This is a genomic window from Rhodococcus aetherivorans (genome assembly GCF_011058165.1).
Taxonomy (GTDB): Bacteria; Actinomycetota; Actinomycetes; order Mycobacteriales; family Mycobacteriaceae; genus Rhodococcus; species Rhodococcus aetherivorans.
Genome location: NZ_JAALEG010000038.1, coordinates 1 through 51,959, shown reverse-complemented (window position 1 = coordinate 51,959; position 51,959 = coordinate 1). Strand labels below are relative to the sequence as shown.

At 71.4% G+C, this 51,959-nt stretch carries 46 protein-coding genes and 3 tRNA genes; 14 read left to right on the top strand and 35 right to left on the bottom strand.

The genetic code is table 11. From position 1 onward, the window contains the following. The 7 genes from nadD to G6039_RS16270 all read right to left on the bottom strand — a co-directional run. On the bottom strand, positions 1 to 656 hold a 656-nt coding region (nadD, locus tag G6039_RS16300; protein WP_206531101.1), incomplete at its 3' end, for a nicotinate-nucleotide adenylyltransferase. A gap of 112 nt (positions 657 to 768) precedes the next feature. After that, positions 769 to 2,220: a vWA domain-containing protein gene (locus tag G6039_RS16295; RefSeq protein ID WP_043796479.1), complete on the bottom strand. Its 1,452-nt coding sequence runs from the start codon at positions 2,218 to 2,220 to the stop codon at positions 769 to 771. Between the two features lies 1 nt (position 2,221). Further along, positions 2,222 to 3,103 carry an AAA family ATPase gene (locus G6039_RS16290; RefSeq protein ID WP_006933754.1) on the bottom strand — a complete coding sequence of 294 codons (882 nt, stop codon included), beginning with the start codon at positions 3,101 to 3,103 and terminating at the stop codon, positions 2,222 to 2,224. Positions 3,104 to 3,183: 80 nt separating this feature from the next. Beyond that, positions 3,184 to 4,488, bottom strand: coding sequence for a glutamate-5-semialdehyde dehydrogenase (locus G6039_RS16285; protein WP_029544392.1), 1,305 nt, complete (start codon positions 4,486 to 4,488; stop codon positions 3,184 to 3,186). Positions 4,489 to 4,552: 64 nt separating this feature from the next. After that, entirely contained in the window at positions 4,553 to 5,659 is a 1,107-nt protein-coding gene (locus G6039_RS16280) for a D-alanine--D-alanine ligase family protein (RefSeq protein WP_006933750.1), read from the bottom strand. Between the two features lie 49 nt (positions 5,660 to 5,708). After that, the gene (locus G6039_RS16275) at positions 5,709 to 6,830 is read right to left on the bottom strand and encodes a cystathionine gamma-lyase (protein ID WP_043796488.1); all 1,122 of its coding nucleotides are present in this window, start codon (positions 6,828 to 6,830) and stop codon (positions 5,709 to 5,711) included. 4 nt (positions 6,831 to 6,834) lie between these two features. Then, complete coding sequence (locus G6039_RS16270; protein WP_006933747.1) at positions 6,835 to 7,833, bottom strand: NAD(P)H-dependent glycerol-3-phosphate dehydrogenase; 999 nt, start codon at positions 7,831 to 7,833, stop codon at positions 6,835 to 6,837. A 115-nt stretch (positions 7,834 to 7,948) separates the two neighbouring features. Here G6039_RS16270 and cofC point away from each other — a divergent pair, with 115 nt between their 5' ends. The 3 genes from cofC to G6039_RS16255 are packed head-to-tail and all read left to right on the top strand — an operon-like array spanning position 7,949 to position 11,843. Then, the gene (cofC, locus tag G6039_RS16265; protein ID WP_043796499.1) at positions 7,949 to 8,629 is read left to right on the top strand and encodes a 2-phospho-L-lactate guanylyltransferase; all 681 of its coding nucleotides are present in this window, start codon (positions 7,949 to 7,951) and stop codon (positions 8,627 to 8,629) included. 50 nt (positions 8,630 to 8,679) lie between these two features. Next, positions 8,680 to 10,896: an RNA degradosome polyphosphate kinase gene (locus tag G6039_RS16260; RefSeq protein WP_029544397.1), complete on the top strand. Its 2,217-nt coding sequence runs from the start codon at positions 8,680 to 8,682 to the stop codon at positions 10,894 to 10,896. Positions 10,897 to 10,904: 8 nt separating this feature from the next. Further along, the gene (locus G6039_RS16255) at positions 10,905 to 11,843 is read left to right on the top strand and encodes an NUDIX hydrolase (RefSeq protein ID WP_029544399.1); all 939 of its coding nucleotides are present in this window, start codon (positions 10,905 to 10,907) and stop codon (positions 11,841 to 11,843) included. A gap of 98 nt (positions 11,844 to 11,941) precedes the next feature. On the opposite strand, the gene G6039_RS16250 is transcribed toward G6039_RS16255, so the two are convergent. The 3 genes from G6039_RS16250 to leuC form a co-directional block, all read right to left on the bottom strand. After that, the gene (locus tag G6039_RS16250; protein ID WP_043796505.1) at positions 11,942 to 12,676 is read right to left on the bottom strand and encodes an HU family DNA-binding protein; all 735 of its coding nucleotides are present in this window, start codon (positions 12,674 to 12,676) and stop codon (positions 11,942 to 11,944) included. 168 nt (positions 12,677 to 12,844) lie between these two features. Then, positions 12,845 to 13,441 carry a 3-isopropylmalate dehydratase small subunit gene (gene leuD, locus G6039_RS16245; RefSeq protein WP_006934268.1) on the bottom strand — a complete coding sequence of 199 codons (597 nt, stop codon included), beginning with the start codon at positions 13,439 to 13,441 and terminating at the stop codon, positions 12,845 to 12,847. Between the two features lie 25 nt (positions 13,442 to 13,466). Continuing rightward, a complete protein-coding gene (gene leuC, locus G6039_RS16240) occupies positions 13,467 to 14,885 on the bottom strand; it encodes a 3-isopropylmalate dehydratase large subunit (RefSeq protein ID WP_029544403.1) in 1,419 nt (472 codons plus the stop codon). A gap of 130 nt (positions 14,886 to 15,015) precedes the next feature. Between leuC and G6039_RS16235 the strand changes: the two genes are divergently transcribed. From G6039_RS16235 to G6039_RS16225, 3 genes are read left to right on the top strand one after another with little or no spacing between them, the layout of a single operon-like run. Further along, the gene (locus tag G6039_RS16235) at positions 15,016 to 15,720 is read left to right on the top strand and encodes an IclR family transcriptional regulator (protein WP_029544405.1); all 705 of its coding nucleotides are present in this window, start codon (positions 15,016 to 15,018) and stop codon (positions 15,718 to 15,720) included. A gap of 37 nt (positions 15,721 to 15,757) precedes the next feature. Next, complete coding sequence (locus G6039_RS16230) at positions 15,758 to 16,300, top strand: pyridoxamine 5'-phosphate oxidase family protein (protein WP_006934263.1); 543 nt, start codon at positions 15,758 to 15,760, stop codon at positions 16,298 to 16,300. A 49-nt stretch (positions 16,301 to 16,349) separates the two neighbouring features. Further along, entirely contained in the window at positions 16,350 to 16,517 is a 168-nt protein-coding gene (locus G6039_RS16225) for a DUF5302 domain-containing protein (RefSeq protein ID WP_006934262.1), read from the top strand. Between the two features lie 53 nt (positions 16,518 to 16,570). Here the strand turns inward: G6039_RS16225 and G6039_RS16220 are convergent. The 5 genes from G6039_RS16220 to G6039_RS16200 form a co-directional block, all read right to left on the bottom strand. Next, positions 16,571 to 16,646 (bottom strand) — tRNA-Glu (locus tag G6039_RS16220). A 59-nt stretch (positions 16,647 to 16,705) separates the two neighbouring features. Next, positions 16,706 to 16,781 (bottom strand) — tRNA-Glu (locus tag G6039_RS16215). Positions 16,782 to 16,876: 95 nt separating this feature from the next. Then, positions 16,877 to 16,948, bottom strand: a tRNA-Gln gene (locus tag G6039_RS16210). A 172-nt stretch (positions 16,949 to 17,120) separates the two neighbouring features. Beyond that, positions 17,121 to 18,593 (bottom strand): glutamate--tRNA ligase, encoded by a 1,473-nt coding sequence (gltX, locus tag G6039_RS16205; RefSeq protein ID WP_006934261.1) that lies wholly within the window; start codon positions 18,591 to 18,593, stop codon positions 17,121 to 17,123. 80 nt (positions 18,594 to 18,673) lie between these two features. Next, entirely contained in the window at positions 18,674 to 19,450 is a 777-nt protein-coding gene (locus G6039_RS16200; RefSeq protein WP_006934260.1) for a fumarylacetoacetate hydrolase family protein, read from the bottom strand. Positions 19,451 to 19,564: 114 nt separating this feature from the next. Here G6039_RS16200 and G6039_RS16195 point away from each other — a divergent pair, with 114 nt between their 5' ends. Continuing rightward, complete coding sequence (locus G6039_RS16195; RefSeq protein ID WP_006934259.1) at positions 19,565 to 20,737, top strand: MFS transporter; 1,173 nt, start codon at positions 19,565 to 19,567, stop codon at positions 20,735 to 20,737. 45 nt (positions 20,738 to 20,782) lie between these two features. Here G6039_RS16195 and G6039_RS16190 read toward each other — a convergent pair whose 3' ends face one another. From G6039_RS16190 to G6039_RS16165, 6 genes are all read right to left on the bottom strand, one after another. After that, the gene (locus tag G6039_RS16190) at positions 20,783 to 21,793 is read right to left on the bottom strand and encodes a 3-isopropylmalate dehydrogenase (protein ID WP_043796512.1); all 1,011 of its coding nucleotides are present in this window, start codon (positions 21,791 to 21,793) and stop codon (positions 20,783 to 20,785) included. 82 nt (positions 21,794 to 21,875) lie between these two features. After that, positions 21,876 to 23,468 (bottom strand): phosphoglycerate dehydrogenase, encoded by a 1,593-nt coding sequence (gene serA, locus G6039_RS16185; protein ID WP_006934257.1) that lies wholly within the window; start codon positions 23,466 to 23,468, stop codon positions 21,876 to 21,878. Positions 23,469 to 23,920: 452 nt separating this feature from the next. Continuing rightward, positions 23,921 to 25,627 (bottom strand): SulP family inorganic anion transporter, encoded by a 1,707-nt coding sequence (locus tag G6039_RS16180; RefSeq protein ID WP_043796513.1) that lies wholly within the window; start codon positions 25,625 to 25,627, stop codon positions 23,921 to 23,923. A gap of 76 nt (positions 25,628 to 25,703) precedes the next feature. After that, a complete protein-coding gene (ilvC, locus tag G6039_RS16175) occupies positions 25,704 to 26,705 on the bottom strand; it encodes a ketol-acid reductoisomerase (protein ID WP_174824794.1) in 1,002 nt (333 codons plus the stop codon). Between the two features lie 50 nt (positions 26,706 to 26,755). Then, entirely contained in the window at positions 26,756 to 27,259 is a 504-nt protein-coding gene (gene ilvN / locus G6039_RS16170; protein WP_006934252.1) for an acetolactate synthase small subunit, read from the bottom strand. After that, entirely contained in the window at positions 27,256 to 29,202 is a 1,947-nt protein-coding gene (locus G6039_RS16165) for an acetolactate synthase large subunit (protein ID WP_080688407.1), read from the bottom strand. Before G6039_RS16165 ends, ilvN begins: the two co-directional genes overlap by 4 nt. A gap of 266 nt (positions 29,203 to 29,468) precedes the next feature. On the opposite strand from G6039_RS16165, the gene G6039_RS16160 reads away from it, so the two are divergent. Both G6039_RS16160 and ilvD read left to right on the top strand, forming a co-directional pair. Then, a complete protein-coding gene (locus G6039_RS16160) occupies positions 29,469 to 29,942 on the top strand; it encodes a PH domain-containing protein (RefSeq protein WP_029544420.1) in 474 nt (157 codons plus the stop codon). Positions 29,943 to 30,099: 157 nt separating this feature from the next. Next, positions 30,100 to 31,941 (top strand): dihydroxy-acid dehydratase, encoded by a 1,842-nt coding sequence (gene ilvD, locus G6039_RS16155; RefSeq protein ID WP_043796520.1) that lies wholly within the window; start codon positions 30,100 to 30,102, stop codon positions 31,939 to 31,941. 54 nt (positions 31,942 to 31,995) lie between these two features. Here ilvD and G6039_RS16150 read toward each other — a convergent pair whose 3' ends face one another. After that, the gene (locus tag G6039_RS16150) at positions 31,996 to 32,793 is read right to left on the bottom strand and encodes a DoxX family protein (RefSeq protein ID WP_006947421.1); all 798 of its coding nucleotides are present in this window, start codon (positions 32,791 to 32,793) and stop codon (positions 31,996 to 31,998) included. Between the two features lie 112 nt (positions 32,794 to 32,905). Between G6039_RS16150 and G6039_RS16145 the strand changes: the two genes are divergently transcribed. Then, entirely contained in the window at positions 32,906 to 34,018 is a 1,113-nt protein-coding gene (locus tag G6039_RS16145) for a PQQ-dependent sugar dehydrogenase (RefSeq protein WP_006947419.1), read from the top strand. A gap of 25 nt (positions 34,019 to 34,043) precedes the next feature. Here the strand turns inward: G6039_RS16145 and G6039_RS16140 are convergent, their stop codons facing one another. Then, entirely contained in the window at positions 34,044 to 34,994 is a 951-nt protein-coding gene (locus G6039_RS16140) for a linear amide C-N hydrolase (protein ID WP_029544427.1), read from the bottom strand. Between the two features lie 285 nt (positions 34,995 to 35,279). On the opposite strand from G6039_RS16140, the gene G6039_RS16135 reads away from it, so the two are divergent. Continuing rightward, positions 35,280 to 35,696, top strand: coding sequence for a VOC family protein (locus tag G6039_RS16135; RefSeq protein ID WP_043796521.1), 417 nt, complete (start codon positions 35,280 to 35,282; stop codon positions 35,694 to 35,696). Positions 35,697 to 35,760: 64 nt separating this feature from the next. On the opposite strand, the gene gatB is transcribed toward G6039_RS16135, so the two are convergent. From gatB to G6039_RS16115, 4 genes are all read right to left on the bottom strand, one after another. Next, positions 35,761 to 37,272 (bottom strand): Asp-tRNA(Asn)/Glu-tRNA(Gln) amidotransferase subunit GatB, encoded by a 1,512-nt coding sequence (gene gatB, locus G6039_RS16130; RefSeq protein WP_006942345.1) that lies wholly within the window; start codon positions 37,270 to 37,272, stop codon positions 35,761 to 35,763. 59 nt (positions 37,273 to 37,331) lie between these two features. After that, positions 37,332 to 38,363, bottom strand: a complete 1,032-nt coding sequence (locus tag G6039_RS16125; RefSeq protein ID WP_006942344.1) for a 6-phosphofructokinase — start codon at positions 38,361 to 38,363, stop codon at positions 37,332 to 37,334. Between the two features lie 94 nt (positions 38,364 to 38,457). Next, positions 38,458 to 39,144 carry a response regulator gene (locus G6039_RS16120; RefSeq protein WP_006942343.1) on the bottom strand — a complete coding sequence of 229 codons (687 nt, stop codon included), beginning with the start codon at positions 39,142 to 39,144 and terminating at the stop codon, positions 38,458 to 38,460. A gap of 9 nt (positions 39,145 to 39,153) precedes the next feature. Then, entirely contained in the window at positions 39,154 to 40,368 is a 1,215-nt protein-coding gene (locus tag G6039_RS16115) for a sensor histidine kinase (RefSeq protein WP_206531099.1), read from the bottom strand. 104 nt (positions 40,369 to 40,472) lie between these two features. Between G6039_RS16115 and G6039_RS16110 the strand changes: the two genes are divergently transcribed. Both G6039_RS16110 and G6039_RS16105 read left to right on the top strand, forming a co-directional pair. Next, positions 40,473 to 41,057, top strand: coding sequence for a hypothetical protein (locus G6039_RS16110; protein WP_231385913.1), 585 nt, complete (start codon positions 40,473 to 40,475; stop codon positions 41,055 to 41,057). Continuing rightward, positions 41,054 to 42,391 carry an alpha/beta-hydrolase family protein gene (locus G6039_RS16105; RefSeq protein ID WP_152103953.1) on the top strand — a complete coding sequence of 446 codons (1,338 nt, stop codon included), beginning with the start codon at positions 41,054 to 41,056 and terminating at the stop codon, positions 42,389 to 42,391. The genes G6039_RS16110 and G6039_RS16105 overlap by 4 nt, the downstream gene beginning before the upstream one ends. A 30-nt stretch (positions 42,392 to 42,421) precedes the next feature. Here the strand turns inward: G6039_RS16105 and gatA are convergent, their stop codons facing one another. Together gatA and gatC are read right to left on the bottom strand one after the other, a co-directional pair. After that, positions 42,422 to 43,897 (bottom strand): Asp-tRNA(Asn)/Glu-tRNA(Gln) amidotransferase subunit GatA, encoded by a 1,476-nt coding sequence (gatA, locus tag G6039_RS16100; RefSeq protein WP_006942339.1) that lies wholly within the window; start codon positions 43,895 to 43,897, stop codon positions 42,422 to 42,424. Further along, complete coding sequence (gene gatC, locus G6039_RS30655) at positions 43,894 to 44,193, bottom strand: Asp-tRNA(Asn)/Glu-tRNA(Gln) amidotransferase subunit GatC (protein WP_029544440.1); 300 nt, start codon at positions 44,191 to 44,193, stop codon at positions 43,894 to 43,896. The genes gatA and gatC overlap by 4 nt, the downstream gene beginning before the upstream one ends. A 291-nt stretch (positions 44,194 to 44,484) precedes the next feature. On the opposite strand from gatC, the gene G6039_RS16090 reads away from it, so the two are divergent. Further along, the gene (locus G6039_RS16090; RefSeq protein WP_006942337.1) at positions 44,485 to 45,135 is read left to right on the top strand and encodes an ACT domain-containing protein; all 651 of its coding nucleotides are present in this window, start codon (positions 44,485 to 44,487) and stop codon (positions 45,133 to 45,135) included. 10 nt (positions 45,136 to 45,145) lie between these two features. On the opposite strand, the gene G6039_RS16085 is transcribed toward G6039_RS16090, so the two are convergent. The 6 genes from G6039_RS16085 to G6039_RS16060 all read right to left on the bottom strand — a co-directional run. Continuing rightward, positions 45,146 to 45,634: a GNAT family N-acetyltransferase gene (locus G6039_RS16085; RefSeq protein WP_029544443.1), complete on the bottom strand. Its 489-nt coding sequence runs from the start codon at positions 45,632 to 45,634 to the stop codon at positions 45,146 to 45,148. A 79-nt stretch (positions 45,635 to 45,713) separates the two neighbouring features. Beyond that, the gene (gene ligA, locus G6039_RS16080) at positions 45,714 to 47,837 is read right to left on the bottom strand and encodes an NAD-dependent DNA ligase LigA (protein ID WP_029544445.1); all 2,124 of its coding nucleotides are present in this window, start codon (positions 47,835 to 47,837) and stop codon (positions 45,714 to 45,716) included. 10 nt (positions 47,838 to 47,847) lie between these two features. Further along, positions 47,848 to 48,909: a methionine synthase gene (locus tag G6039_RS16075; protein ID WP_029544447.1), complete on the bottom strand. Its 1,062-nt coding sequence runs from the start codon at positions 48,907 to 48,909 to the stop codon at positions 47,848 to 47,850. Beyond that, positions 48,906 to 50,000: a tRNA 2-thiouridine(34) synthase MnmA gene (gene mnmA / locus G6039_RS16070; protein WP_029544449.1), complete on the bottom strand. Its 1,095-nt coding sequence runs from the start codon at positions 49,998 to 50,000 to the stop codon at positions 48,906 to 48,908. Before mnmA ends, G6039_RS16075 begins: the two co-directional genes overlap by 4 nt. A 5-nt stretch (positions 50,001 to 50,005) precedes the next feature. After that, positions 50,006 to 51,232, bottom strand: a complete 1,227-nt coding sequence (locus tag G6039_RS16065) for a cysteine desulfurase family protein (protein ID WP_029544451.1) — start codon at positions 51,230 to 51,232, stop codon at positions 50,006 to 50,008. A 42-nt stretch (positions 51,233 to 51,274) separates the two neighbouring features. Beyond that, on the bottom strand, positions 51,275 to 51,959 hold a 685-nt coding region (locus tag G6039_RS16060), incomplete at its 5' end, for a lysophospholipid acyltransferase family protein (RefSeq protein WP_241258809.1).

Below are 51,959 nucleotides of genomic sequence, written 5' to 3'. Positions count from 1 at the left end.
GACTCGGGGTGGGGGTGGGACTCGGCGTGGGGATATGACACGGTCGCCGCCCCGTCGAGGCGCCGCGAGTTCGCGGGCCGGTACAGGTTGCGCTTGGTGATGTACTGCACCACCCCGTCCGGCACCAGGTACCAGATGGGCCTGTGGTCACGCACCCGCGTCCGGCAGTCGGTCGAGGAGATCGCCAGCGCGGGGATCTCGACGAGACCGACGGTGTCGGCGGGCAGCTTCTCGAGGTGTTCGGCGAGATGCTCGACGTGCAGGTCGTAGCCCGGACGCGACACTCCCACGAACCGGGCCAGCTCGAACAATTCGGTCCAGTTCTGCCACGACAGGATCGAGGCGATCGCGTCGGCGCCGGTGATGAAGTACAGCTGGGCGTCGGGCATCAGCGAACGCAGGTCGCGCAGCGTGTCGACAGTGTAGGTGGCCTTGTCCCGCTCGATGTCGACCCGGCTGACGGAGAACCGCGGATTCGAGGCGGTCGCGATGACCGTCATCAGATAGCGGTCCTCGGCCGTGCTGACCTCGCTCCCCGACTTCTGCCACGGCTGTCCGGTGGGCACGAACACGACCTCGTCGAGGTCGTACCGGTCGGCCACCTCGCTGGCTGCGACGAGGTGCCCGTGGTGGATGGGGTCGAAGGTGCCGCCCATGACACCGACGCGACGTCGTGTGTCACCGACGCCGTGTCGTGTGTCACCGTCGCGACGTCGCGGCGCCGGATTCGGGGCGGATGGCTCATGCACGATTGTCCAGCTTACGGGTTCACACCGGCAGCAGGCCCGCCACCACCTGCGCGAGCTGCTGCGCGGACCGGCACTCGTGCATCGTGATCACCTCGCCGTACGCCTTCGCCGCCGAATCTCCGGTTCCCCATTGGCCGCGGGGTTCCGGGTTGAGCCAGTGGGCGTGCCGGGCGACGGCCACCAGGTGCTCGAGGGCGCCGAGGTTGGGATCGCGGTAGTTGGTCCGCGCGTCGCCGAGCACGAGCAGGGAGCTGCGGCTGGTGAGGCTGTGCGCGTACCGCTCGGTGAACACGCCCAGCGCGTGACCGTAGTCGGAGTGGCCGTCGTAGGCGATCAGCTCGGCCTCGCGCAGCATCCGCGACATGGCGGCCCCGAGGTCGGCGCCGGCGGAGAAGTGGTGGGTGACCTCGTCGGTGCTGTCGATGAACGCGAACACCCGGACGCGGGAGAACTGCTCGCGCAGGGCATGCACGAGCAGCAGGGTGAAGTGGGAGAAGCCGGCGACCGACCCGGAGACGTCGCAGAGCACCACCAGCTCCGGACGGGCCGGGCGCGGCTTGCGGTTGACCAGGTCGATGGGCACCCCGCCGGTGGACATCGACTTGCGCAGCGTCCGGCGCAGGTCGATCGCTCCCGCACGGGCCCGCCGCCGGCGCGCGGCGAGCCGGCTCGCCAGCAGCCGCGCCAGCGGGGTGACGCTGCGGCGCAGCGCGGTGAGCTCGGCGTCGGTGGCACGCAGGAAGTCGACCTCCTCGGCGAGCTTGGGCACCCCGTAGGTGGCGACGCGGTCGCGTCCGACCTGTTCGGCGGTGCGGCGACGCGTCTCGCGCTCGACCATGGCCCGGAAATCCGCCACTCGGCGCGCCGCCGTGCGGCGCGCCACCTCGGTGGCGTACTCGGTGTCCTGAGCCCGCTCCTCCGGGCCGGCGTTGCCGAGCAGGCCCTCGAGGATCTTCGAGACCAGCGTTTCGGGCGACACCTGGCGCAGCGCCTGGTACGCCGAGAACGACGGTCCGTTGCCCGAGGTGTACTGCCCCAGCTCCTCGACGATCTGCGCGGTCAGCAGCTCGACGAGCTCGACCGCGTCGGCGGAGTCGTCGGCGAGTATCTCGGCGATCAGATCCCGCAGCGCCTCGAAGTCGATCTCGCCGTCCGGGGTGCGCGGCAGCGCCGGATCGATCCCGCCGGCCTCGCGGCGGCCGACCGCTGCCGGGAACCACAGGTCGAACAGGGCATCGAAGGTCGGGCGGTGGGTGGGCCGGCGCAGCAGCGCGCACGCCAGCCCCTCGCGGAGGGCGTCCCGGTCGAGCAGGTCGAGCACCGACATGACCCGGCCGGCATCGACGGTCTCGGACGGTCCTACGGGAATGCCGCGGCGGCGCAGTGCCTCGACGAACCCGACCAGGTGGCCGGGCAGGCCGTGCGGCGCCGCCGGCCCCTGGTCCCGCACCGGCGGGCGTGCCCCGGCCATGTCAGTTCAACCGCAGCTCGGCCGCGGCCCGCAGCTGATCGGACTGGTGTTTGAGGATCACCCCGAGCGTGGCCCGCACGGCGGCGTCGTCGAGGGTGTCGAGGCCCAGGGCGAGCAGCGTGCGGCCCCAGTCGATCGTCTCCGCCACCGACGGCAGCTTCTTGAGCTGCATGCCGCGCAGCACCCGGACCGTGCGCACGAGCTGCTCGGCGACCGTCTCGGGCAGCTCCGGTACCCGGCTCGCCAGGATGCGGCGCTCGAGGTCGGCGTCGGGGAAGTCGAGGTGCAGGAACAGGCAGCGTCGCTTGAGTGCCTCGGACAGCTCCCGCGTCGCGTTCGAGGTGAGCACCGTGAAGGGCTTGCGGGTGGCGCTGATGGTGCCGAGCTCGGGCACGGTCACCGCGAAATCGCTGAGCACCTCGAGCAGCAGACCCTCGATCTCCACGTCCGCCTTGTCGACCTCGTCGACCAGGAGCACCGTCGGATCCTCCCGGCGGATGGCGGTCAGCAGCGGGCGCGGCAGGAGGAACTCCTCGGAGAACACGTCCTGCTTCGTCGCGTCCCAGGAATGGTCGGTGCCGGCCTGGATCCGCAGGATCTGCTTGGCGTGGTTCCACTCGTACAGCGCCCGCGACTCGTCGACACCCTCGTAGCACTGCAGCCGCACCAGCTCGGCGCCGGAGGTCTGCGCCACCGCCCGGGCGAGCTCGGTCTTGCCCACCCCGGCGGGGCCCTCGATGAGCAGCGGCTTGCCGAGGCGGTCGGCAAGGAACACCGCGGTGGCCGTGGCCTTGTCGGCGAGGTATCCGGTCTCGGCGAGGCGGTCGATCACCTCGTCGACGTCGGCGAAGATCGGCGGGGTGGTCGGCAGCGCACGGTCCACGCTGTGTCCTTTCGTCGGGGCCGGCCCTGTCGGGTCCGGGTCTCGTCCGGTCCGGTCTCGTCGAGCGCTGTCGCGAACCCTCAGGCCGGCCGGGTGTGGCCGTCGCCCCACACCACCCACTTGGTGGAGGTGAGTTCCGGCAGTCCCATCGGGCCGCGGGCATGCAGCTTCTGGGTGGAGATGCCGATCTCGGCACCGAACCCGAACTGCTCGCCGTCGGTGAACGCCGTCGAGGCGTTGACCATAACGGCTGCGGCGTCGACCCGCGCGGAGAACTCCCGGGCGGCCGCGAGGTCGGAGGTGACGATGGCCTCGGTGTGGCCGGTGCCGTACCGGTCGATGTGCGCGACGGCCGCGTCGAGGTCGTCGACGACGGCGAGCGCGATGTCGAGGCTCAGGTACTCCTCCGCCCAGTCGGCCTCGGTGGCCGGCTCGAGGCCGGGCAGGTCACCGTGCACGGTGACGCTGTGGTTCTGCAGCACCTGCAGCAGCCGGGGTACGGCGGTGTCGGCGACGGCCTTGTCCACCAGAATCGTCTCGGCGGTGTTGCACACGCTGGGCCGGCGGGTCTTGGCGTTGACGACGATCTTCTCGGCCATGTCCAGATCGGCCGACGCGTGCACGTACACGTGGCAGTTGCCCACGCCCGTCTCGATGGTGGGCACGGTGGCGTCGCGGACGACGGCGGAGATCAGGCCGGCACCGCCGCGCGGGATGACGACGTCGACGAGTCCGCGTGCCTGGATGAGGTGCGTGACCGAGGACCGGTCCGCGCTGGGCAGCAGTTGTACGGCGTCCTCCGGCAGCTCCTGCATCGCGAGGGCGCCGCGCAGGGCCTCGACGAGGGCGGCGTTGGAGTGGGCTGCCGACGACGACCCGCGCAGCAGGGCCGCGTTGCCGGACTTGAGGGCCAGGCCGAAGGCGTCGACGGTGACGTTGGGCCGGGCCTCGTACACCATCCCGACGACGCCGAGCGGCACCCGCATCTGCCGGATCTCGAGGCCGTTGGGCAGGGTCGAGCCACGGACCACCTCGCCGATCGGGTCGGGCAGCCCCGCGACCTGCCGCAGCCCCGCCGCGATGCCCTCGACGCGGGCCTGCGTCAGCCGGAGCCGGTCGAGCAGGGACTCCTCGGTGCCCGCCGCGCGGGCGGTCTCGATGTCCTCGGCGTTCGCGGCGAGCACCGCGTCGGACGCGGCGAGCACCGCGTCCGCGGCGGCGTGCAGGGCGGCGTCCTTCTGCGCGGTGGTGAGCAGGGCGAGCCGGCGGGAGGCGACGCGGGCGCGACGGGCCGCGGCGTGCACGGCCTCGCGGGTGTCCCCGGCGCCGGTCGCCCGGACGTCCCCGGAAACGGTTGCAGATGAGTCAGGGGTCACGGCAGTCATGGCCCCCAGACTAGTCCGCGCCCGGGCGGATCAGCGCAGCCCGGTCCCCCCGCGCCAGGGCGGATCAGCGCAGCCCGGTCCCCCGCGCCAGTGCGGTGTCCACCAGCGTGGACAGCAGCGTGCGGTACTCGAGACCGCTGGCCTCCCACATACGCGGGTACATCGAGATCGACGTGAACCCGGGCATGGTGTTGATCTCGTTGATCACGGGCCCGTCCTCCGTGACGAAGAAGTCGACGCGGGACAGGCCCTGGCAGTCGAGGGCGCGGAAGGCGCGGACCGCGAGCTCCCGGATCCGGTCGGAGACGTCGTCGTCGAGCTTGGCGGGCACGTCGAACTCGCACACGTCGTCGAGGTACTTGGTGTCGAAGTCGTAGAACGCCTCGTGATCGCCGGACGGGTCGGGCATCCGGATCTCGGCGACGACACTGGCGCGCACGTCGCCGTCGGGGAACTCGAGCACGCCGCACTCGACCTCGCGACCGACGATCGCGGATTCGACGATCACCTTCGGGTCGTGCCGGCGGGCCTTCTCGATCGCCGCGTCGAGCGCCGCCCAGTCGGCGACACGGCTGATCCCGATGGAGGAGCCGCCGCGGGCGGGCTTGACGAAGACCGGGAGGCCGAGACGCTGTTTCTGCTCCTCGGTGAGGGTCGCGGCGCCGGGGCGCAGCACGATCTGGAATCCGACGGGCAGGCCCTCGGCCGCGAGCAGCTTCTTGGTGAACTCCTTGTCCATCCCGGCGGCGCTGGCGAGCACGCCGGGTCCCACGTACGGAACGCCGGCGAGCTCGAGCAGCCCCTGGATCGTGCCGTCCTCGCCGTAGGCGCCGTGCAGCACCGGGAACACGACGTCGACGGAGGCGAGCACCTTGCCGAACTCGCCCTCGTCGAGGGCGACGATGTCACCGGCCCGAGTGGGGTCGGCGGTGAGCACCAGCGCCGTTCCCTCCGCGTCGACGGTCGGCAGCTCGCGGCCCGCCTTGGCGAGCCGTTCGGGATCCGTGTCGGCGAGCACCCAGGCGCCGTCGGTGGTGATGCCGATCGGGACGGCCTCGTAACGCTGCGGGTCGAGGTGGCGCAGGATGCTGCCCGCCGAAACGCAGGAGACGGAATGTTCGTTGCTGCGGCCGCCGAAGACGACGGCCACCCGGATACGGGGTGTGCTCACGGCACAAACCGTACCGGTGCCGCCGCCCCGGTAGATACCCGAGTCCTGCTCAGCACCGGGAGAGCGCGCGGTCGAGATCGTCGAGCAGGTCGGCGGTGTCCTCGATCCCGCAGGACAATCGCACGAAGCCGGCCGGTACGGGATCGCCCCAGCGGGCGCGCCGGTCGGCGGTGGTGTGGATGCCCCCGAAACTGGTCGCGGCGGTGACGAGCTCGCTCGCCGCGACGAACCGGTGGAACTGCTGTTCGCCGTCGAGCCGGAACGTCACCAGCGGCCCGAACCGGCGCATCTGTGCCGCGGCGACGAGGTGGGCGGGATCGTCGCCCAGACCGGGGTAGCGGACGCCGCGCACGGCGGGATGCTCGCGCAGCATCGACGCCGCGGCGAGCGCGTTGGCGCACTGCCGGTCGAAGCGCAGCCCGGCGGTGCCCAGGCTGCGGTGCGCCAGCCACGTCTCGAACGGGCCGAGGACGGTCCCGGAGAGCAGGCGCTCCCGGTCGAGGGCCGGCACGAGTGCATCGTCGGCGACAGCGAGGTACCCCATCAGCAGATCGCTGTGCCCGCTGAGCGATTTCGTGCCGCTGGCGACGACGATGTCCGCGCCCAGCGCGAGCGGCTGCTGCCCCAGCGGGGTGGCGGTGGTGTTGTCCACCAGCAGCAGGGCGCCGGCCGTCCGGCACAGCGCCGCGGTGGCGCGCAGATCGACGACGTCCAGTCCCGGGTTCGACGGGGTCTCGGCCAGCACGAGCGCGCCCTCGCCGGCGCCGGCGAGGACAGCGCGGAGACTGCCGTCGCCGAACTGGGCGGCGGTGAGTTCGTGGACCGTGATCCCGAGGGGCTCGAGGCGTTCCCGCGCGTATTCGCGCACCTGGTAGTACCCGTCGGCGGGGACGACGACGGTGCCGCCGCCACGGGTCAGCGCCCGCAGCGCGACGGTGACCGCGGACATCCCGGACCCGACGACCCGGGCCGCGGCCGCGCCCTCGAGCGCGGCCAGCGCGGATTCGAGGGCACGCCAACCGGGATTCGAGGCGCGAGCGTAGGTGTCGGTCTCCGTGCCCTCCGCGCCGAGCTGGTAAGGGGCGGCGAGGACCGGACCGGGCTGCAGCGGATACCCTGGAATATGTTCGGCAGCAACCGCTTTCACGCAGCGTGTGGAGTCACCCGGCACGGTCTCACTCCGGCTTGATCCGGCGGCCGAGCAGCAGCCCGATCGCCTCGGGCACCGACATGCCCTCGTAGCAGACGCGGTGCACGGCGTCGGTGAGCGGCATCTCCACGTCGTAACTGGCCGCCAGCGCCCGGACGGAGGTGCACGACTTGACCCCCTCGGCCACCTGGCCGTGCGTGGCCTCCTGGGCGCTTTCGAGTGTCCCTCCCCTGCCCAGTCGCTCCCCGAACGAACGGTTACGCGACAGCGGCGAGGTGCACGTGGCCACGAGGTCGCCGACACCCGCCAGCCCGGCCAGGGTGGTCGGCTTGGCACCGAGGGCAGTTCCCAGCCGGGTGATCTCGGCCAGCCCACGGGTGATGATGGAGGCGATCGTGTTGTCGCCGAGGCCGACACCGGCGGCCATGCCGCACGCGAGCGCGATGACGTTCTTGCACGCGCCGCCGATCTCGCAGCCGATCACGTCGGTGTTCGTGTAGGGCCTGAAATACCCTGTTGCACATGCTCTTTGAATCTCGAGCGCCCGAGTGGAGTCGGAACACGCGATCACCGTGGCGGCGGGCTGCCGATCGGCGATCTCGCGGGCGAGATTCGGCCCGGACAACACCGCGATGCGGTCGTGTTCGGCACCGGTCACCTGGGCGATCACCTGACTCATCCGCATGAGGGTGCCGCCCTCGATGCCTTTCGCCAGGCTCAGCAGGGTCGCGTCGGAACCGATGTCGTCGCGCCACGCCCCGAGATTCGCGCGCAGCGTCTGCGACGGCACCGCGAGGACGAGGAAGTCCACTCCGTCGAGTGCGACGCGGTGATCCGCGGTGGCGCGCAACGTCGAGGGCAACTCGACGCCCGGCAGATAGTCCGGGTTCTCGTGCCGGGCGGCGATCGCCTCGGCCACCTCCGCGCGCCGCGCCCAGATCGTCACGTCCGTTCCGGCCTCCGCCAGTACCTTCGCGAAGGCCGTCCCCCACGACCCCGCACCCAACACCGCAGCCTTGCTCACGCAGTCCCCTTACTCGTGTCCGATCCCGTCCGCAGACCACCGCCGCGACCGCTCCAGTATCGCCCACCGCCGCGCCCGCGACCGTCCTCGTCGCCGACTGGCAGAATCGACGACCATGACCGCCGCGCACGCGCTGATTCCCGTCAAGGCCCTCGGCCTGGCGAAGTCGCGGCTGGCGCACGTCCTCGACCCCGGCACCCGAGCGGCCCTGGTGCTCGCGATGCTCGACGACACCCTCCACGCGGCGCTGGCGGTCGAGGGGCTCGCCGTCACCGTGATCACCACCGACGCCGATGTCGCCGCGCTGGCTCTCCGCGCGGGGGCGCACACGCTCGCCGATCCCCCCGCCGTCGACACGGCCGGCACCGCCGTCGATCCGCTGAATGCGGCGCTCGCCGCTGCGGCCCGGCGGGTGCGGTCCCGCGAGCCCGGCGTGGATCTGGTCGCGCTGCACGCGGACCTGCCGGCCCTGCGGCCCGCCGAACTGTCCGCGGCCCTGACCGCGGCGCGCGAGGTCGGCCGGGCGGTCGTCGTGGACCACACCGGCACCGGCACCTCGGCGCTGCTGCACTGCAGGACCGAACCGCTGCACCCGCTGTTCGGTCCGGACTCGGCGCACCGTCACGTGCGGGCGGGAGCCCACCCCCTGGCCGGGGACTGGCCGGGACTGCGGCTCGACGTGGACACCGTCGCCGATCTCGAGGCCGCCACGGCGCAGGGCGTGGGGCCCGCGACGGCCTCGGCTCTGGAGCGAATCGGATGGCCGATGCCCGTTCGTCATCCCGACTTCGGGTGACGTACGTCGACGGATTGTCCGCAGTTCCGAAACTGAGGGATGATCGACGTGTGAAACACGGCGATTCCACGGACCAGCGCATCGACACCGAACCTCCCGGGTTCGCCGGGGCATCCGGCGACGGCGGAGCCGGACTCGACGGCACCACCGCCACCCGTTCGGCCTCGGCGCCGAGTGCCCCGCCCGCAGCCACGATGCTGCAGGCGGTCGCCGACGGCTTGCCGCTGGACCGCTACCTCAACCGGGAACTGAGCTGGCTCGACTTCAACGCGCGAGTGCTCGCGCTGGCCGAGGACACGTCTCTGCCGCTCCTCGAACGCGCCAAGTTCCTTGCGATCTTCGCCTCGAACCTCGACGAGTTCTACATGGTGCGTGTCGCCGGCCTCAAGCGCCGTGCCGAAACCGGCCTGTCGGTCCGCTCCGCCGACGGGCTGTCGCCACGAGCGCAACTCGCGCTCATCGCGCGCAGCACCCAGGAGATCGCGCGCCGGCACGCTCTCGTCTTCCTCGATTCGGTCCTGCCCGCCCTGACCGCCGAAGGCATTTCCATCATCGACTGGGAGGATCTGACCGACGACGAAAAACAGCGCCTGACCGCGTACTTCGTCGAGCAGGTGTTCCCGGTACTGACGCCCCTCGCGGTCGATCCGGCACACCCGTTCCCGTACATCAGCGGGCTGAGCCTCAACCTCGCTGTCACCGTGAAGGATCTGGAGTCCGCCGGGGAGCACTTCGCGCGGGTGAAGGTGCCGGACAACGTCGATCGCTTCGTCCGGGTCCGCCGGGAAGGCTCCCCGGACGAGATCGACGCGTTCCTGCCTCTCGAGGAACTCATCGCGGCACATCTCGACGTGCTGTTCCCCGGCATGGAAATCGTCGAGCACCACGCCTTCCGGGTCACGCGCAACGCCGACTTCGAGGTCGAGGAGGACCGCGACGAGGATCTCCTCCAGGCGCTCGAGCGGGAACTCGCCCGTCGCCGCTTCGGTTCTCCCGTGCGTCTCGAGGTCGCCGACGACATGACCGAGCACATGCTCGAACTGCTGCTGCGCGAGCTCGACGTCGATCCCGCCGACGTGGTGCAGCTGCCGGGACTGCTGGACCTGTCGAGCCTGTGGCAGGTGCACGGCGTGGACCGCCCCGACCTGAAGGACCGGCCGTTCGTGCCGGCCACGCACCCCGCGTTCGGCGAACGCGAGACCCCCAAGAGCGTGTTCTCGACGCTGCGCGAGGGCGACGTGCTGGTGCACCACCCCTACGATTCCTTCTCCACCAGCGTGCAACGGTTCATCGAGCAGGCCGCAGCCGACAGCCAGGTGCTCGCGATCAAGCAGACCCTCTACCGCACCTCCGGCGACTCCCCCATCGTCAACGCACTGATCGCCGCGGCGGAGGCCGGCAAGCAGGTGGTGGCGCTGGTGGAGATCAAGGCCCGCTTCGACGAGCAGGCGAACATCAAGTGGGCCCGCAAACTCGAACAGGCCGGCGTGCACGTGGTGTACGGCCTGGTGGGACTGAAGACCCACTGCAAGACGTGCCTCGTGGTCCGCCGGGAGGGCTCGCTCATCCGCCGCTACTGCCACATCGGTACCGGCAACTACAACCCGAAGACCGCCCGGCTCTACGAGGACGTCGGCCTGCTCACCGCCGCCCCGGAGATCGGCGCGGACCTGACCGATCTGTTCAACACGCTCACCGGTTACTCGCGGATGGCGAAGTACCGCAACCTGCTCGTGGCCCCGCACGGCGTGCGAGCGGGCATCATCGAACGGATCGACGCCGAGATCGAGCACCACGCGGCCGGTCGCGACGCCCGGATCCGCCTGAAGGCCAATGCGCTGGTCGACGAGCAGGTCATCGACGCGCTGTACCGCGCCTCCTGCGCGGGGGTGCCGGTGGAGATCGTCGTGCGCGGCATCTGCGCGCTCAAGCCCGGAGTACCCGGACTGAGCGAGAACATCACGGTGCGGTCCATCCTCGGGCGGTTCCTGGAGCACTCGCGCGTCCTGCATTTCCGGGCAGCCGACGAGATCTGGATCGGCAGCGCCGACATGATGCATCGCAACCTCGATCGCCGGGTGGAGGTGATGGCACAGGTGAAGGATCCCCGACTGGCGGCGCAACTCGACTCGATCTTCGAGTCGGCGCTCGACCCGGCCACCCGGTGCTGGACGTTGCGGGCCGACGGAACCTGGCTCGCGTCGCCGGCTCCCGGAACCGCGGCCCGTGACCATCAAGAAGAGCTCATGCGTAGCCGTAGCTCCTGATCGGAAGGATGTCGGTGTCCCCCGTTTCCGACAACGCAATGCGAGCCAACATCTTCGCCGCCGGGGCTGTCCTCTGGCGACGGAATCCGACCGACCGGAACCGTTTCGACGTGGCGGTCGTGCACCGGCCGCGTTACGACGACTGGTCCTTCCCCAAGGGCAAGCTCGATCCCGGCGAGACCCCGATCGTCGCCGCCCTGCGCGAGATCGAGGAGGAGACCGGGATTTCGGCGCGTCTCGGCCGGTATCTCGGCAAGGTCACCTACCCGGTGCCGGGTCACCGCAAGCTCAAGCGGGTGGACTACTGGGCCGCCGAGAAGTGCAGCGGGGAGTTCACCCCCAACGACGAGGTCGACGAGCTGCGCTGGCTCGCACCCGACGACGCCTTCGCGGCCCTGTCGTACCCGATGGACCACACGGTGCTGCGCCGCTTCCAGGCCCTGCCGCCGGACACGGCGACGGTGCTGATCGTGCGGCATGCCAAGGCCGGCAGCCGCAGGAATCACCGGGGCGACGATCGGGACCGGCCGCTCGACGCGGCGGGCCGTGCCCAGGCCCAGGCCCTCGTTCCGCAACTGCTCGCGTTCGGCGCCGACAGCGTGGTCGCCGCGGACCGGGCACGCTGCGTGCAGACGGTGCAACCGCTCGCGGACCGGCTCGGGATCGACGTTGCCGTCGAACCCTCCCTCACGGAGGAGGAGTACAGCGCCGACCCGCAACTCGGGCGCAAGCGGGTGCTCGACCTCGCCCAGCGCGGCGGGGTGCCGGTGATCTGCAGCCAGGGCAAGGTGATCCCGGACCTTGTGCAATGGTGGGCCGAGCACGACGGGATCACCGCGCCGAACACGCGTAACCGCAAGGGCAGCACGTGGGTGCTGTCGCTCGCCGGCGACCGGCTCGTCGCGGTGGACCACATCGACAGCCCGCTGCCCGCCGGGCCCGCCTGAACGCGCTTCGGCGGCCATCGAGGTTCCCCCCGATGGCCGCCGAACGGACGGTATCCGGTTGGCAGCCCTAGTTCTCGGCAGCCCTACTCCCAGCAGCCCTACTTCTTGGCTGCAGCCTTCCGGGCCGGCGCCTTCTTGGCCGCGGTGGTCTTCTTGGCCGGAGCCTTGGCCGCGGTGGTCTTCTTCGCCGCGGTGGTCTTCTTGGCCGCGGTGGTCTTGGCCGGAGCCTTGGCCGCGGTGGTCTTCTTCGCCGCGGTGGTCTTCTTGGCCGCGGTGGTCTTGGCCGGAGCCTTGGCCGCCGTGGTCTTCTTCGCCGCCGTGGTCTTCTTGGCCGCGGTGGTCTTGGCCGGAGCCTTGGCCGCCGTGGTCTTCTTCGCCGCGGTGGTCTTGGCCGGAGCCTTGGCCGCCGTGGTCGCCTTCTTCGCCGGAGCTGCCTTGGCGGCAGTCTTCTTCGCCGCCGCGGTCTTCTTGGCCGCGGTCTTCTTCGCGGCCGCGGTCTTCTTCGCCGCGGCAGCCGCGCCCCGCTTGACGGCCGGACCGGTCGCGGGGAGCTTCTGGCTGCCGGCGATGACCGCCTTGAACTGCGCGCCGGGGCGGAACGCCGGCACCGACGTCGGCTTGACCTTCACGGTCTCACCCGTGCGCGGGTTGCGCGCGACCCGCGCCGCGCGGCGGCGCTGCTCGAAGACGCCGAAGCCGGTGATCGTGACGCTCTTACCCGAGTGCACTGCGCGCACGATCGCGTCGACCATGTGCTCCACGGCCGCCGTTGCAGTGCGCCTGTCCGAACCGAGTTTTTCGGTCAGAACATCGATCAGCTCTGCCTTGTTCATTGCATTCCTCCGCACATAACGGTCCACCGTCAGACCGACTCGAGTCCACGGTAGACCCGCAAACGGGCAAGAGTCTATGTGCCACGCCAATTCTCATGCAAATTACAGGCGGGCCGGATCCGAACGTGTCGTCGGATCCGGCCCGCCCAGGCCCGATTCGGGGCCGGATCAGGGCGCCGGGAGGGTCCGCGGTTTCCAAGACGGCCTTGCGTTTTCGAACTCGGAAATCGCCTCTACCTGCCGTAACGTGAGCCCGATGTCGTCGAGACCCTCCAGCAGACGCCACCGGGTGTAGTCGTCAATGCTGAACGGCACCACGGTGGTTCCGGCGGTCACGGTGCGATGCTCGAGGTCGACCTCCAGCTCCAGTCCCGGCTGTTGTTCGATGAGTTTCCAGAGCAATTCGACGTCCGGCTGCTCGACCTGAGCGGCCAGCAGTCCGGCCTTTCCGGAGTTGCCCCGGAAGATGTCGGCGAAGCGGGACGAGATCACGACGCGGAAGCCGTAATCGGACAGCGCCCACACGGCGTGCTCGCGGGAGGACCCGGTGCCGAAATCCGGCCCGGCCACGAGGACACTGCCCCGGTCGAACGGCGGAGTGTTCAGTACGAAGGCCGGATCCGTGCGCCAGGCGGCAAACAGCCCGTCCTCGAATCCGCTTCGAGTGACCCGCTTCAGATACACCGCGGGGATGATCTGGTCAGTGTCGACGTTCGACCGGCGCAGCGGAACGCCGATGCCCTTGTGAGTGGTGAAGGCTTCCATCGAAATTCTCCTTCGGTTCCGTGACCTAGTCCAGATCCGCCGGAGCGGAGAGAGTGCCGCGCACCGCGGTCGCCGCGGCGACCTCAGGCGAGACGAGGTGGGTGCGCCCGCCCTTGCCCTGGCGGCCTTCGAAGTTCCGGTTCGAGGTCGATGCACAGCGCTCGCCCGGCGCCAGCTGATCCGGATTCATGCCCAGGCACATCGAGCAGCCGGCCTGGCGCCATTCCGCGCCCGCGGCCGTGAAGACCTCACCGAGACCTTCGGCTTCGGCTTGGGCACGAACGCGCATCGATCCGGGTACGACGAGCATACGAACGCCGTCGGCGACCTTGCGGCCCTGGAGAACTTCCGCAACGGCGCGCAGATCCTCGATCCGGCCGTTGGTGCACGAGCCGACGAAGACGGTGTCGACCGGCACCTCACGCAGCGGGGTTCCGGGCTCGAGTCCCATGTACCGCAGCGCCTTCTCGGCCGCGAGGCGCTCACCCTCGTCCGCCATCGCCTCCGGGTCGGGCACCGACGCGCCGAGGGGCGCGCCCTGGCCGGGGTTGGTGCCCCACGTGACGAAGGGCGTCAGGGACGAGCCGTCGATGTGGACCTCGGCGTCGAAAACCGCGTCCTCGTCGGTCTTCAACTGCTCCCACGCGGCCACCGCGGCGTCCCAGTCCGCGCCCTGGGGGGCGTGCGGGCGGCCCTTCAGGAACTCGTAGGTGATCTCGTCGGGCGCGATCATCCCGGCCCGGGCGCCCGCCTCGATGGACATGTTGCAGATGGTCATCCGTGCTTCCATCGACAGCTTCCGGATCGCCTCGCCGCGGTACTCGAGCACGTAGCCCTGGCCGCCGCCGGTGCCGATCCGGGCGATGACGGCGAGGATCAGATCCTTGCTCGTGACGCCGGGCGGCAGTGCGCCGTCGACGGTGATCGCCATGGTCTTGAACGGGCGCAGCGACAGTGTCTGGGTTGCCAGCACGTGCTCGACCTCGCTCGTGCCGATGCCCATCGCCAGGGCACCGAAGGCGCCGTGGGTGGAGGTGTGGCTGTCGCCGCACACCACCGTCATGCCCGGCTGCGTCAGGCCGAGCTGCGGTCCGACGACGTGGACGATGCCCTGTTCGACGTCACCCATCGGATGCAGCCGGATGCCGAACTCCTCGCAGTTGCGGCGCAGCGTCTCGACCTGGGTGCGCGAGACGGGGTCGGCGATGGGCTTGTCGATGTCGACCGTGGGCACGTTGTGGTCCTCGGTCGCGATGGTGAGGTCCGGCCGCCGCACGGGCCGATCCGCCAACCGCAGACCGTCGAACGCCTGCGGGCTCGTGACCTCGTGCACGAGATGCAGATCGATGTAGATCAGGTCCGGCTGTCGCGCCGCGCCCTCTCCCGTACCGCGCACGACCACGTGCTGGTCCCACACCTTCTCCGCCAGAGTCTTTCCAGCCATCTTCTCCACCTGTCGTACGTGACGAACGCGGATCCCGTTCTCGGGGCTGTCCCGGGCCGCGAATGCTGTCGTCCCCGCCCGGTTCCGCGTGGGTTATGCTTCCCATTATGCGAGACGGAGGTATCGACCTATGAGACAGCATAGCGGGATCGGAGTGCTGGACAAAGCGATGGCCGTCCTCCATGCAGTGGCGGAGCAGCCCTGCACTCTCACCGAACTGTGCGCCCGCACCGGACTTCCCCGCGCCACCGCCCACCGGCTCGCGGTCGGGCTCGAGGTGCACCGGCTGCTCGCCCGCGACGGTGACGGCCAGTGGCGGCCGGGTCCCGGTCTGGCCGAACTGTCGGCAGGCGCGGGCGACGCACTCGTCGACGCCGCCTCGCTCGTGCTGCCGCGCCTGCGCGAGATCACCGGCGAGAGCGTGCAGTTGTATCGACGGGAGGGCACCCACCGGGTGTGCGTCGCGGCCCTCGAACCCCCGACGGGCCTGCGCGACACCGTCCTCGTGGGGGCCCGGCTGCCGATGACCGCCGGGTCCGGAGCCAGGGTCCTGCTCGCCTGGGCCGACGCCGCGACGCAGCGGGCGATCCTGCCGGAGGCCGCATTCGGCGAGCGGGTCCTCGCCGAAGTCCGGCGCCGGGGCTGGGCGCAGAGCGTCGCCGAACGCGAACCCGGGGTCGCCTCGGTGGCCGCCCCCGTGCGCGATGCATCCGGGGCCGTCGTGGCCGCGATCTCCGTCTCGGGACCCGTCGACCGCATGGGCCGCCGGCCCGGGGCGCGCTGGGCCGCGGACCTGCTGGCGGCCGCCGACGCGCTGCAGAAGCGACTGCAGTAGCCCGTCCACCCGCCGGCTCCTGTGCGACAGTGCACGGATGGGAACCAACCAGCGCACACAGATCACGATGACCGACGCCGAGATCGGCGACTTTCTCGAACGCAGCCGCGTCGCGACGATGGCGACGATCGGCCCCGGCGGCCTCCCGCACCTCGTCGCGATGTGGTACGCGGTGCTGGACGGCGAGATCTGGTTCGAGACGAAGCTGAAATCGCAGAAGGCGGTCAATCTGCGGCGCGACAACCGGATCAGCGCCCTGGTCGAGGACGGCCACACCTACGACACCCTGCGCGGCGTCTCGCTCGAGGGGCATGCCGAGGTGGTCGAGGATCGAGAGGTGCTGTTCGAAGTGTGCCGCAGCGTGTGGGAACGCTACACCGGCCCCTACACCGCGGAGTTGCGGCCCGCGGTCGAGCAGATGATGCACAAGCGCGTCGCGGTGCGGGTCGTCGCGGACCGGACCCGGTCCTGGGACCACCGCAAGCTCGGGATGCCGGCGATGCCGATCGGCGGCAGCACGGCACCGTACCTGTTCGAGGCCCTGGAAAACCGGGCGACAGACGCCGGGTTGCCGAGTTAGATTCCGGGATGTCCCGGACCGAGCTCCGGGCGAGGGAAGGGAGACAGCGATGAACGACCCGAGCGGGGACCGGATCGCGGAGCAGTTCCGCGCAGCCCTCGAGCGCAAGAATCAGCACGCCCGTCGCGGCTCGGACCATCTCGACGGGAGGGCCAAGGCGCAGGCGCCGCACGGCAGCGCCGACCACCGCCGCAATTTCCGGCGCAAGAGCGGATGACGAGCACAAACAGCGAAGGTCCCTCCGATCCGTGGATCGGAGGGACCTTCGCGTGGTAGCCCCGACGGGATTTGAACCCGCGCTACCGCCTTGAGAGGGCGGCGTCCTAGGCCGCTAGACGACGGGGCCAGGAACTTTCACTGCTCAGAGAAGAACGCCCTTCGAACTCGCGATCGAAGGGCCGTCCGTGGTAGCCCCGACGGGATTTGAACCCGCGCTACCGCCTTGAGAGGGCGGCGTCCTAGGCCGCTAGACGACGGGGCCAGGAACTTTCTTCTCTGTTGCTCCTCCCACCCTGCGGCGGGAAGCTCAGCCAGCTTAACCGGCCGAGGCTCGGTGACAAAATCACCGGGCAGACGCTGGGGTACCAGGACTCGAACCTAGAATGGCTGAACCAGAATCAGCTGTGTTGCCAATTACACCATACCCCAATGGCTTGTTCCGAAGACCTGCCTCGCGGCGCTGCGGCCTCCGTTCCGAACCGAGAAGAAGGTTAGCACCATGGGTGCCCCCAATAACAAATCGCCAGGTCAGAGCGGGTAAATCCACAACCTGCGCGACGCCGGGCCGACCGCGGGGGCGCCGCGGCCGGCCCGGCACCGCTCAGGCGATGCGGGCCCGGGCGGCACGCAGGCGCGTGAGCGAGACGTCCCGGCCGAGCAGTTCCATCGACTCGTACAGGGGCGGGCTGATGTGCGAGCCCGTGAGCGCCACGCGCACCGGCGCGAAGGCCTTGCGGGGCTTGAGGCCGAGCTCGTCGATCAGCGCGGCCTTGAGGGCCTCTTCGAGGGCCGCCGCGCTCCACTCGGCCACACCGTCGGCCGCGGCGATCGTCGCGTCCAGCACGGGCGCGGCGTCGGGGCCGAGGTTCTTGGCCGCGGCCGCCTCGTCGAGCGTGAAGTCGGCCTCGGCCACGTAGAGGAACTTCAGCAGGTCCCACGCGTCCGAGAGCACCACGATGCGGGTCTGGACCAGCTCGGCCGCCACCGCGAACCGGGCGTCGTCGACGTCACCGGTGATGTGCCCGTGCTCCACGAGGAACGCCTTCAGCCGGGCCGCGAAGTCGGCCGGTTCGAGCATGCGGATGTGCTCGGCGTTGATGGCGTCGGCCTTCTTCTGGTCGAACCGGGCCGGATTCGAGTTGACCTTGGCGATGTCGAAGGCGGCGACCATCTCGTCGAGCGAGAAGACGTCACGGTCGTCGGCCAGGCCCCAGCCGAGGAGCGCGAGGTAGTTGAGCAGTCCCTCGGCGATGAAGCCACGGTCGCGGTGGATGAACAGGTTGGACTCGGGGTCGCGCTTGGAGAGCTTCTTGTTGCCCTGCCCCATCACGAACGGCAGGTGGCCGAACTCGGGCGTGAAATCGGTCACGCCGATGCGCTGCAGCGCCTCGTAGAGCGCGAGCTGGCGCGGGGTCGACGAGAGCAGATCCTCGCCGCGCAGCACGTGGGTGATCCGCATCAGGGCATCGTCGACGGGATTGACGAGCGTGTACAGCGGGATGCCGTTGCCGCGGGTGAGGGCGAAGTCGGGCACGGTGCCGGCCTTGAACGTGGTCTCGCCGCGCACCAGGTCGTTCCACGTCAGGTCGTGATCGGGCATGCGCAGCCGCACCACGGGCTTGCGCCCCTCGTCGCGGTACGCCTGCCGCTGCTCCGCGGTCAGATCGCGGTCGTGGTTGTCGTAGCCGAGCTTCGGGTCGCGGCCGGCCGCGCGGTGGCGCGCCTCGACCTCCTCGGGCGTGGAGAACGACTCGTACGCCTCGCCCGCCTCGAGCAGCCTGGCGACGACGTCGAGATGCAGGTCGCGGCGCTGCGACTGCCGGTACGGCTCGTACGGGCCGCCCACCTCGGGACCCTCGTCCCAGTCGAGGCCGAGCCACCGGAGCGCGTCGAGGATCGCCTGGTACGACTCCTCGGTGTCGCGGGCGGCGTCGGTGTCCTCGATGCGGAACACGAAGGTGCCGCCGTGGTGACGGGCGAAAGCCCAGTTGAACAGGGCGGTGCGCACGAGGCCCACGTGCGGGGTTCCGGTCGGGGACGGACAGAAACGAACGCGTACTTCGCTGTTGGTCATGGCTCACTCGGGTCGAGGGATCGAAAAGTCCCCTCCAGGCTAGTCCCGGGCGTGCCGGCCGCGAAGCCGCGGTCCGCCTGCTACCTGCGCTTGGCGGTCACCGGATTCGTCAGCGTGCCGATGCCCTCGACGGTGATCGAGACGGTGTTGCCGTCGACGATCGGCCCGACCCCCTCCGGGGTCCCGGTGAGGATCACGTCGCCCGGCAGCAGCGTCATCACCGCCGAGATCCACTCGATCAGCTTCGGAATGTCGTGCACCATCAACGACGTTCGGCTGCGCTGGCGCGTCTGCCCGTCGACCTCCGCGGAGATCTCGAGATCCGAGGGATCGATGTTCGTCTCGATCCACGGGCCGAGGGGACAGAACGTGTCGTGCCCCTTGGCCCGCGTCCACTGCCCGTCCTGCTGCTGATGGTCGCGCGCGGAGACGTCGTTGGCGACGGTGTAGCCGAGGACGACGTCGAGGGCCTTCGCGGCCGGAACGTCCTTGCAGGGACGGCCGATGACGACGGCGAGCTCCGCCTCGTGGTGGACGAGGCCGCTGCTCGGCGGGAGCACGATCGGCGCCCCCGGGCCGACGATGGAGGTGTTCGGCTTGAGGAAGATCACCGGCTCGTCGGGAACCTCGTTCCCGGATTCGGCCGCATGGGCGGCGTAGTTGCGGCCGACGCAGACCACCTTGCTCGCCAGGATCGGCGCGAGCAGCCGGACGTCGGCGAGCGGCCAGCTGCGGCCGGTGAAGGTCGGGGTGCCGAAGGGGTGTTCGGCGATCTCCTTCGCCGTCGCGGCGTCCCCCTCTCCCTCGATGCTGACGAAGGCGACACCGTCCGGGCTGGCAATTCGACCAAGGCGCATGCCGGGGAGTCTATCCGTGTCGCCGCTGGCGGCCCTGCGGACCACGGGACGCAGGTATAGGCTGCCACCGGGAAGTTCACAATACGGGAATTTTGTTTCAGATAGTGAGATGACATGACGGTTCGGGACATCGGCGCGCGGCGCTGGGTCATCCTGGCGCTCGGCGTGTTCGCGCAGGCGGCCCAGGCGGTCCTCGTCAACGGCGCCGCCTTCCTCATCCCCGCGCTCCACGAGGATCGCGGACTCACGCTCGCCCAGGCCGGAACACTTTCGGCCGCGCCGATATTCGGGGTCGTGTTCAGCCTCGTCGCGTGGGGTGCCCTGGCCGACCGGTTCGGCGAGCGGCGGGTCCTGGCCGCAGGGCTCGCACTGGCTGCGGCGGCCACGGCCGCAGCCGCCGCCAGCGGGACCCTGCCGATGCTCGCGCTCATGCTCGCTCTCGGTGGTGCCGCCGCGGCGAGCGCCAACGCCGCGAGCGGTCGCGTCGTCGTCGGCTGGTTCCCGCCGCACCAGCGTGGTCTCGCCATGGGGATCCGGCAGATGTCGCTGCCGCTCGGCGTCGCCGTCGCCGCGTTGACCATTCCGCCGCTCGCGCGCGACCACGGAATCGGCTCGGCCCTGGCCTTCTCCGCCTCGGTGTGTGCCGTCGCCGCGGTGGCGTGCGCGGTCGGCATCGTCGACCCACCGCGGCCGGAACGCGGCCGGGCCGCAGAGCTCGGCCTGCTCGACAACCCCTACCGTGCCGGGCGGTCGCTGCAACGGATCCACGCCGCGTCGGTGCTGCTGGTGGTGCCCCAGTACGTGGTGTGGACCTACGCGCTGGTGTGGCTGATCTCCGAGCGCGGCTGGACCGAGTCCGCCGCGGGCCTGGTCATCACCGCCGCGCAGTTCCTCGGTGCGCTCGGTCGCGTCGCCGCCGGCGGGTGGTCCGACCGGGTCGGCAGCCGCCTGCGGCCGCTGCGGCTCGTGGCGCTCTCCGTCGTGCTGTCCATGGCAGCGCTCGCGGCCGCCGCGCTCACCGACTCGGCCGTCGCCGTCGCGCTGCTGATCGTGGCATCGGTGACGACGGTGGCCCCGAACGGGCTGGCCTTCACCGCCGTCGCCGAGATCGCGGGACCGTTCTGGGGTGGCCGCGCGCTCGGCATCCAGAACACCGGCCAGTTCGTCGCGGCGGCGTGCGTGGGTCCCGCGTTCGGCGGGCTCATCGCACTGGCCGGCTTTCCCGCGGCGTTCGCGCTCGCCGCGCTGATCCCGGCCGCCGCGGTGCCCCTGGTCCCCCGCAAATGAGCCGGTGCGGCCTCCCGGACACCGGGAGGCCGCACCGAGACCGGATCAGAGGGCGGCCGCGATGCGGTCGCCGACCTCCGTGGTCACGATCGGGCCCGTGCCGCGGGCGGCGAGGTCCGCCTCGACCGCACGCTCGACCCGGGCCGCCTCGTCCGCCCGGCCGAGGTGGCGCAGCAGCAGGGCGACCGACAGGATCGCCGCGGTCGGGTCGGCGATGCCCTTGCCCGCGATGTCCGGGGCGCTGCCGTGGACCGGCTCGAACATCGACGGGTTGGTGCCGGAGGCATCGATGTTGCCGCTGGCCGCCAGGCCGATGCCCCCGGTGACCGCACCGGCGAGATCGGTGATGATGTCGCCGAACAGGTTGTCGGTCACGATCACGTCGAACCGGCCCGGGTCGTCGACCATGTAGATGGTGGCGGCGTCGATGTGGCAGTAGGCCATCTCGACCTCCGGGTACTCCGCGCCCACCGTCTCGACCGCACGCGTCCAGATGGCACCGGCGTTGGAGAGCACGTTGGTCTTGTGGATCAGGGTGAGGTGCTTGCGCCGGCTCTGCGCGAGCTCGAAGGCGTAACGCACGACGCGCTCGGCACCGAACCAGGTGTTGACCGAGACCTCGGTGGCGATCTCGTGGGGGGTGCCGACGCGGATGGCGCCGCCGTTGCCGGTGTAGGGGCCCTCGGTGCCCTCCCGCACCACGACGAAGTCGATCTCCGGCTGCGCCGCGAGCGGGGACTTCGCCCCCGGGTACAGCCGCGACGGCCGCAGGTTGACGTGGTGATCGAGCGCGAACCGCATGTTCAGCAGCAGGCCCCGCTCGAGCACGCCCGGGGTGACGGACGGGTCGCCGATGGCGCCGAGCAGGATCGCGTCGTGCGCGCGGATCGCCGCCAGGTCGGCGTCCGGGAGCAGTTCCCCGGTGGCGTTGTACCGCCGGGCACCGAGGTCGTACTCGGTGGTCTCGAGATCGGGGACCAGCGTCCTGAGCACCTTGAGGGCCTCGGCCGTGACCTCGACACCGATGCCGTCACCGGGGATGACCGCAAGCTTCATGGGCACACACTCTCTTCCTCTTCGCGACGACGGCCGCGACCGTGCTCGACGATCGCGGCCATCGGATACAGCGGGGGGTGGTTCAGGACAGGTCGACCTGCGCGACGCGGGCGTCGAGCCGCTCCACGATCTGCGCGACCTCGGTGTCGCCGACGACCCGGTCGACCCGCAGGATCACCGTGGCGCCGGGGCCCTCGACGTCCTGGCTCAGTGCCGCCGCCTGGATGTCGATCCCGGCGTTGCCGAGGACCGTGCCGAGGACACCGAGCACGCCCGGGCGATCCTCGTAGTGGACGACGAGGTTGTGGCCCTCGGCGCGCAGGTCGAAGCTGCGGCCGTTGATGTTGACGATCTTCTCGATCTGCTGCAGGCCGGTCAGCGCACCGGTGACGGTGGTGACGAGACCGTCGGCGGCCACGGCGCGGACCTCCACCGCGCTGCGGTGGGTGGAGGCCTCGCTGTGCTTGTCGACCTCGACACTCACGCCGCGCTGCTCGGCGAGGGCCGGGGCGTTGACGAAGGTGACCGGCTCGTCGCTGCTGGCGGAGAACAGGCCGCGCAGCGCGGCGAGGCCGAGGATCTCGACGTTCTCCGCGGAGAGTTCGCCGCTGGCGACGACCTGCACGTTCTGCACCGCCTCCGGCGAGAGGGTGCCGGCGATCAGGCCGAGCTTGCGCACGAGCTCGAGCCACGGTGCGACCTCCTCGCCGACCGGGCCGCCGGAGACGTTCACGGCGTCCGGGACGAACTCACCGGCCAGGGCCAGCAGCACGCTCTTGGCGACGTCGGTTCCGGCGCGGTCCTGGGCCTCGGTCGTGGAGGCGCCGAGGTGCGGGGTGACGACGGTGTTGTCGAGGTCGAACAGCTTCGAGTCCGTGCAGGGTTCGGAGTGGAAGACGTCGAGGCCGGCGGCGCGAACCTTGCCGGAGACGAGGGCGTCGTGGAGGGCGTCCTCGTCGATGAGACCACCGCGGGCGGCGTTGACGATGATGACGCCGTCCTTGGCCCGCGCGAGCCGCTCGGCGTTGATCAGGCCTGCCGTCTCCTTGGTCTTGGGCAGGTGCACGGAGATGAAGTCGGCACGCTCGATCAGCTCGTCGATGTCGACCAGTTCGATCCCGAGCTGGGCGGCACGGGCCGGCGGCAGGTAGGGGTCGTAGGCGATGACGTGGGTCTCGAAGGCGGCGAGGCGCTGCGCGAACAGCTGTCCGATCCGGCCCAGACCGACGACGCCGACGGTCTTGCCCAGGATCTCGGTGCCGTTGAAGCTCGAACGCTTCCAGGTGCGCTCACGCAGGGTGCGGTCGGCGGCGGGGATCTGCCGGGCCGTGGCCATCAGCAGCGCCACGGCGTGCTCGGCGGCCGAATGGATGTTGGACGTCGGAGCGTTGACGACCATCACACCGCGCTCGGTGGCGGCCGGGATGTCGACGTTGTCGAGGCCGACGCCGGCGCGACCGACGATCTTCAGCCTCGTGGCGGCGGCGAGGACCTCGGCGTCGACCGTGGTCGCCGAACGGACCAGCAGGGCGTCCGCCTCGGGCACCGCCGCGAGCAGCGCGGGACGGTCCGGACCGTCGACCCAGCGCACCTCGACACCGTCACCGAGCGCATCGACGGTCGACTGCGCCAGCTTGTCGGCGATCAGGACAACGGGACGGCCATTCTGGCTCACGTGCGAACTCCCCTGTGGTTGGTTTGTCTGACGGGTCGTCGACGGCGCCGCACCCCGAGGTGCGCGAATGCAGCCGTGACCGGGCTCAGTTTAGTGCCCGGGCCGTGGCCCCGGGGCCACGGCCCCGGAATGGGTTGCCTACTGGTACGAAACGACCCACGCCCGCGGCGCCACGGCCGCGGTCCGTTCGGACCCGAACGCCGGCGAATCCGAGCCGGGAAGGCCCTCCGGCCGATCCGGTACCTGGTGCCGCCGTCCCGGCGCGAGCCGCATTCCGGGTCCGGAGCGGGACCGTCCGGGTGGCACCTGTGGTCCGGCGAACCTGCGCCCGGGGGAACGTCGCTCGCAGACCACCGACGAGTTCCGTTCGCACAGGCACCGTTTCGCCGGGACCCTGCACCAGGCCGCGGCCCGGCGCGAGTGGACCGCGAGGGCGGAACGCCGTGCCCCGGCTATGCGGGGCCGGGACCCGCGGTGGATCGCCGGTGCCGGAACGCGACGACGGCGGTGCGGACCGTCGGATAGAAGCGGTCCCGGGTGAACCGATCTCCCAGCCCGAACCGCACCAGCCGGTCCTTGATCGGACCCTTCATCGCGGCGAAGGCCAGGTGGATGCCCTTGCCCGCCAGGTACCGGTCCAGGTCGACGAGTTCGTCGACGGCGGTGGTGTCGAGGCCGGTGATCGGTTCCGCGGCGATCACGACCCACTCGACCGGCTCGGGCGATTTCGCGACCAGCGAGCGGACGTAGTCGTCGAAGATCGAGCCGTTGGCGAAGAACAGCGGGGCGTCGAACCGCACGAGCAGCAGGCCCGGGATCCGATGCCCCTCGGGGTGGCGATTGATGTCGTGGAAACCCGCGACGCGGGTGAGCTCGACGAGTTCGGTGCGGTACGGCGACCATGCGTGTCCCACGACGGCGACGAAGGAGAGCCCGATGGCGACGAGAATCCCCTCGAGCACCCCGACGAGCGCCACTCCGAGGAAGGCCGCCGCCGCGAGACCGGCCTCGATCCGGCTCATCCGCCACATGCGGATCACGCCGCGCACGTCGATGAGTGCCGAGGCGGCGACGAGGACGACCGCGGCGAGGGTCGCCTCGGGCAGATAGGCGGTCGCGCCGGGCGCGAGCAGCACGAACAGCAGCACGGCGGCGGCACCGACCACCCCGACGAGCTGGGTGCGGGCACCGTTCTGCTCGGCGACGGGCGTGCGCGACGAGCTCGCCGAGATGGGGAAACCGCTGAACAGCCCGGTCGCGACGTTGGCGGCGCCGATGGCCTTCATCTCGGTGCTGCCGTCCACGTCGTCGCCGCGGCGGGCGGCGAACGTGCGCGAGAGCACGCCGGTATCGGCGAACGCGATGAGCGCGACGCCGGCCGCCGGGCCGAGCAGTGCGAGCACGTCGCCCCAGCTCACCGCTGCCACATCGGGCGTCGGCAGCCCCGACGGCAGCGCCCCGACCATGACGATCTCGTCGGTGAGGCCGAGCAGCGCGGACACCACGGACGCCCCGACCACGGCGACCAGGACACCCGGGATGCGCGCCCGCAGGAGGCGGAACGCCACGATGACCGCCAGGGACGCCACACCGACGGTCGCCGCGACGAGGTCGACGTCGCCGGCGGCCACCGCCCGGACGATCGCGGCGGTGTCCTGGAGCAGGCCCGGCTCGTCGATCGAGAAGCCGAGCAGTTTCGGGAGCTGACCGACCACGACGACCAGCGCGATGCCGTTGAGATAGCCGAGCCTGATGGGCTTGGACAGCAGTTCGGTGACGAAACCGAGGCGCAGGAAGCCGGCGACGACGAGGATCACGCCCACGAGCAGGGCCAGAACCCCCGCGAGCGCGAGCGCCTCCTGCGGGTCGCCCGTCGCGGCGAGCGGGAGCACCGCCGCGGCGATGAGCGGGGCGAGGGACGAATCAGGCCCGAGCACAAGCACTTTCGACGGACCCACCAGCGCGTACACCAGCAGCGGGACGATCGTGGCGTACAGGCCGGCGTAGGCGGGCAACCCGGCGGCCGTCGCGTAGCCCATGCCCGCGGGGATGAGCAGCGCGGTGAGTGCCAGGCCGGCGGTGATGTCGGGGCGCAGCCACTCCCGGCGGTAGGTGCGGGCCGTGACGACCCCCGGCAGCTTTCCCAGGCCCCAGGACATCAGCGCATTATCCACCCTGGAACGCCGACGGCCCGGCACCACAGCGGTGCCGGGCCGTCGAAGCGGCGGGATCCGATCAGGCGGTCTCGGTGATCGGGCGGTCCACCCAGCTCATCAGGTCGCGCAGCTGCTTGCCGACGACCTCGATACCGTGCTCGGCGTTCTTCTTGCGCAGCGACTCGAGCTCCTTGTTGCCGCCCTCGACGTTGGCGACGAGACGCTTGACGAAGGTGCCGTCCTGGATGTCCTTCAGGATCTCCTTCATGCGCTCCTTCGTGCCGGCGTCGATGACGCGCGGCCCGGAGAGGTAGCCACCGAACTCGGCGGTGTCGGACACCGAGTAGTTCATGCGGGCGATGCCGCCCTCGTACATGAGGTCGACGATGAGCTTGAGCTCGTGCAGCACCTCGAAGTACGCCATCTCCGGGGCGTAGCCGGCCTCGACCATCACGTCGAAACCGGTCTTGACCAGTTCCTCGGTGCCACCGCAGAGGACGGCCTGCTCACCGAACAGGTCGGTCTCGGTCTCTTCCTTGAAGGTGGTCTTGATGACGCCGGCCCGGGTGCCGCCGATGCCCTTGGCGTAGGACAGCGCCAGCGCCTGGCCCTCGCCCTTGGGATCCTGGTGGACGGCGATGAGCGCGGGGACGCCCTTGCCGTCGACGAACTGGCGGCGCACGAGATGGCCGGGGCCCTTCGGGGCGACCATCGCGACGGTGACGAACTCCGGCGCCTCGATGAGACCGAAGTGGATGTTCAGGCCGTGGCCGAAGAACAGCGCGTCGCCGTCCTTCAGGTTCGGCGCGATGTCCTCCTTGAAGATCGACGCCTGCGCGGTGTCGGGCGCCAGCAGCATGATGACGTCCGCCCACTCGGCGACCTCGGCCGGGGTGCCGACCGCCAGGCCCGCCTCCTCCGCCTTGGCCCGCGACTTCGAGCCTTCCTTCAGACCGATGCGCACCTCGACACCGGAGTCGCGCAGGCTCAGCGAGTGCGCGTGTCCCTGGCTGCCGTAGCCGATCACCGCGACCTTGCGGCCCTGGATGATCGACAGATCGGCGTCGTCGTCGTAGAACATCTCGACTGCCACAGTTGTTACCTCTCTCAGCAAATAAGGGTGTGTTCAGGCTAACGGGTGGCCGTGATCGACTTCGGACCGCGTCCGACCGCGACGACCCCGGACTGCACGATCTCGCGGATGCCGTAGGGCTCGAGCATCCGCAGCAGGGCGTCGAGCTTGGACCGGGTACCGGTGGCCTCGATCGTGAGTGACTCGGGCGAGACGTCGATCACCTTGGCGCGGAACAGATTCACCGTCTCGATGACCTGCGTCCGCACGCTCGCGTCCGCCCGCACCTTGATCAGCAGCAGCTCGCGGGCGACCGAGGCCTCCTCTTCCTGCTCGACGATCTTGATGACGTTGACGAGCTTGTTGAGCTGCTTGGTCACCTGCTCGAGCGGGAACTCGTCGACGGTGACGACGATCGTCATCCGGGAGATCTCGGGGATCTCGGTGCCGCCCACCGCGAGGGATTCGATGTTGAACCCGCGGCGGGAGAACAGGCTCGCCACGCGGGCCAGCACGCCCGGCTTGTCCTCGACGAGAACGCTGAGGGTGTGACTGGTGCTCACTGACGATCCTCTCCTGCTGCTGCGGCGCCGCGCTGGTCCGGGTGCTTCTCGTGCTCGAGTGCCTCGTGGATGACGGCCGGCTCGGCGGCCGCCTCGTCCTCGTCGAACAGCGGGCGGATGCCCCGCGCCGCCATGATCTCGTCGTTGCCGGTGCCCGCGGCGACCATCGGCCACACCTGGGCGTCCTTGCCGACGATGAAGTCGATGACCACCGGACGGTCGTTGATCGACTGCGCCTGGCGGATCGCGTCCTCGACCTCCTCCTCGCGCTCGACGCGGATGCCGACGCAGCCCAGAGCCTCGGCCAGCTTGACGAAGTCGGGGATGCGCAGGGTGTGGGTGGCCAGGTCCGTGTTCGAGTACCGCTCCTCGTAGAACAGCGTCTGCCACTGCCGCACCATGCCGAGGTTGCCGTTGTTGATGAGCGCGACCTTGATCGGCACACCCTCCACCGCGCAGGTCGCCAGTTCCTGGTTGGTCATCTGGAAGCAGCCGTCGCCGTCGATGGCCCACACCTCGGCGTCGGGCACGCCCATCTTGGCGCCCATGGCCGCCGGAACGGCGTAGCCCATGGTGCCCAGGCCGCCGGAGTTGAGCCAGGTCCGTGGCTTCTCGTAGTCGATGAACTGCGCGGCCCACATCTGGTGCTGGCCGACGCCGGCGCAGTAGATCGCGTCCGGTCCGGCGAGCTTGCCGACCTTCTGGATCACGAACTCCGGCGAGAGCATGCCGTCGACGGGCCGGTCGTAGCTGAGCGGGTAGGTGCGGCGGATCCCGTCCAGGTACTCCCACCACTGGGCGTACTCGAGCGTGGTGCCCGTCGCGAGATCCGCACGGATCGCCTCGATCAGCTCGACGATCACCTCCTTGCAGTCACCCACGATCGGCACGTCGGCGTGCCGGTTCTTGCCGATCTCGGCCGGGTCGATGTCCGCGTGGATGACCTTCGCGCCGGGCGCGAACGAGTCGAGCTGACCGGTGACGCGGTCGTCGAACCGCGCGCCGAGCGTGATCAGCAGATCGGACTTCTGCAGGGCGGCGACCGCCGCGACGGTGCCGTGCATGCCGGGCATACCGCAGTTGAGCCGGTGGGTGTCGGGGAACGCACCGCGCGCCATGAGCGTCGTGACGACCGGGATGCCGGTGAGCTCGGCCAGCTCGAGCAGCTCCGGAGAGGCCTCGGCCTTGATGACACCGCCGCCGATGTACAGCACGGGCGACTTCGCCTCGGCGATCAGGCGGGCGGCTTCACGGACCTGCTTGCCGTGCGGCTTGGTCACGGGACGGTAGCCGGGCAGATGCATCTCCGGGGGCCAGCTGAAGGTGGTCTGGGCCTGCAGGATGTCCTTCGGGATGTCCACGAGCACCGCGCCGGGACGGCCGGACGCGGCCAGGTAGAACGCCTCGGCGAGGACGCGGGGGATCTCGGCGCCGTCGGTCACGAGGAAGTTGTGCTTGGTGATCGGCATGGTGATGCCCGAGATGTCCGCCTCCTGGAAGGCGTCGGTGCCGATCAGACCGCGGCCGACCTGGCCCGTGATCGCCACGACGGGGACGGAGTCCATCTGCGCGTCGGCGAGCGGGGTGACGAGGTTGGTGGCGCCGGGGCCGGAGGTGGCCATGCACACGCCGACCTTGCCGGAGGCCTGGGCGTATCCGGTCGCGGCGTGGCCGGCGCCCTGCTCGTGGCGGACCAGCACGTGCCGGACCTTCTGCGAGTCGAACAGCGGGTCGTAGACGGGGAGGATCGCACCGCCCGGAATGCCGAATACCGTGTCGACTTCGAGCTCCTCGAGGGCCCGGACCACCGACTGTGCGCCGGTGACCCGCTCGGGGGCGACCTGGCGACGGTTACCGGACTGGGTGGCCGCGGCCGCGGGCGACGGGGCTGCGGCCCCGGGCTTGCGCGGCGAAGGTTGAGGCCTTGCGGTTGGTGCGCTCACTGCGATTCCTCTGGTTCTGGCTCCGGGCAACAAAAAACCCCCGTCAGCAGCATCTGCTGTACGAGGGTGGCGCGTCGTGGGCGAGTTGCGAGAAGCGGCTCAGGCGACGACGCGCCGGCCGATTACGAGCAACCCATTCTGATTCACGCGCTCGACGGTAGGCGCGCGAAGGTCCGACAGTCAACTTGGTTCGGTCACCTGTCCCAGAATGTGAGATGCCTCGGCTGCAATGGGAAGATGGTGAGGTGTCATCTCCACAGCAGCCCGTGCCACCACGCCCATCATCCCATACGGCCGAACAGCAGCCGCAGGTCATCCAGATTTCCCGGCTCGCGCTGCTCGCATGTGGGTTCGTGCTGCTCGGAGTGGCCTCCCCGGCCCTGGCCTGGCCCGCCGCGTTCGGCTGGATGGTGGTGATTCCGTTCCTCGTCGGCGCGTGGGTGCTGCGGGTGCGCACCGTCGTCGGGCCCGAGGGCATCACCGCCCGGTCCGCGTTCTCGACCCGGACCCTGGCCTGGGACGAACTCGACGGCCTGCGATTCCCCAAGCGGGGCTGGGCGCGCGCCCGCCGCACCGACGGCACCGAGGTACCCCTGCCGGTCGTCACGTTCGGCCGTCTCCCCCAGCTCGCCGCCGGTAGCGGCGGTCGCATCACCGACCCGTATGCGGCCGCGCGCGAGGCGGAGGCACGGGAGCAGGCCGCGGACACCGAGCCGGACGCGGACGTCGAGTCGAAATAGCACACGAGTAAATTCGAAGCCGCCCAGGCCCGCTCCGGCCCCGTCCGGCGGAGCCCGGTCCCCGGCGTCGCCGCGCCCGCGCAGCACACAGCCCCGAAGCAGCCCCAGCCCCGAAGCAGCCCTAGCCCCGAAGCAGCCCTAGCCCCCGAGGAACCCGATGCCCCCGTTGAGGTCACGCACCACCACCGCCGGACGCAACGCCGCCGGGGCCCGCGCCCTGTGGCGCGCCACCGGCATGACCGACTCCGACTTCGGCAAGCCGATCGTCGCGATCGCGAACTCCTACACGCAGTTCGTGCCCGGCCACGTCCACCTCAAGGACGTCGGCGAGATCGTCGCCGAGGCGGTGCGGGCCGCCGGCGGTGTGCCGCGCGAGTTCCACACCATCGCCGTCGACGACGGGATCGCCATGGGCCACGGCGGCATGCTGTACTCGCTGCCCAGCCGCGAGATCATCGCCGACTCGGTGGAGTACATGGTCAATGCGCACACCGCCGACGCGCTGGTGTGCATCTCCAACTGCGACAAGATCACCCCCGGCATGCTCAATGCCGCGATGCGCCTGAACATCCCGACGGTGTTCGTCTCGGGCGGCCCGATGGAGGCCGGCAAGGCGGTGGTCGTCGGCGGTGTCGCGCAGGCCCCCACCGACCTGATCACCGCGATCTCGGCGTCGGCCAACGACGCCGTCAGCGACGACGGCCTCGACGAGGTCGAGCGCAGCGCCTGCCCCACGTGCGGGTCGTGCTCGGGCATGTTCACCGCGAACTCCATGAACTGCCTGACCGAGGCGCTCGGACTGGCACTGCCCGGCAACGGGTCGACGCTGGCCACCCACGCGGCACGCCGGGCGCTGTTCGAGCGGGCCGGCACCACGGTCGTCGAGGCGGCGCTGCGCTGGTACCGGGACGAGGACGAGTCGGTCCTGCCGCGCAACATCGCCTCCCCCGCCGCGTTCCGCAACGCCATGGCGCTCGACGTCGCGATGGGCGGCTCGACCAACACCGTGCTGCACACGCTCGCCGCGGCGCAGGAGGGCGAGGTCGACTTCGACCTCGGCACGATCGACGCCATCAGCCGCAAGGTGCCGTGCCTGGCGAAGGTCTCCCCCAACTCGGACTACCACATGGAAGACGTCCACCGGGCCGGCGGCATCCCCGCGATCCTCGGCGAGCTGCGCCGCGCCGGGCTGCTCGAGACGGACGTGACCACGGTCCACACGACGAGCTTCGACGAGTGGCTCGATACGTGGGACGTGCGCTCCGGCAAGGCCTCCGACGAGGCGATCGAGCTGTTCCATGCGGCCCCCGGCGGTGTCCGCACCACCGAGCCGTTCTCCACCGCCAACCGCTGGTCGTCGCTGGACACGGACGCCGCGGCCGGCTGCATCCGGGACGTCGAGCACGCCTACACCGTCGAGGGCGGACTGGTCGTCCTGCGCGGCAACCTCGCTCCGGACGGCGCGATACTCAAGACCGCCGGCATCGACGAGGACCTGTTCACCTTCGAGGGCCCGGCGTTGGTCGTCGAGTCGCAGGAGGAGGCCGTGTCGGTGATCCTCGGCAAGAAGGTGCAGCCCGGGGACGTCGTCGTGGTCCGCTACGAGGGGCCGTCGGGCGGGCCGGGCATGCAGGAGATGCTGCATCCCACCGCGTTCCTGAAGGGCGCGGGACTGGGCAAGCAGTGCGCCCTGATCACCGACGGCCGGTTCTCCGGCGGCACGTCGGGACTGTCGATCGGCCACATCTCGCCCGAGGCGGCGTCCGGCGGCGTCATCGGTCTGCTCGAGAACGGTGACCGGATCCGCATCGACGTCCCCTCGCGCACCCTCGAGGTCCTCGTCGACGACGCCGTCCTCGCCGAGCGGCGCGCCAAGATGGAGGCTTCGGAGCGCCCGTGGCTGCCGGTCGACCGGCAGCGCACGGTCACCACCGCCCTGCGCGCCTACGCCGCGTTGGCCACCTCGGCCGACAAGGGTGCAGTCCGCCGGGTGCCGTAGGCACCGGTGCGTCCTTCGGGCTGTTCCTGCCGCCCGAAGGACGCACCGTCCGCGTCAGCGGCCGAATATCCAGAGGCAGACCCCACCCGCGACGCCGAGCAGCAGCGCGACGAGCGAGCCGGCGAACGGCCGGGTCGCCCAGCCGCGGGTGCCGTCGACCGCGACCCGACCGGGACCGGTCAGCACGATCACTGCGGCGGCGGCCGCGAGCAGGGTCTCGTACTCCACCCCGTCCGGCGCGAAGTACTGCAGTCCCGGCTCGGCGGACTGCCGGAACAACCACGCGTTGATCATGATCGCCAGCACGGCGGCGGCGGCGAGCGGGGTGAGCAACCCGAGGATCAGCAGCGCTCCGGCCGCCACCTCCCCCACCGCACCGAGCACCGCGAGCAGGGCCGGACGCTGGTAGCCCGCGTCGGCGAGCATCGCCTCGAACCCGTCCATGCCGGGGCCGCCCCACAGCCCTGTCAGCTTCTGCACCCCGTGCACCACCATCGTGCCGCCGACGACGAGCCGCAGCACGAGCAACCCCAGGTCCAGTGTGCCGCGGCGCGCCTTCGCCGGCCCGGGCGCGGCACCGGTCTCCGCTCCGATCGGCGCCGCGACGGCGCCCGCGGGCTCGTACCGGTGCATCCGCTCGGTGGGGGCGACGTCGGAGTCCGCGTACCCGTACTGCGCCGGGCCGCGCCGCTCGAAGGCGGAGTTGTCGAGATCGAGGTCGTCATCGGACTCGAGCATCGACGAGCGGGGGCGCTGCAGCTCCAGGGTGGGATTGTCGTAGGGACTCGACACCGGCTCCGCGGCATCCTGCGGCGTCGGCTCCGGGACGTGGTCTTTCGCCTTGTCGGTCACCGAACCAGGGTAGGTCGCCCGGGTCGGCCGACCCGGGAACCGAGTCGGGGCGCGCCGCCCCGGTAACGTCATGGTCATGACGAGGCGCGCGAGAGTCGGTGGGTCGCGACGGATGCGAGCGACGGTCGCGTCGATCGTGGGTCTGCTCGCCCTCACCACGTCGTGTGCCCGTTTCGACGACGCGACCACCACCCCGTTCACGCCGGAGCCGAGCTTCGACGCGGGCGCCGAACTCGAACCGCTCGAGCCCCCGACGACGACCACGACGCCGGGCGCACCGCCGACACCGCCGGGCCCGTGTCAGGACCCCGACCCCGCGGTGGTCGCCACATGCCTCGACACCACGGGAGGGCTGGTCACCATGCCGGACGGTGGCTCCGCTCTCGTCGCGGAGCGGCGCACGGGCCGGATCCTGCGGGTGGCACCGCGGACGGAACCGGTGGAGGTGGCCACCGTGCCGGTCGACGGTTCCGGCGACGGCGGGCTGCTCGATCTCGCGCTGTCGCCGACCTTCGACGAGGATCGGCTGCTCTACGCCTACATCACCACCCCGACCGACAACCGCGTCGTGCGGCTCGCCGCGGGCGACGTCCCGAAGCCCGTGTTCACCGGCATCCCGCGGGGGGCGAGCGGGAACGCGGGCGCGCTCGAGTTCACCTCACCCACCGACCTGGTGGTGCTCACCGGCGACGCCGGGAATCCGGCCGCGGCCGCCGATCCGGCGTCGCTCGCCGGGAAGCTGCTGCGGATGCCTCTGCCGGCGCCGGGTGCGGCCGCGGCGCCGTCGGTCGTGCTCTCGGGGATCGGAACGGCCGGCGACGTGTGCCGGGATCCCGCCGGGAACCTGTGGGTCACCGACCGCACCGCGCTCGAGGACCGGCTGCAGCGTGTCGGCGTGGACGGCGCGGTGGGCGCGTCCCCCGCCTGGACGTGGCCCGAGCGTCCGGGCGTGGCCGGATGCGCGGCCGGTGCGGACGCGGTCGCTGTGTCGCTGACGGACGGCAAGGCGGTTGCGGTGGTCGCCATCGATCCGGGAACAGGGGCGGTGACGGCGGCGCCCGTGCCGGCGGTGCAGGACCGCTACGGCCGTCTCGGCGGCGCGTCGGCGGGCGGCGACGGGCAGCTGTGGGTGTCCACCGTCAACAAGGCCGGCGGCGAACCGGGCCCGAACGACGATCGGGTCGTGCTGATCCAGTTCCCCGCCGGCGGGGGCGGCTTCGACTAGCCGGAACCGTTCGTCTCGGGGTACGTCACGACAGCGTGAAGGGCGGCTCGGCCGCGTCGGTGAACGCGCCGCTCACGTTGCCCAGCAGGCCCGGTTTCGCAAGGTCGAGCTTGCGGCAGGTCGAGAAGTCCAGGTCGGCCGACCGGGTCCACACGATGTTCGGGCTGAACGACGATTCGAACATGTACAGCCCCTCGGTCAGGTCCGTCAGCGTGCGCCAGATCGTCATCGAGATGTTCGGCCGTTGCGGATCGGGTTCGCCGAACGGTTGCGCGACATTGCGCATGACGCTGAGCAGCGCCGCATACGCACGGGCCGGGGTCTCCACGGCGGGCAGTCGGTCGAGATAGTAACTTGCCCGGACGAAGCGGTCGGACGCCTCCGTGGTGCCGGGCAGCGGCTCGGATCCCCCGAAACCGGTAAAGCTCTTCCGGAGTTCGATCTGCTCGTCGTACGGCGGTGAATTCGTCATGACGGTGTTCGCGCGGCCGTGATGTATCCGCAGCGTTCCACCGATGTGCTCGAGGATCAGGGAGTCACCGCTCGCGTCCTCGAGGGCCAGATGCACGGTCGCGGGACGCTGGGAGCGCGGCTCGATCAACGGTCGGACCTGGAAGGGCCGCTCGGCCATCAGGGCGAGGCACTCGTCGACGGTGCCGCACAGGTCCAGAAAGATCTGCGGCCACAGGGACACCGCGAGCGCGGGCAGTTCCGGGTCCCGTTCCCCGAAGTCCGCCTCCGCGAGCCACAGCACGTGGGCGGCCAGGCCGCGCTCGTTGATCCCGTCGCTCGTGGCGTTGTCCCAGACGGCGGCCACGAGACTGCCGTACCGGGCCGTCCAGGTCACCGGGTCGGGATCGCGGTCGTGCCCGATCCTGTCGACCCCCCGCGGAAGCGACCACAGGTTCGTGTCCATCTCCTCGCGCCAGTCCATGTTCCGGCCGACGAGAACGCCGTGCCCGCTTCCGGTCCACATTGCCCGAGTGCACATTGATCCTCCGCGATGTCCGACGAGAAATCCGGCCGCCCGTGCGCCATGAGCGTCGACCCGCCCCACGACGACAGTGACAATACGGACGTTTCGGTCGAATCTCAGCGTTTTCGCGGCGGATCCGCCCGCACCCGCTCCCGCGACGGTTCGGATTACTCGAATTCGGCTGTGTCGCAATTGCTTCCGGCACACTTCCCCGTTCGACCCGGGACGGTGCAACAATGTCGCCGATCGGTCCGAAGCAGTGGCACGCCCGAGGGAGGGGCCCGCATGACCACACGCCTGAATCCGTACATCAGCTTTCGCGACAATGCCCGCCAGGCCATGGAGTTCTACCGAGCCGTGTTCGGCGGAGAATTGGATGTGAGCACGTTCGCGGAGATGCACGCGAGCGACGACCCGTCCGAGCAGGACAAGATCATGCATTCGATGCTGGCGAGCCCGAACGGTCTCGTCCTGATGGCGGCGGACACCCCCAACCAGATGAGCTACAACCCGGGGGACAACATCTCGATCTCGCTCAGCGGCGACGACGAGGCCGAGCTGCGGGGCTACTGGGACCAGCTGAGCGACGGCGGAACCATCGCCATGCCGCTCGAGCGAGCACCGTGGGGCGACCACTTCGGCATGTGCACCGACAAGTTCGGCATCCAGTGGATGGTGAACATCGCCGGCGACACGCAGTAGACACACGGGCGGCCTGCCATCCCGGCAGGCCGCCCGCTCGCGGAAGAACCTCTCGTGGAAGAACTCAGCTGCAGGCGGCGAGCACGAGCTCCTTGACCAGGGCCGGGTCGGCCTGGCCGCGGGTGGCCTTCATCACGTCGCCGACGATCTTGCCGGCCGCCTGGACCTTGCCGCTGCGGATCTTGTCGGCGATGTCGGGGTTGGCGGCCAGCGCCTTCTCCACCTCCGACTTGATGAGCGAGTCGTCGCGCACGACCACGAGTTCGGGGTGCGCAGCGAGGATCTGCTTCGGGTCGCCCTCACCGGCGAGCACGTAGTCGACGACCTTGCGGGCGAGCTTGTTGGTGAGCGTGCCGTCGGCGACGAGGGCGATCACCTGCGCGACCTGCTCCGGGGTGATCGGCAGCTCGACGAGCTCGACGCCGCGGGTGTTGGCCTGCTGGGCCAGGTAGGCGACCCACCAGGACCGGGACTCGGAGGCGGGGGCGCCGGCCTCGGTGGTGGCGATGATCAGGTCCAGGGCGCCGGCGTTGACGAGGTCGCGCATCTCCTCGTCGGAGATGCCCCACTCGGCCTGGATCCGGGCGCGCCGCAGCCACGGCAGCTCGGGGAGGGTGGCGCGCAGGTCCTCGATCCACTCCGCGCTCGGGGCGATCGGTTCGAGGTCCGGTTCCGGGAAGTAGCGGTAGTCCTCCGCGGTCTCCTTGCGCCGGCCCGGCGAGGTGGTGCCGTCGGCCTCCTGGAAGTGCCGGGTCTCCTGGATCACCGTGCCGCCCGCGGTCAGGACCGCGGCCTGGCGGCGCATCTCGTACCGCACGGCGACCTCGACCGACTTGAGCGAGTTGACGTTCTTCGTCTCGGTGCGGGTGCCGAACTCCGCCGCTCCGATCGGGTTGAGGGAGAGGTTGGCGTCGCAGCGCATCGAGCCCTGGTCCATGCGCACGTCGGACACGTCGAGGGCCTTCAGCAGGTCCCGCAGCGCGGTGACGTAGGCGCGGGCGACCTCGGGGGCGCGCTCGCCGGCGCCGACGATGGGCTTGGTGACGATCTCGATGAGCGGCACCCCGGCGCGGTTGTAGTCGAGCAGCGAGTGGCTCGCCCCGTGGATGCGGCCCGTGGCGCCACCGACGTGCAGCGACTTGCCGGTGTCCTCCTCCATGTGCGCGCGCTCGATCTCCACGCGCCACGTGCTGCCGTCGTCGAGGACCACGTCGAGGTAGCCGTCGGTGGCGATCGGCTCGTCGTACTGCGAGATCTGGTAGTTCTTCGGCTGGTCCGGGTAGAAGTAGTTCTTCCGCGCGAACCGGCCCCACGGCGTGATCGAGCAGTTCAGCGCAAGGCCGATGCGGATCGCCGACTCCACCGCCGCCTGGTTGACGACGGGCAGCGAGCCGGGCAGGCCGAGGCACACCGGGCACACCTGCGTGTTGGGTTCGGCGCCGAACGTGGTCGGGCACGGGCAGAACATCTTGGTCGCGGTGTGCAGCTCGACGTGCACCTCCATGCCCATCACGGGCTCGAACTTCGCGAGCACCTCGTCGTAGGCGAGCAGATCATCGGACATGGCGGCAGTCATGCGCTCGATTTTAGACGGTGCCGCCATGCGGCGAACCGGCCCTCACGCGCGGCGCGACCTCACCCGAAGATGATCCGCATCTCCTCGTAGCGGTCCTTCGGCACCCGCTTGTGGTTGGCGAGCGCCTCGTCGAAACCGACCCGGGCGATGTCGGTTCCGTGCAGCGCCACCATGTGCCCCCACTCCTCGTCGGCGACGAGATCGGTGACCGCCATGCCCAGGCGGGTGGCGAGCACCCGGTCGAAGGCCGTGGGCACGCCGCCGCGCTGGATGTAGCCCAGGATCGTGGCGCGGGTCTGGATGCCGGTGCGCTCCTCGATCATCGGGGCGAGGACGTCGGCGATGCCGCCGAGCCGCGGCCGGTCGAACTCGTCGCGCCCCTTGTCGGAGTACGCCTCGGTCATCTCCGGCAGGGTGAATCCCTCCGCGACCACCACCATGGGGGCCCGGCCACGGTCGCGGACGCTGGTGACCCATTCGCAGATCTGCTCGATGCTCTCGGGCTGTTCGGGGATGAGGATGGCGTGGGCACCCCCGGCGGTGCCGGAGTGCAGCGCGATCCACCCCGCCTCCCGGCCCATCACCTCGAGGACCATGCAGCGCTTGTGCGAGTTGCCGGTGGTGCGCAGCCGGTCGATCGCCTCGGTCGCGATCTCGACGGCGGTGTCGAAGCCGAAGGTGTAGTCCGTCTGGCCGAGGTCGTTGTCGATGGTCTTCGGCACTCCGACGATCCGGATGCCCTCCTCGAACAGCCGCTTGGACGCGGCGGCCGTGCCCTCGCCGCCGATGGCGATCACGGCGTCGACGCCCATGCGCTCGAGCGTGCGGGCGATGTTCTCCGCGCCGCCGTTCGGTCCTTGATAGGGGCCGAACCGGCTGGTGCCGAGAATAGTGCCGCCCTGATGCGACAATCCCCGAACCTTGCTGCGATCCAAGGGGATTGCGTCGCCTTCCACCAAACCACGCCAGCCGTCGAGGAATCCGACGAACTCCTGACCGTAGACGGTCCTGCCCTTGAGGACCGCTCCGCGGATCACCGCGTTCAGGCCGGGGCAGTCCCCGCCGCTGGTGAGAATGCCGATGCGCGTCATCCGTACCTCCGTGCCGGTCGTGCAGGTTGTCGGTGGTCCTCCCGGCAATACTGCCCCGGCGCGGCGCCCGCGGCATCCCGATCGCGGGTGCCGCTCACCCCGGCACGACCAGTCCGGACTCGTACGCCAGTACCACCGCCTGCGCCCGGTCCCGCAGGTTCAGCTTCCCGAGCACCTTCCCCACGTGCGTCTTGACCGTCTGCTCCGCGACGAACAGGTGCGCGGCGATCTCCTGGTTCGACAGCCCGCGGGCGATCAGCTCGAGCACCTCGCGTTCGCGCGGGGTGAGGACGTCGAGCGCCCGATCGCGGCCGCGGCGCGGCGACCGCCGGCGGGTGACGTCCGCGATGAGGCGGCGCGTGACGGTCGGCGCGAGCAGCGCCTGGCCGTCGGCGACGACGCGGACCGCCCGGATCAGTTCGTCGGCGGGCGCGTCCTTGAGCAGGAATCCGCTGGCGCCCAGGCCCAGTGCCTCGTAGACGTAGTCGTCGATGTCGAAGGTGGTGAGCATCAGCACACGTGTCGGCGGATCGGTGCGCCCGGCGAGGATGTGCCGGGCCGCGTCGAGTCCGTTCATCTCGGGCATCCGCACGTCCATCAGGACCACGTCGGGACGCAGGCGGGCCGCCTCCGCGACGGCCCGCCGACCGTCCGGGGCGTCGCCGATCACGCTGATGTCGGGTTGGGCGGCGAGCAGGGCGCCGAAGCCCTGCCGCACCATGGCCTGGTCGTCGGCGATCAACACGGTGATGGGGGTCGCGGCTGCGCTCGGGTCCGTCACGGCCTCAGCCTAGGCCGCCGGGACGCGCGGCAGCTGCGCTCGCACCTCGAATCCACCGCCCGGGACGGGATGGGCCACGAGCCGCCCTCCGACCGCCAGCGCCCGGTCGACCATGCCGCGGATGCCGTTCCCGCCGCCGCGGTCCCCGGGTCCGGGCTCCGCGCGCCCGGGGCCGTTGCGCACGGTCACGCTCACCTCGTCCGGTCCGTACGCCACGCCGACCTGGACCGGTGCCCCGGAGGCGTGGCGGGCGGCGTTGGCGAGCGACTCCTGCAGGATGCGGTACACCGTGAGCGCGGTGGCGTCGGAGACACCCGCCGGGTCACCGTCCGTCGCGGTGGACAGGACCATCCCGGCGCGCCGCGCGCCCTCGAACAGGTCGCCGAGCCGGTCGAGGCCGGGCTGGGGAGCCTGCGCCCGTTCGCCGTCGCCGTCGCTGCCGTCGGCGAGGTTGTCGCTCCGGAGCACGCCGAGCATGCCGCGCACCTCGTTGAGCGCCTCGCGGGCGGTCGCCCCGATGGATTCGAACTCCGCGCGCACCGGTTCGGGGACCTCGGGCAGGCGGTACGGGGCGCTCTGCGCCTGCACCACGACGAGGGACATGTGGTGCGCGACGATGTCGTGCAGGTCGCGGGCGATGCGGGCCTTCTCCTCGAGGATCGCGCGGCGGGCCCGCTCGAGTTCGCTGACCTCCTCCTGCCGGGCCAGCTGCCGCCGGGAGAGCACGAGCCACCGCACGAGCAGGCCGAACACCGCCATCGCGGTCAGGCCGAGCGCCCAGCCCCAGCCGTTCTGCCCCGGCACGTGGGTGAAGAACAGCACCACGGTGGCCGCCCACACGAGCCCGGCGATCTGCAGGGACGCGCGCATGCTCACCGCGACGAGCAGCGCGCACAGCACGAGGATGTGCACCACCTGCCAGGGGTAGTCGTAGCCGGGGACGAGGTCGAAGGCGCGCGGGATCGCCAGCGCGGCCCCGGCCGAGACCGCCCACCCGAGGGCGGGATCGGTCCGGATCGCCACGAACGGCCCGGCCGCGAGCGCCGCGACGACGGGCATCAGCGGTGCGGGCACCTCGTGGGTGAGGTGCAACGTGGGCCACGCGACCGCGTACAGGATCAGCGTCGCCGCCACGATCGCGATCGTCCACCAGCGGCCTCGGCCGCGTTCTCTCGTCCAGCGCACGGCACCACGGTAGGCACGGGACGCCCGCACTGTCGTCATACCAGGGGGTGAGATGCGCCTGGCTCCGTGGGGGCAGACGGCCGCGGCCGGACCGCTCCGGTGTGGGATCCGCGCCGGTCCCCGTCGTTCCTAACGTCCGTGCCATGCGCAGACGAGCGACGACAGTGATGGTGGGTACGGCCGCGGCGCTGTTCCTGGGAACCGTTGGGGCGCAGGCTGGTCCGGAGGGGCAGCCGAGGCCGCACGGGGGCGCCACGGCGGCGGCGGTGGCGGCGCTGTCCGACGGCGACACCGCGGCGGCGCTCGAGGTCTTCCCGGCCGGCTTCGAGCCGGCGATGCACTACCGCCCGGTCACCGAGGACGGGATCCTGGTGGATCCCCTCGGGGGCTGCTCCTCCCCCGTTCCCCTGCCGAAGTTCTTCGAAACACCCTGCCGTGAACACGATCTCGGCTACGACCTGCTGCGATACGCCCGGTCGGTGGGACACGAACCGGGTCCGCAGGCGCGGCGCGGCCTGGACGCCCGGCTGAGCCGGCACCTGCACGAGGCGTGCCGCACGGCGGCTCCCGGCGACGGCTGGTGCGTCCTCACCGCGGATGTGGCGTCGATTGCCGTGCGGTTCAATTCGTGGCGGCAACGCGACGCGGCACCGGTTCCCGAGTCACCGCTGCCGTACGCGGCCGTGGTGTGGACGTTGGCCGCGGCGGCGCGGTGGGCGGTGCGATGAGGGCGCTCGCGGCGTCCGCGGCCGCGGACGCGGGGGTCGATTCGCTCGCGCGGCGCTGCCCGCGGGTGGCGACGACCGTGGCGGTGACGATCGCGGTGTGGGTCTCGCTCGCGCCGTCGCTGCTGCCCCGTGCGGCCCTGGCACAGGCCGCTGCCTCCGGATGCGCCGCCGCAGCCGCGGCCGTGGCCGCCGGGGTGCGCCGCCGGCGGCACGGGGGATCCGCGCGGCCCGGGGCCGCGCGGCCGGCGGCGCTGGTCGTCGCGGCCGGCGCGCTCGGGTGGGCGGTGCTCGCCGCGGCGCAGTGGCAGGACGCGTTGCGGGCGTCGATGGGGCGACCACCCGCCGGTCCGGCGCACTGGATCGTTGTATGTAGTTGTGCCCCCTTGATATTCGCGGCAGTACGGGCGATCGGCCGGGTTCCGGGGGCGTGGCGCCGGCGGGCCGGCACCCGCGCGGTCGCGGCCACGGCTGTCACGGTGGCCATGGGCGTCGGCGTCGCGATTGTGCCCGTGGGGCTCGGGCAGGCAGACCCGGTCGCGAGGCCCGTCGCCGCCGCGGTGGCCGGCAGTCCGTCGTCCCTGGTGTCCTGGGAGTCCCTGGGCGACGAGGGCCGCCGTTTCGTGACCCTCGACGCGCATCCCGGCGCGATCCGCACGTACGTGGGGCTCGGATCCGCTGCGGACGCCCGCTCGCGCGCCGCGCTGGCCGTGCGCGAACTCGACCGCGCCGGTGGGTTCGCCCGCGCCCACGTCGTGGTGGCGGTGCCCACCGGCTCGGGCTGGATCGACCCCGGCGCGGTGCGGGGGTTCGACACGGTGTTCGGCGGCGACGTCGCGCTCGTGGCGCAGCAGTACTCGGCCGCGCCGAGCTGGGTGACGTTCCTGTTCGACCGGAACGCGGCCGCGGCGTCGGCCCGCGCCCTCCTGACGGCCGTGCGCGCCCACCTCGACACCCTGGACCTGGTCCGGCGCCCGCAGCTGCACGTGTACGGGCAGAGCCTCGGGTCGATCGGGGGCAGCGCTGCGCTCGCCGACCACGCATCGGCCGCGGCGGGTCCCTGCGCGGCGATCTGGGCGGGTCCGCCGGCCGGCGCGGTGCGCACGGCCGGAGCGATCGTCACCGCGAACACGTCGGATCCGGTGGTGTGGTGGCAGCCGTCGCTGCTGTGGTCCCCGCCCGACCTGTCCCGAGCGCGACGCGACGCGCCCGTGCCGCGGTGGCTGCCGGTGGTCAGTTTCGTGCAGGCGACGCTGGACCTGCCGGTGGCGCTGGACGCGGCCCCCGGTCACGGGCACCGCTACGGCCCGGACCAGGCCCGGTGCGACCGCCCCTGACCGGGACGGCGCACCGGGCCTCGGCCGGACTCAGGCGACGATCGGGCCGCGTGCGGCCTCGAACGCGGCGCCGACGCGGTAGAGGCGCTCGTCGGCGAGCGCCGGGGCCATGATCTGCAGGCCGACGGGCAGCCCGTCGTCGGCGGACAGCCCGGACGGCACGGACATCGCGCAGTGCCCGGCGAGGTTGGTCGGCAGCGTGCACAGGTCCGACAGGTACATCGCCAGCGGATCGTCGACCTTCTCGCCGATCTTCCACGGGGTGAACGGGCTGGTCGGCGAGACGAGGACGTCGACCTGCTCGTACGCCTTCTCGAAGTCCCGCGCGATGAGGGTGCGGACCTTGAGCGCCTGCCCGTAGTAGGCCTCGTAGTAGCCGGAGGACAGCGCGTAGGTGCCGATCATGATGCGGCGCTTGACCTCCTTACCGAACCCGGCGGCCCGGGTGGCGGCCATGACCTGCTCGGCGCTCATCGTGCCGTCGTCGACGCGCAGGCCGTAGCGCATGGCGTCGAAGCGGGCGAGGTTGGAGGAGACCTCGGACGGCAGGATCAGGTAGTACGAGGCGAGCGCGTACTCGAAGTGCGGGCAGGAGACCTCGACGACCTCGGCGCCGAGTTCGGTGAGCGTGGCCACGGCCGCGTCGAAGGACGCCAGCACGCCCGGCTGGTAGCTGTCCGAGTGCAACTCCTTGACGACGCCGACGCGCAGGCCCTTCAGGTCGCCCTGCGCGCCCTCCCGGGCCGCCCGGACGACCGGCCGGACGGGCGCGTCCACCGACGTGGAGTCGCGCGGGTCGTGGCCGGCGATCACCTCGTGCAGCAGCGCCGTGTCGAGCACGGTGCGGCCGCACGGGCCGCCCTGGTCGAGCGACGACGCGCACGCGACGAGGCCGAACCGGGAGACCGTGCCGTAGGTGGGCTTGGTGCCGACCGTGGCGGTGACGGCGGCGGGCTGGCGGATCGAGCCGCCGGTATCGGTGCCGATGGCCAGGGGCGCCTGGTAGGACGCCAGCGCGGCCGCGGAGCCGCCGCCGGAACCACCGGGGATCCGGGTGGTGTCCCACGGGTTGCGGGTGGGACCGAAGGCGGAGTTCTCGGTGGACGATCCCATCGCGAACTCGTCCATGTTGGTCTTGCCCAGGATGGGGATGCCGGCCCGCCGCAGCTTCGACGTCAGGGTCGCGTCGTACGGCGACATCCAGCCCTCGAGGATCTTCGAGGCGCACGTGGTGGGCATGTCGGTCGTGGTGAACACGTCCTTGAGGGCGATCGGCACGCCGGCCAGCGGCGACGCCGGGCTCTCGCCCGCGGCGACCGCGCGGTCGACCTCCGCGGCGGCGGCCAGCGCCTGCTCCCCCGCGACGTGCAGGAAGGCGTGGTAGTCGCCGTCGACCTCGGCGATGCGGTCGAGGTGAGCCTGGGTGACCTCGACCGACGAGACGTCGCCGGAGTGGATGCGGTCGGCGAGGTCGGCCGCGCCCAGCCGGGTCAGGTCGGCGCTCATTCGCCCTCCCCCAGGATCTGCGGGACGGAGAAGCGGCCGTCCTCGACGAGCGGCGCGGCGGCGAGCGCCTGCTCCGGCGTCAGGCCCGGGCGCACCTCGTCGGGGCGGGTCACGTTGGTCACCGCGTTCGGGTTGGCCATCGGCGCCACATCGTCCGCAGCCACCTCCGACACGGCCTTGACGTGGCTGAGGATCGTATCCAGCTGGCCGGCGAACTCGTCGAGTTCGGCGTCGGTCAGCGCGAGCCGGGACAACCGGGCGAGGTGCGCGACCTCGTCACGGGAGATGGCAGGCACCTTCGGTGACCCCTTTCCGATGAAGAAACGAACGTCCCGTCCAGGGTAGTGCGTGCCGACCGGGACGGTTTCGCCGGTTCCCCGGACCCGCGCCGACCGCCCGCCGTGTTGCAGTTCGGAGAAACACCTGTGTCGTTCGTGTGACAACGACCGCGTGACCGGCGGTTTCCTGTCCCGTCTCGGCGCAGCACCGCCGGACCGGCATCCGGCGGTGCTGCGGGGGTGAAAAGATGGTGTCCGTCGCCGGCCGAGCGCCTCGGCCGTGACTTCGGAATCGGGGAAAGGACGCACGTGTCGTACCTGTTACGCGTCCAGCTTCCCGACCGGCCGGGCAGCCTCGGTTCACTCGCCGTCGCGCTCGGTTCGGTCGGTGCGGACATCCTCTCGCTGGACGTCGTCGAACGCGGCGCCGGCTTCGCGATCGACGATCTCGTCGTCGACGTCGACGCCGGGTCGCTGCCGGACACGCTCATCACGGCCGCCGAACGCCTCGAGGGCGTGACGGTGGACTCGATCCGTCCCTATGCGGGAATCCTCGACACCCACCGCGAACTCGAGCTGATCGATCAGGTCGCCACCGCGCGCCACGATCGGCTGCAGGTGCTCGTCGACGGGGCGCCCCGGGTGCTGCGCGTCGGCTGGGCGACCGTCGTCGACACCGGCCCGTACGGGGTGTACCGGGTGGTCGGCAGTTCCGGCGCCCCCGAGACCCGGCCGGCGGAGGTGCCGTGGATGCCGCTCGAGAAGCCGATGCTGCTCGACCACGAGGGCGAGTGGGTGCCCGACCTGTGGCGAGCGATGAACACGACCCTGGCGGCGGCGCCCCTGGGGACCCAGGGCCGGGTGCTGATGCTCGGCCGGCCCGGCGGCCCGGAGTTCCGCCCGTCCGAGGTGGCCCGGCTCGGCTACCTGGCCGGCATCATCGGAACCGTCCTCGGCTGAGCGGAACGGCTCAGACCAGCTCCCGGACCAGGGTGCTCAGCTCGACGCCGGGCACCGGCGCCCAGTCCCGCTCGGGGACGGGGACGAATCCGTTGCGGTCGTAGATGCGGCGCGCGTCGACCATGTCCGGCTGCGTGGAGAGCACCACGGCGCGATCGCCGCGGTCGTAGGCGGTGTCGAGGACGTGCCGCACCAGCGCAGACCCGACACCCCGGCCCCGCGCCGACGGCGCGACGGCCAGCATCCGGAACTCGAGCTCGCCCTTCTCGGCGATGTGGGCGAAGCGCGACGCCGGCTCCGCCAGCGTCACGGACCCGACGATCTCGCCGTCGGCGAGCGCGACCACCACCTCGGCGTGCTTGTCGCGGGCGGCGGTGTCGCGCAGACGCTCGGCGTACGGGTCGTCGGGCTCGACGAATCCGCCGCCGACGTACACGTCGACGGTGAGGGCGCCGACGGCGTCGTACTCGTCCGGGCTCACGCGTCTGATCTCGATCACTGGAGGACTATCCCAGTGACCGCCCCTTCCGCCCAAACGGTTTCCGGGCGATCTCCGTCACACCGGCTCCGGCCGCCGGTCAGCTCTCGAGCTCGCCGAACTCCTCCTCGATCGCGTCCTGGCCACCCGAGACGCCGTCCGGGCCGAGTTCGAGCAGCCGGCGGAACCCGTCCTCGTCGAGGACGGGGATGCCCAGCTCGGCCGCCTTGTCGGCCTTCGTTCCCGGGGCATCGCCGACGACGACGAACGCGGTCTTCTTCGACACCGAACCGGCCGCCTTGCCGCCGCGGAGCAGGATCGCCTCCTTGGCCTGATCCCGCGAGAAACCCTCGAGCGATCCGGTGACCACGATCGACAGGCCCTCGAGGGTGCGTTCGATGGATTCGTCGCGCTCGTCGAGCATGCGCACCCCCGCCGCGCGCCACTTCTCGACGATCGCGACGTGCCAGTCGACGGCGAACCATTCACCCAGGGCCGCAGCGATGGTCGGTCCCACCCCCTCGACGGCGGCGAGCTCGTCCACGGACGCCTCGCGGATCCGGTCGAGGCTGCCGAATTCGGTGGCCAGCGCCCGTGCGGCGGTGGGGCCGACGTGCCGGATCGACAGTGCCACCAGCACCCGCCACAGCGGCTTGTCCTTGGCTGCTTGGAGATTCGCCAGCAGGCGCTTGCCGTTGGCGGACAGCGCCCCCGCCTTGGTGCGGAAGAGCGACGTCCGCAGCAGGTCCTCGGCGGTCAGGTCGAACAGGTCACCCTCGTCGGCGATCACCCCGGCCTCGAGCAGCGCGGTGGCGGCCTCGTAGCCGAGCGCCTCGATGTCGAATGCGCCGCGGCCCGCGACGTGGAAGACCCGCTCACGCAACTGTGCGGGGCAGTGCCGCTGGTTGGGACAGCGCAGGTCCACGTCACCCTCCTTGGCGGGGGCGAGCGGTGTCCCGCACTCGGGGCATTCGGTGGGCATGACGAACTCGCGTTCGGTGCCGTCGCGCAGGTCCACCACCGGGCCGAGCACCTCGGGGATGACGTCACCGGCCTTGCGCAGCACCACCGTGTCGCCGATGAGCACGCCCTTGCGGGCCACCTCCGCCGCGTTGTGCAGGGTGGCGAGGGAGACCGTCGACCCGGCCACCGTGACCGGTTCCATGTAGGCGAACGGGGTGACCCGGCCCGTGCGGCCGACGCTGACGCGGATGTCGAGCAACGTGGTGGTCACCTCCTCCGGCGGGTACTTGTAGGCGATCGCCCACCGGGGTGCGCGCGAGGTGGTGCCGAGCCGGCGCTGCAGGGACACCTCGTCGACCTTGACGACGAGCCCGTCGATCTCGTGTTCGACGTCGTGGCGGTGCTCGCCCCAGTACCGCATCCGGGCGACGACCTCCTCGACGCCGACGACGCGGGCGGTGTGCCCGGAGACGGGCAACCCCCAGGCGGCGAGGGCGGCGTAGGACTGCGACAGCGACACCGGCTCGAATCCTTCGACGCGGCCGAGCCCGTGGCAGATCATCCCGAGGCGGCGCCGCGCGGTCACCGCGGGGTTCTTCTGCCGCAGCGATCCGGCCGCGGTGTTGCGCGGATTGGCGAACGGGGCCTTGCCCTCGGCGACGAGGGCGGCGTTGAGCGCGTGGAAGTCCTCGAGCCGGAAGTACACCTCGCCCCGCACCTCGAGAACCCGGGGGACGGGAAATTCCTCGGTGGCGGTGAGCCTTTCGGGGATGTCGTCGATCGTGAGGGCATTGAGCGTGACCTCCTCGCCGGTGCGGCCGTCGCCGCGGGTGGCGGCACGGCGCAAGCGGCCGTCCTCGTACACCAGACTCAGCGCGACGCCGTCGATCTTCACCTCGCACAGGTAGTGCAGGTCCGGACCCGTCTCGGCCTCGACGCGGGAAACCCAGGCGCGCAGTTCGTCCTCGGTGAAGACGTTGTCGAGGCTGAGCATCCGCTCGAGGTGGTCGACGGCGGTGAAGTCGGTGGCGAAGCCCCCACCGACGAGCTGCGTCGGGGAGTCCGGGACGCGCAGGTCCGGGTAGTCGTCCTCGAGCTGCTTCAGCGCGCCGAGCAACTGGTCGAAGGCGCCGTCGGAGATGATCGGCGCGTCGCGCACGTAGTAGCGGAACTGGTGCTCGCGCACCTCCTCCGCGAGCTGCTGCCAGCGCTCGCGCACGTCGGGCGGAGCTTGGGTGGGCGCGTCCGTCGATTCACTCACGCCGGAAAGACTAGTCGAGCGATACGACGTTCCCGGCCGCTGCGGAGCCGAGCGATTCCGGGTCGTCCGCGAACGCGGCGGCGACGTCGCGGGCGAGGCGCAGCGCCCGGCGCGCCCACGTGGGATCGGCGCCGGCCAGGCCGCAGCGCGGGGTGACCCCCACCGAGCGCAGCGTGGCGCGGGGGAAGCCCAGCCGGTCGATCAGCGTGATCGCGGGGGCCGCGACGTCACGCCAGGTGGGGACGGCCGTGTCGGGTGCGGTGGACGGCACCAGCCCGAGCAGGAGGGTGGTTCCGGCGTCGATCAGCTCACCGATACCGTCGAGGTCGGCGGCGGTGAGCTGCGCGACGTCGAGGGCGACGGCGTCGACGCCGCTGCGGCGCAGCAACCCGGTGGGCACGTCGGTGGCGCAGCAGTGCACCGCGACGGGGCGGCCGATCGCCGCGATCGCGGCCTCGAGCAGGTGCTGCGCCTCCGGCTCGGGGAGCGCCGGCACCGATTCGAGCTTCGTGCGTCCGGTCAGGGTCCCGGCGAGGACGGCGGGCAGCGCAGGCTCGTCGAGCTGGACCACCACGTGGGCGCCGAGGCGGCGGGTCAGTTCCGCGGCGTGCCGCGCCAGGCCCTCGCCGAGGGACTCGGCGACGTCGCGCACGGCGCCGCGATCGGTGAGCACCCGCCGGCCCCCGGCCAGCTCGGCGTGCGCGGCGAGGGTGAACGGGCCGGCGGACTGCACCTTCAGGAATCGACCGGGACCGAGACCCGCTGTCTCCCATGCCTCTTCGAGTGCATCGAGATCTCGGCGCAGCAGATCCCCGGCGCGGGCGGCGACCGCGCCGCGGCGACCGCCGAGCCGGTACCCGGTGGTGGACGTGTCGAGGTGCAGGTCGACCAGCAACGCGCCGGTGCGGCCGATGAGATCGGCCCCGAGCCCGCGGGCCGGCAGCTCGACCAGGTGCGGCAACGCCTCGAGCTCGCCGAGCACGGTCGCGGCCGATTCCCGGGCGTCGGTGCCGGGCCACGACCCGATGCCGGTCGCGACGCCGGACCAGGGGTTCGGGATGTTCGCGGTCACCGGGACGTGGCCGCCGTGCCGGTACCGACGATGGTGCCGCTGCCGAGGACGACGTCGCCGCCCGCGTCCGGCCGGTACAGCACCACGGCCTGTCCGGTGGCGACGCCGGTGAGCGGTTCGCGCAGGGTCACCGCGAGACCGGTGCCGGCGGGCTCGGCGACGGCCGCCGCGACACCGCCGTGCGCGCGGACCTGCACGACGCATTCGACCGGTCCGGCCGGCGCGGCCCCGCTCGTCCACACCGCGCGCTCGGCACTGATCGCCCACACCTTCAGGTCTTCCGCGGAGCCCACCTTCACCGTGCCGGTGTCCGGCTCGATCGCGGTGACGTAGCGGGGGCGGCCGTCCGCGCCGGGGCCGGCGATGCCCAGGCCCTTGCGCTGTCCGACCGTGAAGCCGTGCACCCCTTCGTGTTCGGCGAGCACGGCGCCGGACCGGGCGTCGACGACGCGGCCGGGACGCACCCCGATGCGGGCACCGAGGAAGGCGCGGGTGTCACCGGAGGGGATGAAGCAGATGTCGTGACTGTCGGGCTTGTCCGCGACCGCGAGACCCCGCTCGGCCGCTTCGGCGCGGATCCGCTCCTTCGGGGTGTCCCCGACCGGGAACATCGCACGCGCGAGCTGGTCGGCCGTCAGCACACCGAGCACGTACGACTGGTCCTTGCCGGCGTCGACCGCGCGACGCAGGACACCGTCGTCGAGCCGGGCGTAGTGGCCGGTGGCGACCGCGTCGAAGCCGAGGGCGACGGCCCGGTCGGCGAGGGCCGCGAACTTGATCTTCTCGTTGCAGCGCAGGCACGGATTGGGGGTCTGGCCGGCGGCATAGGACTCGACGAAGTCGTCGATGACGTCCTCCTTGAACCGGTCGGCGAAATCCCAGACATAGAAAGGGATTCCGAGCACGTCGGCGGCGCGGCGCGCATCCCCGGCGTCCTCCTTGGAGCAGCAGCCCCGCGACCCGGTCCGCAGCGTGCCCGGCGCCGTGGACAGCGCCAGGTGCACGCCGACCACGTCGTGGCCGGCGTCGACCGCGCGGGCCGCGGCCACCGCCGAGTCCACGCCACCGCTCATTGCCGCGAGCACCCTCATCGACGTCACCTCTCTCGACTACCGGCGCCGGCCAGTCCGGCGGCCCGCGCCCGTCCCACCACCTGCGGCAGCGCCGCCACAACGGCCTCCACGTCGGCGCGAGTCGACGTGTGGCCCAACGAGAATCGCAACGACCCGCGGGCCGTGCGGGGGTCCGCCCCCATCGCGACGAGCACATGGCTCGGCCGCGCCACCCCGGCGGTGCAGGCCGAACCGGTCGAGCACTCGATCCCGGCCGCGTCCAGCAGCATGAGCAGCGAATCGCCCTCGCAGCCGGGGAAGGTGAAGTGTGCAATGCCGGGCAGGCGGTCCGCGCCGCGCGGGCCGTTGAGGACCGCGTCCGGGACCACGGCCGTCACACCGGCGATCAGTTCGTCGCGCAGCGTCGTGAGCGCGACGGTGCGTTCGCCGAGTTCGGCCGTCGCCTCGCGCAGCGCCGCGGCCATGCCGGCGATCCCGGCGGTGTCGTGGGTTCCCGACCGTACGTCGCGCTCGTGTCCGCCGCCGTGGGTGAGGGGCACGCACGGCACCTGCCGGCCCAGCAGCAGGGCACCGACACCCTGGGGACCGCCGAACTTGTGCGCGGCGATCGTCATGGCGGCCAGCCCGCTCGCGGCGAAGTCGACGGGCAGATGGCCGACCGCCTGCACGGCGTCGCTGTGCACGGGCACCCCGTACTCGGCGGCGACCGCGGTGAGCTCGGCGACGGGCATCACGGTGCCCACCTCGTTGTTGGCCCACATCACCGACACCAGGGCCGTCTCGTCGGCGTGCTCGGCGAGGGCCATCCGCAGCGCATCCGGCTCGACGCGTCCGTCGGCGTCGACGGCCAGCCAGGTCACCTCGGCGCCCTCGTGCGCGACGAGCCACTCGACGGCATCGAGCACGGCGTGGTGCTCGACGGCGCTCGCGATCACCCGGCGACGGCGCGGATCGGCGTCGCGGCGCGCCCAGTAGATGCCCTTGACCGCGAGGTTGTCGCCCTCGGTGCCGCCCGAGGTGAAGACGACCTCGGAGGGACGCGCACCGAGGTCCGCGGCGATGGACTCCCGGGCCTCCTCGATGCGGCGCCGCGCCGCGCGGCCCGACCCGTGGAGGGACGACGCGTTGCCGACCGTCGCGAAGATCTCCGTCATCGCCGACACGGCCGCGGGCAGCATCGGGGTGGTCGCGGCGTGATCGAGGTAGACGGTCGTCGAGGTGCCGGAGGCTCCGGCGGCGTTCGAGGTCATGACCGAACCAGGATAGCGGGTCGGGGCTCGCGCCCGTCGCGCTCACCGTCCGGCCCGGAGCTCCTCGCGACCACGGGTGTCGTGCGCGGCGGCGGCCCGGCCGAGCCTGGCGAACTCGGCGCCGTCGTCGTGCCGCCGGCGCGCGGACCGTTCACACCGCGCGGCGAGGTCGCGGCGATCGGAGCCGGGCCGCTCGAGCGGGGCGAGCACCACCTCCGCCACCACGCCCCGGTGCCGCAGGAGCCGTCGCAGCGACGCTCCCATCGTCTCGTCGCCGACGAACGCCGGGCCGGTGGCGATCGTCCCGGCGGCGTCGGCGTACCGGAGCCCGACCGGCTGCACCGGGCGCTGCGCGTCGATCGCCGCCTGGAACAGTGCCGGACGGAACCCGCCGTACGCCCTGCCGCACCACGTCGTGCCCTCCGGGAACGCCGCGATCCGCTCCCCCGCCAGGAGGCGGTCGCGGATCCGCGACACCACGACGGGCAGGTCGCGCAGACGCTCGCGCTCGATGGGTATGACCCGCATGCGGCGGGCCAGCGCGCCGAGCAGTCCCCACTCGAGCAGGTCGCTGCGCGCGACGAACCCTGCCGGGGCAACCGCGGTGAGCACCAGCACGTCGGTCCAGGACACGTGCGGGGCGACGACGAGCACGCCCCCGCCTCCCCCGGCGGATTGTCGACGGCGAGCACGATCAGTTCGGGCCGGCCGTCGCCGTCGAGGTCGG

Excerpts from the sequence above, each read along its gene's own strand:
- G6039_RS16145 (WP_006947419.1), top strand. The coding sequence starts at position 32,906 with ATGCGAGCGACGGTCGCGTCGATCGTGGGTCTGCTCGCCCTCACCACG.
- G6039_RS16285 (WP_029544392.1), bottom strand. The coding sequence starts at position 4,488 with ATGACTGCCGTGACCCCTGACTCATCTGCAACCGTTTCCGGGGACGTC.
- G6039_RS16180 (WP_043796513.1), bottom strand. The coding sequence starts at position 25,627 with ATGTCCTGGGGCCTGGGAAAGCTGCCGGGGGTCGTCACGGCCCGCACC.
- cofC (WP_043796499.1), top strand. The coding sequence starts at position 7,949 with ATGACCGCCGCGCACGCGCTGATTCCCGTCAAGGCCCTCGGCCTGGCG.
- G6039_RS16115 (WP_206531099.1), bottom strand. The coding sequence starts at position 40,368 with ATGACGACAGTGCGGGCGTCCCGTGCCTACCGTGGTGCCGTGCGCTGG.
- gltX (WP_006934261.1), bottom strand. The coding sequence starts at position 18,593 with ATGACCAACAGCGAAGTACGCGTTCGTTTCTGTCCGTCCCCGACCGGA.
- G6039_RS16065 (WP_029544451.1), bottom strand. The coding sequence starts at position 51,232 with ATGACCTCGAACGCCGCCGGAGCCTCCGGCACCTCGACGACCGTCTAC.
- G6039_RS16110 (WP_231385913.1), top strand. The coding sequence starts at position 40,473 with ATGCGCAGACGAGCGACGACAGTGATGGTGGGTACGGCCGCGGCGCTG.
- ilvD (WP_043796520.1), top strand. The coding sequence starts at position 30,100 with ATGCCCCCGTTGAGGTCACGCACCACCACCGCCGGACGCAACGCCGCC.
- G6039_RS16225 (WP_006934262.1), top strand. The coding sequence starts at position 16,350 with ATGAACGACCCGAGCGGGGACCGGATCGCGGAGCAGTTCCGCGCAGCC.
- gatB (WP_006942345.1), bottom strand. The coding sequence starts at position 37,272 with ATGACTGCCGCCATGTCCGATGATCTGCTCGCCTACGACGAGGTGCTC.
- ilvC (WP_174824794.1), bottom strand. The coding sequence starts at position 26,705 with ATGTTCTACGACGACGACGCCGATCTGTCGATCATCCAGGGCCGCAAG.
- G6039_RS16250 (WP_043796505.1), bottom strand. The coding sequence starts at position 12,676 with ATGAACAAGGCAGAGCTGATCGATGTTCTGACCGAAAAACTCGGTTCG.
- G6039_RS16105 (WP_152103953.1), top strand. The coding sequence starts at position 41,054 with ATGAGGGCGCTCGCGGCGTCCGCGGCCGCGGACGCGGGGGTCGATTCG.
- G6039_RS16195 (WP_006934259.1), top strand. The coding sequence starts at position 19,565 with ATGACGGTTCGGGACATCGGCGCGCGGCGCTGGGTCATCCTGGCGCTC.
- G6039_RS16295 (WP_043796479.1), bottom strand. The coding sequence starts at position 2,220 with ATGGCCGGGGCACGCCCGCCGGTGCGGGACCAGGGGCCGGCGGCGCCG.
- G6039_RS16255 (WP_029544399.1), top strand. The coding sequence starts at position 10,905 with ATGTCGGTGTCCCCCGTTTCCGACAACGCAATGCGAGCCAACATCTTC.
- gatA (WP_006942339.1), bottom strand. The coding sequence starts at position 43,897 with ATGAGCGCCGACCTGACCCGGCTGGGCGCGGCCGACCTCGCCGACCGC.
- G6039_RS16230 (WP_006934263.1), top strand. The coding sequence starts at position 15,758 with ATGGGAACCAACCAGCGCACACAGATCACGATGACCGACGCCGAGATC.
- G6039_RS16235 (WP_029544405.1), top strand. The coding sequence starts at position 15,016 with ATGAGACAGCATAGCGGGATCGGAGTGCTGGACAAAGCGATGGCCGTC.
- G6039_RS16190 (WP_043796512.1), bottom strand. The coding sequence starts at position 21,793 with ATGAAGCTTGCGGTCATCCCCGGTGACGGCATCGGTGTCGAGGTCACG.
- leuC (WP_029544403.1), bottom strand. The coding sequence starts at position 14,885 with ATGGCTGGAAAGACTCTGGCGGAGAAGGTGTGGGACCAGCACGTGGTC.
- mnmA (WP_029544449.1), bottom strand. The coding sequence starts at position 50,000 with ATGAGGGTGCTCGCGGCAATGAGCGGTGGCGTGGACTCGGCGGTGGCC.
- G6039_RS16200 (WP_006934260.1), bottom strand. The coding sequence starts at position 19,450 with ATGCGCCTTGGTCGAATTGCCAGCCCGGACGGTGTCGCCTTCGTCAGC.
- G6039_RS16135 (WP_043796521.1), top strand. The coding sequence starts at position 35,280 with ATGACCACACGCCTGAATCCGTACATCAGCTTTCGCGACAATGCCCGC.
- G6039_RS16125 (WP_006942344.1), bottom strand. The coding sequence starts at position 38,363 with ATGACGCGCATCGGCATTCTCACCAGCGGCGGGGACTGCCCCGGCCTG.
- G6039_RS16140 (WP_029544427.1), bottom strand. The coding sequence starts at position 34,994 with ATGTGGACCGGAAGCGGGCACGGCGTTCTCGTCGGCCGGAACATGGAC.
- leuD (WP_006934268.1), bottom strand. The coding sequence starts at position 13,441 with ATGGAAGCCTTCACCACTCACAAGGGCATCGGCGTTCCGCTGCGCCGG.